The 57,671-nt window shown below is 46.9% G+C and carries 45 protein-coding genes, 1 riboswitch and 3 other annotated features (1 of these 49 only partly in view); of the genes, 12 read left to right on the top strand and 33 right to left on the bottom strand.

Annotation, left to right across the window (positions count from 1 at the left end; translation table 11 throughout):
• Positions 1-23: 23 nt before the first annotated feature.
• The 14 genes from ABR335_RS04170 to ABR335_RS04105 form a co-directional block, all read right to left on the bottom strand.
• Positions 24-1,736, bottom strand: coding sequence for a hypothetical protein (locus tag ABR335_RS04170; RefSeq protein WP_350346610.1), 1,713 nt, complete (start codon positions 1,734-1,736; stop codon positions 24-26).
• A gap of 486 nt (positions 1,737-2,222) precedes the next feature.
• The gene (locus ABR335_RS04165; RefSeq protein WP_014097337.1) at positions 2,223-2,579 is read right to left on the bottom strand and encodes a hypothetical protein; all 357 of its coding nucleotides are present in this window, start codon (positions 2,577-2,579) and stop codon (positions 2,223-2,225) included.
• On the bottom strand, positions 2,576-3,271 hold the full coding sequence (locus tag ABR335_RS04160; protein ID WP_350346609.1) for an ABC transporter ATP-binding protein: 696 nt from the start codon (positions 3,269-3,271) through the stop codon (positions 2,576-2,578). Before ABR335_RS04160 ends, ABR335_RS04165 begins: the two co-directional genes overlap by 4 nt.
• 275 nt (positions 3,272-3,546) lie before the next feature.
• The gene (locus ABR335_RS04155; RefSeq protein ID WP_225620915.1) at positions 3,547-4,197 is read right to left on the bottom strand and encodes a response regulator transcription factor; all 651 of its coding nucleotides are present in this window, start codon (positions 4,195-4,197) and stop codon (positions 3,547-3,549) included.
• Positions 4,198-4,227: 30 nt separating this feature from the next.
• The gene (locus ABR335_RS04150; RefSeq protein WP_350346608.1) at positions 4,228-6,507 is read right to left on the bottom strand and encodes a sensor histidine kinase; all 2,280 of its coding nucleotides are present in this window, start codon (positions 6,505-6,507) and stop codon (positions 4,228-4,230) included.
• 6 nt (positions 6,508-6,513) lie between these two features.
• Positions 6,514-6,675, bottom strand: coding sequence for a hypothetical protein (locus ABR335_RS04145; protein WP_014097332.1), 162 nt, complete (start codon positions 6,673-6,675; stop codon positions 6,514-6,516).
• A 106-nt stretch (positions 6,676-6,781) separates the two neighbouring features.
• On the bottom strand, positions 6,782-7,393 hold the full coding sequence (locus ABR335_RS04140) for a polyprenyl synthetase family protein (RefSeq protein WP_350346607.1): 612 nt from the start codon (positions 7,391-7,393) through the stop codon (positions 6,782-6,784).
• A 3-nt stretch (positions 7,394-7,396) separates the two neighbouring features.
• Positions 7,397-7,660, bottom strand: a complete 264-nt coding sequence (locus ABR335_RS04135) for a hypothetical protein (RefSeq protein ID WP_350346606.1) — start codon at positions 7,658-7,660, stop codon at positions 7,397-7,399.
• A 130-nt stretch (positions 7,661-7,790) separates the two neighbouring features.
• Positions 7,791-8,027, bottom strand: a binding site (T-box leader).
• A 41-nt stretch (positions 8,028-8,068) separates the two neighbouring features.
• Positions 8,069-8,782: an aldehyde dehydrogenase family protein gene (locus ABR335_RS04130; protein WP_350346605.1), complete on the bottom strand. Its 714-nt coding sequence runs from the start codon at positions 8,780-8,782 to the stop codon at positions 8,069-8,071.
• Between the two features lie 14 nt (positions 8,783-8,796).
• The gene (locus tag ABR335_RS04125; RefSeq protein WP_350346604.1) at positions 8,797-9,897 is read right to left on the bottom strand and encodes an SDR family oxidoreductase; all 1,101 of its coding nucleotides are present in this window, start codon (positions 9,895-9,897) and stop codon (positions 8,797-8,799) included.
• 294 nt (positions 9,898-10,191) lie between these two features.
• Entirely contained in the window at positions 10,192-10,968 is a 777-nt protein-coding gene (locus ABR335_RS04120; protein ID WP_350346603.1) for a glycogen/starch/alpha-glucan phosphorylase, read from the bottom strand.
• Positions 10,969-11,273: 305 nt separating this feature from the next.
• Complete coding sequence (locus ABR335_RS04115) at positions 11,274-12,689, bottom strand: ISLre2-like element ISBco6 family transposase (RefSeq protein WP_340713751.1); 1,416 nt, start codon at positions 12,687-12,689, stop codon at positions 11,274-11,276.
• Positions 12,690-12,789: 100 nt separating this feature from the next.
• Complete coding sequence (gene glgP, locus ABR335_RS04110) at positions 12,790-14,436, bottom strand: glycogen/starch/alpha-glucan family phosphorylase (RefSeq protein ID WP_350346602.1); 1,647 nt, start codon at positions 14,434-14,436, stop codon at positions 12,790-12,792.
• Positions 14,437-14,943: 507 nt separating this feature from the next.
• Positions 14,944-16,920, bottom strand: a complete 1,977-nt coding sequence (locus ABR335_RS04105; RefSeq protein ID WP_350346601.1) for a methyl-accepting chemotaxis protein — start codon at positions 16,918-16,920, stop codon at positions 14,944-14,946.
• 313 nt (positions 16,921-17,233) lie between these two features.
• On the opposite strand from ABR335_RS04105, the gene ABR335_RS04100 reads away from it, so the two are divergent.
• From ABR335_RS04100 to serA, 4 genes are all read left to right on the top strand, one after another.
• Positions 17,234-18,511 (top strand): IS110 family transposase, encoded by a 1,278-nt coding sequence (locus tag ABR335_RS04100; RefSeq protein WP_014096851.1) that lies wholly within the window; start codon positions 17,234-17,236, stop codon positions 18,509-18,511.
• Between the two features lie 386 nt (positions 18,512-18,897).
• Positions 18,898-19,860, top strand: coding sequence for a D-2-hydroxyacid dehydrogenase (locus ABR335_RS04095; RefSeq protein ID WP_017550951.1), 963 nt, complete (start codon positions 18,898-18,900; stop codon positions 19,858-19,860).
• Positions 19,861-19,971: 111 nt separating this feature from the next.
• Positions 19,972-20,182 (top strand) — a binding site (T-box leader).
• Positions 20,183-20,249: 67 nt separating this feature from the next.
• Positions 20,250-21,410 (top strand): pyridoxal-phosphate-dependent aminotransferase family protein, encoded by a 1,161-nt coding sequence (locus ABR335_RS04090; RefSeq protein ID WP_014097324.1) that lies wholly within the window; start codon positions 20,250-20,252, stop codon positions 21,408-21,410.
• The gene (gene serA / locus ABR335_RS04085; protein WP_026684362.1) at positions 21,403-23,028 is read left to right on the top strand and encodes a phosphoglycerate dehydrogenase; all 1,626 of its coding nucleotides are present in this window, start codon (positions 21,403-21,405) and stop codon (positions 23,026-23,028) included. The genes ABR335_RS04090 and serA overlap by 8 nt, the downstream gene beginning before the upstream one ends.
• A gap of 78 nt (positions 23,029-23,106) precedes the next feature.
• On the opposite strand, the gene ABR335_RS04080 is transcribed toward serA, so the two are convergent.
• From ABR335_RS04080 to ilvD, 11 genes are all read right to left on the bottom strand, one after another.
• Complete coding sequence (locus ABR335_RS04080) at positions 23,107-24,135, bottom strand: PTS transporter subunit IIC (RefSeq protein ID WP_350346600.1); 1,029 nt, start codon at positions 24,133-24,135, stop codon at positions 23,107-23,109.
• A 339-nt stretch (positions 24,136-24,474) separates the two neighbouring features.
• Complete coding sequence (locus ABR335_RS04075; protein ID WP_014097321.1) at positions 24,475-25,605, bottom strand: HAD family hydrolase; 1,131 nt, start codon at positions 25,603-25,605, stop codon at positions 24,475-24,477.
• A gap of 144 nt (positions 25,606-25,749) precedes the next feature.
• Positions 25,750-26,802: a threonine ammonia-lyase gene (gene ilvA, locus ABR335_RS04070; protein WP_251460287.1), complete on the bottom strand. Its 1,053-nt coding sequence runs from the start codon at positions 26,800-26,802 to the stop codon at positions 25,750-25,752.
• Complete coding sequence (gene leuD, locus ABR335_RS04065) at positions 26,759-27,349, bottom strand: 3-isopropylmalate dehydratase small subunit (protein ID WP_260832067.1); 591 nt, start codon at positions 27,347-27,349, stop codon at positions 26,759-26,761. Before leuD ends, ilvA begins: the two co-directional genes overlap by 44 nt.
• 84 nt (positions 27,350-27,433) lie before the next feature.
• On the bottom strand, positions 27,434-28,849 hold the full coding sequence (leuC, locus tag ABR335_RS04060; protein ID WP_350346721.1) for a 3-isopropylmalate dehydratase large subunit: 1,416 nt from the start codon (positions 28,847-28,849) through the stop codon (positions 27,434-27,436).
• 146 nt (positions 28,850-28,995) lie between these two features.
• Entirely contained in the window at positions 28,996-30,096 is a 1,101-nt protein-coding gene (gene leuB, locus ABR335_RS04055; RefSeq protein WP_350346599.1) for a 3-isopropylmalate dehydrogenase, read from the bottom strand.
• Positions 30,097-30,115: 19 nt separating this feature from the next.
• Positions 30,116-31,657, bottom strand: coding sequence for a 2-isopropylmalate synthase (locus ABR335_RS04050; protein WP_350346598.1), 1,542 nt, complete (start codon positions 31,655-31,657; stop codon positions 30,116-30,118).
• Positions 31,644-32,672, bottom strand: coding sequence for a ketol-acid reductoisomerase (gene ilvC, locus ABR335_RS04045; protein WP_014097315.1), 1,029 nt, complete (start codon positions 32,670-32,672; stop codon positions 31,644-31,646). Before ilvC ends, ABR335_RS04050 begins: the two co-directional genes overlap by 14 nt.
• Positions 32,673-32,703: 31 nt before the next feature.
• Positions 32,704-33,225, bottom strand: coding sequence for an acetolactate synthase small subunit (gene ilvN, locus ABR335_RS04040; protein WP_013860312.1), 522 nt, complete (start codon positions 33,223-33,225; stop codon positions 32,704-32,706).
• Entirely contained in the window at positions 33,222-34,937 is a 1,716-nt protein-coding gene (gene ilvB / locus ABR335_RS04035) for an acetolactate synthase large subunit (protein ID WP_350346597.1), read from the bottom strand. Before ilvB ends, ilvN begins: the two co-directional genes overlap by 4 nt.
• A gap of 349 nt (positions 34,938-35,286) precedes the next feature.
• The gene (gene ilvD / locus ABR335_RS04030) at positions 35,287-36,987 is read right to left on the bottom strand and encodes a dihydroxy-acid dehydratase (RefSeq protein WP_350346596.1); all 1,701 of its coding nucleotides are present in this window, start codon (positions 36,985-36,987) and stop codon (positions 35,287-35,289) included.
• Positions 36,988-37,449: 462 nt separating this feature from the next.
• Positions 37,450-37,691: a binding site (T-box leader), on the top strand.
• A gap of 59 nt (positions 37,692-37,750) precedes the next feature.
• Here ilvD and brnQ point away from each other — a divergent pair.
• Entirely contained in the window at positions 37,751-39,097 is a 1,347-nt protein-coding gene (gene brnQ / locus ABR335_RS04025; RefSeq protein WP_061565519.1) for a branched-chain amino acid transport system II carrier protein, read from the top strand.
• A gap of 220 nt (positions 39,098-39,317) precedes the next feature.
• On the opposite strand, the gene ABR335_RS04020 is transcribed toward brnQ, so the two are convergent.
• Together ABR335_RS04020 and ABR335_RS04015 are read right to left on the bottom strand one after the other, a co-directional pair.
• Positions 39,318-40,175 carry an STAS domain-containing protein gene (locus ABR335_RS04020; protein ID WP_035183809.1) on the bottom strand — a complete coding sequence of 286 codons (858 nt, stop codon included), beginning with the start codon at positions 40,173-40,175 and terminating at the stop codon, positions 39,318-39,320.
• A 433-nt stretch (positions 40,176-40,608) separates the two neighbouring features.
• On the bottom strand, positions 40,609-41,868 hold the full coding sequence (locus tag ABR335_RS04015) for a hypothetical protein (RefSeq protein ID WP_315958694.1): 1,260 nt from the start codon (positions 41,866-41,868) through the stop codon (positions 40,609-40,611).
• Between the two features lie 217 nt (positions 41,869-42,085).
• Between ABR335_RS04015 and ABR335_RS04010 the strand changes: the two genes are divergently transcribed.
• Complete coding sequence (locus ABR335_RS04010) at positions 42,086-42,289, top strand: hypothetical protein (RefSeq protein ID WP_026684372.1); 204 nt, start codon at positions 42,086-42,088, stop codon at positions 42,287-42,289.
• Here ABR335_RS04010 and ABR335_RS04005 read toward each other — a convergent pair.
• Entirely contained in the window at positions 42,284-43,402 is a 1,119-nt protein-coding gene (locus ABR335_RS04005) for an RNA-guided endonuclease InsQ/TnpB family protein (RefSeq protein ID WP_014095882.1), read from the bottom strand. The genes ABR335_RS04010 and ABR335_RS04005 overlap by 6 nt on opposite strands.
• Before the next feature lie 87 nt (positions 43,403-43,489).
• Here ABR335_RS04005 and ABR335_RS04000 point away from each other — a divergent pair, with 87 nt between their 5' ends.
• The gene (locus ABR335_RS04000; RefSeq protein WP_013858507.1) at positions 43,490-43,630 is read left to right on the top strand and encodes a hypothetical protein; all 141 of its coding nucleotides are present in this window, start codon (positions 43,490-43,492) and stop codon (positions 43,628-43,630) included.
• 74 nt (positions 43,631-43,704) lie between these two features.
• Positions 43,705-44,100: a hypothetical protein gene (locus ABR335_RS03995; RefSeq protein ID WP_017550132.1), complete on the top strand. Its 396-nt coding sequence runs from the start codon at positions 43,705-43,707 to the stop codon at positions 44,098-44,100.
• Between the two features lie 21 nt (positions 44,101-44,121).
• On the opposite strand, the gene ABR335_RS03990 is transcribed toward ABR335_RS03995, so the two are convergent.
• On the bottom strand, positions 44,122-44,757 hold the full coding sequence (locus ABR335_RS03990) for a Bax inhibitor-1/YccA family protein (protein WP_017550131.1): 636 nt from the start codon (positions 44,755-44,757) through the stop codon (positions 44,122-44,124).
• Positions 44,758-44,908: 151 nt separating this feature from the next.
• Positions 44,909-45,011: riboswitch (SAM riboswitch) on the top strand.
• Between the two features lie 138 nt (positions 45,012-45,149).
• On the opposite strand from ABR335_RS03990, the gene ABR335_RS03985 reads away from it, so the two are divergent.
• Positions 45,150-46,253 (top strand): 5-methyltetrahydropteroyltriglutamate--homocysteine S-methyltransferase, encoded by a 1,104-nt coding sequence (locus ABR335_RS03985; protein WP_061575744.1) that lies wholly within the window; start codon positions 45,150-45,152, stop codon positions 46,251-46,253.
• Between the two features lie 102 nt (positions 46,254-46,355).
• Here the strand turns inward: ABR335_RS03985 and ABR335_RS03980 are convergent, their stop codons facing one another.
• The 4 genes from ABR335_RS03980 to ABR335_RS03965 all read right to left on the bottom strand — a co-directional run bounded on the left by ABR335_RS03980 (position 46,356) and on the right by ABR335_RS03965 (position 51,752).
• A complete protein-coding gene (locus ABR335_RS03980; RefSeq protein WP_350346595.1) occupies positions 46,356-47,591 on the bottom strand; it encodes an L-lactate MFS transporter in 1,236 nt (411 codons plus the stop codon).
• Positions 47,592-48,040: 449 nt separating this feature from the next.
• Positions 48,041-48,790 (bottom strand): LytR/AlgR family response regulator transcription factor, encoded by a 750-nt coding sequence (locus tag ABR335_RS03975; RefSeq protein WP_014097305.1) that lies wholly within the window; start codon positions 48,788-48,790, stop codon positions 48,041-48,043.
• Positions 48,750-50,450 carry a sensor histidine kinase gene (locus tag ABR335_RS03970; RefSeq protein ID WP_193352492.1) on the bottom strand — a complete coding sequence of 567 codons (1,701 nt, stop codon included), beginning with the start codon at positions 50,448-50,450 and terminating at the stop codon, positions 48,750-48,752. The genes ABR335_RS03975 and ABR335_RS03970 overlap by 41 nt, the downstream gene beginning before the upstream one ends.
• Before the next feature lie 306 nt (positions 50,451-50,756).
• Complete coding sequence (locus ABR335_RS03965) at positions 50,757-51,752, bottom strand: asparaginase (protein ID WP_026104480.1); 996 nt, start codon at positions 51,750-51,752, stop codon at positions 50,757-50,759.
• 471 nt (positions 51,753-52,223) lie between these two features.
• Here ABR335_RS03965 and ABR335_RS03960 point away from each other — a divergent pair, with 471 nt between their 5' ends.
• The 3 genes from ABR335_RS03960 to ABR335_RS03950 form a co-directional block, all read left to right on the top strand.
• A complete protein-coding gene (locus tag ABR335_RS03960; RefSeq protein ID WP_014097300.1) occupies positions 52,224-53,792 on the top strand; it encodes a multicopper oxidase family protein in 1,569 nt (522 codons plus the stop codon).
• A 364-nt stretch (positions 53,793-54,156) separates the two neighbouring features.
• The gene (locus ABR335_RS03955) at positions 54,157-54,741 is read left to right on the top strand and encodes a TetR/AcrR family transcriptional regulator (protein ID WP_350346594.1); all 585 of its coding nucleotides are present in this window, start codon (positions 54,157-54,159) and stop codon (positions 54,739-54,741) included.
• Between the two features lie 142 nt (positions 54,742-54,883).
• A protein-coding gene (locus tag ABR335_RS03950; protein WP_350346593.1) for a YhgE/Pip domain-containing protein crosses the window boundary here: on the top strand, positions 54,884-57,671 show its 5' portion. It continues 137 nt past the right edge of the window; the window shows 2,788 of its 2,925 coding nt (coding positions 1-2,788); its start codon is at positions 54,884-54,886; its stop codon lies beyond the right edge, outside the window.

The raw sequence follows: 57,671 nt of genomic DNA, 5'->3' as shown, positions 1-57,671 counted from the left end.
TATAAAATTGTCTGAGACTGCCATCAAATTCGACGTCTGATAACACCATTGAAACAATAGCGCGTAGCAAAAAGATGACTTAACGGTACGACAAGCAATCCATATACTGCTATCACAAGTACGGCTTCCATCGCATCTGGCCTTTGTAGCATGACAACAATGCCCGCAAGGCCGGTACCAATTAGCAATTCCTTGACCACACGATTCCATAAAATCCGTGCCCAAGATTGACCCGCCAACCGAAGCGGGAAGTCATGTTTCGCCCGTAATATCGCGGTAATCAACGCACTGATCACTGTTGCGACAGTGAAAGCAACCACCAAGGCAATCAGCGCAAAGCTCTGCAACCTTACAACATTCGCTGCAAACTGCGCTTGAAGAATCCCATCTTCAGCAATGTAAGCAATATGAAGTTCACCATGAATGCCGTGTTCGCGTAACGCGCGCACATCAAGGCCGTGATTTTTTAACAATTGCTGTGTAGCAGCCACACCGGTAAACACAATGTTACTAGTTGAAGCCATGGAGGTTAGTGTAGAATCGTTAAATGCATCATAAATCGATGGCACAACAACGACCAGGACATCGTCAGCAAAGTGAAGACTTTGGCCCCCACCTCCTTGGGCCACTGGTAACTGAAACCCTTTTACTGGTTGCATAAACTGAAGCTGTGCGAATAATTCCCTAGAAAAACCATGCCTTGATAGAAGTTTAGTCTCTTCACGAACCATTTGAATGAGTCCCTTTGGAATACTGCGATAAGGTACCGGTTTAACAGCTGACTGTGGTGCACCCTTAGTCACTAGGTCGAGCCAACGCTGGTTCACGAATGAGACTGCTGAATACTTTCCAGAATCAGCCGGTAATCCCATTTCTTTGGTAAAAGTATAAGATAGAGCAACCTTATCACGCGATTCAGCTTCTTTTACTAATTTGCCAATTTGGGGTTCCAAGCTGTCCATTTCATCAACATCTGTTGCAAATACAATGGCGACTTGGTCTGCCAATTGCTTCCACTGTGCCATTTCAGCTGCCATAGCTGAAGAGTGTTTGTATGTAGACCATGCGGGTCCGGCCGCAGCAACCACCAGTAGAAAAGTTAATACTTGAATCACAATTGCCGCTACACGCAGGCTCTTTACTGCTGGTTGTCTGGTGGCAAGCATGGTTGCGCTCGGCCAGGCAGAAGCCGACATAACAAACGCTACGAATAGGGATACACCGATGATTGCAACTTGTAGACTTACTAAAGCTTTGAGAAAGGCACCTATGTACATCCAGCCATGAAATATACCTACATAGCCTGCTGAAACCATCACCACGACTAACGCCGCAAGCAGTAGCGCACCACCGAACCCTGATAGATCCTGCATTTGGATTTGTACGGTTGGACATCCACCTAAAACACGGAGCGCTCGCCCGCGTGCTCTCAACGACAACCAAAACAACGCCAGTGCGGCGATTAGCGCAAAAGCTGCAACAACAGCAGCAGCAAATCCCCTTTCCCGCACCACAAATTCTAGACTGCGAAAAATTGACGCATCCGTTCGACTCACCTTAACACCTGATTGCTTTAACGAGTTCACCAACTCATTCAAGTGGGTTTCCTTTCCGGTCACTAAATATAAACCATCAGGGTAAGAAGTGGCAAGTCTCTCCTTCCCAACGATCTTACCTGTACCTTCGCCGCCAAACCAAGTAAATTCCTTGGGGAAGCCCTCATTGTTAAGTGCCACGAAAATCTGAGCATCGCCATCCCCCTCAAGATCCGGTGCAACCTTGACTAGTCCCAGACCTCAGCGTGCATCTAATTTCTCCAACGTGTCAAAGGCCTTGGTAATGGAAATATTTGATTCGCTAAAGTCTAGGCTAATCCTACTCCCAGTATGAATGGCTTGCGGAAAGTCTCGATCATATAGGCCTGTGATAATTGCAGCGAGCAACGCAAGTAGTGCAAACAAGGCACTCGCAACCACCACGATAATACGCTTATACACAGATAAACCCTCCATGAACGTCAGAAACTCGACTCACCGTTTCCCAATGTTTTTTATTATTATCGTTGAGCCTCTGTGTAATAGCGAGGATTAGCAGATCATGTTTTTTCATTTATTCCTTTCCTTCCTTCACACTGTTATTCGGCCAACATATTAAAAAATACAAATGAATTATTGCCATGCTGTTTCCTAATGTAAAAAGTCATCCTACGGTGGAAATAGGCATTAGTTCTTCACCAGATATACCGGAACCCCGAACCCGTTTCGACGGCTAAGAAGATCATCAATCGCTTTACGCTCAGTTTTTGTACCATATTTCACCATGACCAGTCCCCGGTTCTGGTCTTTGGAGCAAGGCCTCCCCACTTCAACTGTAATGTCATCCCCTATTGATTTTATCTCCTTAGTAAGTTTTTGATGGCTAGCAATCGCCTCATCTACCTTCGACACAGTCGGCAGCTGATTGCACGGCGGATGCGTGTCCTCTGAGCCTGAGAACCAGCCGTTCAGTAACGCAAGCGCTCCCACTATTAACAACAAACCGACAACCACACCAATAATTTTCTTATGAACCGGCTTCATAAGGTTTCTCCCATATTACCAGTTAAATCAGTAGAAGACGGATTATGTAATGAACTGTTAGAACCGACTTCATGTTTGGCACCACATGCGTTAATCATCTCGGAATCGTGCGTTGACACAATCACTGTACGACCACCCAGAGCAAAATTCGCCAATAAATGGATGACTTTTTTCCGATTGACTGCGTCAAGAGAAGCAGTAGGCTCATCAACAAATAGAAGCTCCGCATCCTTGTAAACAGCACGCGCTAAAGCTAATCGCTGTTTTTCTCCTCCGCTTAGGTGACCGGCCAGCTCCTTTTCCCGGCCCTGTAAACCTGTTTGCTCAAGTACCTTCGCCAAGCGTTCGCGATTTCCCCTGAAACGCCGACCAAACATACTTGCATGCATGGTTACATTGAAAGCAATCGACTCCTCATCCATGATTCCGTAATCTTGAAGTATGAAGGCTGCGTGATCACACCAAAATTTGCGTCGTGCCGATGAATTGTACTTTGTAACATCTTTTCCATTAAATAAAATCTGGCCTTGATCCACCGGGAGCAACAACCCAAGGCAGTGCAGAAGTGTGGTTTTCCCACACCCACTGGGACCAACGAGAGCTGTCATGGTTCCGGAATTGCAACGTACTGACTCAGCATGCAGCACGGGTACTCCTCCAATTGAAACGGAGATGTCCTTGGCTTCGATCAACTTTTCATCCTCCAATCAAATTTGATATAAAAAGAGACATCACCAACACACAGTACAAATGACCTAATTTACTTTGCACTGAGGGGATCCTTAATTGTCAAAAAAATACCTAAAAAATGACACGTTTATTTTAATAGACAAAAGAGCCATTGTCACCGAAATCTTTGCGGGGTATCACCGAAATTTTTGTGTGGTAACACCGAAAAAAAGTGGACAGCTGCAGCCCAAACAGTGGTGGCTAATACCAAAAAAGCGGAATTCTTTGCAAATCCGCTCTATCCATGAATTTTATATGAATCAGGCGAAATAATCCTCATTTCTTTTACTCTATCCGCCACTTGTTCTCTGGAATGAATGCCCAATTTTTTATAAATGGAGCGCAGCTGATACTCTACAGAACGTTGAGTGATGTAAAGTTTAGCAGCAATTTCCTTGTTCGTATCACCGTCAATTAAACACTCAATAATTTCTATTTCTCTTTCACTAAACAGATTTTCAGTTTCCTTTTTCAACCGGAGGGTGTAAACAGACTCTTTCACAAGGGTATTTGGAAAAATGCTGTATCCACTGATAACGGCATGAACAGCGTTAATTAAAGTATTCACTGAGGCCGTTTTACTGATAATCCCGGAAATGCCTTCTTCAATTAATTGGTCCAACACAATAGCAAGTTCTGAATCAAAACCCGTATAAATAATAATTTTAGCTTGCGGCTGTAATTTGATTATTTTTTTTGATATTTCCAGACCGTTCACTTCAGGAAAACTCCAGTCAATAAGAAAAACATCATAATTCGCACTCTCTATCTTTTCTTTTAAATAATCAGCAGAAAAAATGGCTTCCGCTTCAAATCCTGCGTTTTGCAGCAAACTCTTCGTACCGCTTGCCACTAAACGATGATCATCAATGACAAGTATGGACGCCATCATTATACTCCTCCTTGTAAAACTGGCTATTTATAAACCTCGGCTGATTGGCCAGACAATTTCTATATGAAGCCCTTTCCTACCGTTTCCTGTTTTAAGTGAGTCTATGTTTAATTGACCGCCGGTAATGGCTACGCGCCCGTTTAAACCTGGCCATCCCATCGTGCTGAAATGATGCTGGCGTTTGAGTACATCTTTGTCTATCCCAATCCCATCATCATCGTAAAGAAGAATATACCTCGTGCTTTCTTCAGCCAAAATTAAGCTTACATGCTCTGCTTGGGAATGCTTGATCGCGTTGTTTAAAAGCTCTTGGACAATACGATACATGTTGATTTCCAGTTCACGATCAAAAATTGTAAAATGCTGATCGATATGCATATGTAAAGCAAATGATGATTGTTTTTGTACTTGAAGGCATAATTGATTCAGAGCAAGGGGCAAGCCCATTTTGTGAATAAATTCCGGATGTAAATGATGTATGATTTCCCGCAATGTTTTAATGTTATTTAAAATTCCCTCCCGAATTTCGGACAGCATGTCAATAACAAATGGATCAGCACAACCGGCCCTTTTGATATCGACATCCCTCGCCAGTGCCAGCAGCTCTTGTATGATCGTGTCGTGTAGATCCCTCGACAATTGCTTGCGTTCGCGCTCTGAAATGTTAAAAATTGCTTTTTTTACTGTATGCGGCAACAAATCCCGGTCTTTTTCCAAGCTTAATAAAGCGATAAGGTCTTCAGCCTTGTCCTGATTCTCAATCACAACCTGTGCATAGTTTAAAAGCGTCTCAAGCCAAATCTTTTCATCGGGATTGAGCTTTCTTCGCATTTTCCAACGCCCATATAAAAAGATCGTGCCGCTTTTGTCATGATACAAGTTGATTTTAAACCCGTGCACATCCATCTGAAAACGTTCTGTACATTCATTCGTCATCGAGTGATGTGTCACATTCACTTTAGTATTGTCGAGTAAAGAAATAGCTTTCCCATTCTGATCGACCTTTACTAAAGTAACTTCCTTAGCTGGCAGAAAGTTTTCAATTTCCCGTTTCAAAATAAAGGCTAAATTAGCCAGCTTATGCTCCGACTTCATCCATTGCAAAAAACGATTCAAGCTCATTTGAAAATCCTGCCGTTTTGGAAACATAATTTTTCTAAACCGGTATTCGACATAATCTTTTATATATAAAAACAACAGTATAACAGTAAAAACAAACAGAGCCAGGCGTGTAATCCTAAATATATTGCCCGACAGTTTACCCGGATCAAAAGCGAGCGTTCCCGTTAAAATAACGGACATTATCATTAGGCTCATCAAGCAATAATAGTGCAGCCGGTTGATAATAAAGGACAAATCAATCATTTTATAAGTCAGCGCCAAATAGCCCGTTGTAATTGGTAAAAAAACAAGAAAAGGTGTTGTCCACTCCCATGGCATGATTGAATCCTTGAAAATGACGATTGGAAGTGCGTAAAGTGTGACAAATGGCATAAGGGCAAGGAAGATACCCGTAAAAAGCACCTGTAATGATTTTTTCACCTCACTGTTTTTCGTTTGATAATATAATCGAAAAACAGAGATCATAAGAATGATAAAGACAACGGGCACAAAAAACAGTTCAAGCGGATAATCGGCGGCGATTACCCGGTTTATCAAAACAAGTCCGGCGCCTAAATATAGAAAAGAAAGCACATGGTTTGAAACCAGTCGTGATGAGGAATGATAATAATTTCGCAAAAAATGTAGCAGCAATACCAGACTGATACACATAAATATCCCCACTGTATACCTGCTCCAATTGTAGATTCGGGAATTGGCACTAATATTTAGTAATACGGGGGCGATTACTGCTAAAAAAAGGATCAGGACTGGAATTGACTTGTTTTTATCCAGAAATTTAAATAAAAAACATCCTAAAGAAAAACAAACCAAAAAGAAAACCGATGGAACAAGAAAATAATAAATCATTCCAGTAACAGGCTGATGATTATCTATTTTATATTGTACATCCTGGTTCCCGCGTTCTATCGTTATTTTCTTAGCGTCACTAATAATCTCCTTATGTTGGACGGATGGCTTTTTTGTTGGAGAACGTCCGTCAATAAGCCGGATAACATCCCCCCTGTAAATGGACTGTTCAGAAGCCCACCCGTACGGATCTACACTGTCCACCACGATTTGATGATCCGTCTTTTTGACAATAATGCCTATGTATGGATACTTAAAAATAACAAACACAAAATACGTAGCAAGTATAAACGACAAAAATAAACCAGTTAGCAAAAGAAAGCGCATTCTAATCATTTTATATCAGGCCCATAAACGATAATCTTGACTGTTCTCCCCTTTGATAGCATTCAATACGGCACATTTATCTTCTTCAGTAAAAGATTCCGGGTAATCAAAAGTCCCCGCTTTAATTTCTTCAATCAGATGTGGTTGCTTCATCAACTGGTAAATAAACGTTTCCATCTTATCATCTCCCATATTATTCATCTATCATCCATATAATACCATTTATATATTTTAAAATGATGTTTCCAACTAAAGATTAAGGAGAAAACTAAGATTTACAATCTTAAGTTTCTCCTGGGATATCCGCCTTGAAATGAATTCCATCAACAAAGCTCTTGATTTGTCTTTTAATGGTTTCGTCAACGGACAATTTATCAATAATGTTTTTTGCTTTTATTTTTTCAGCTTCTATTAAAACTCTTGTATAGAGAATAACACCTGATGATTGAATCCATGCCTCCAATGATTGAATGGCTAGTAATCGATCTAAAGACAGCCGATTTTCAAAATAAGATGCCACTGCCTTTCCGATTCGGCTTGGGTGATGGGCGAGATACATGGTAGCCAGTGTCCATTTTTTGTGAATTAGATCATTTTTTTCACCCAAATGGAGAACATCATCAAGATCGTTCTCGAGCTGGGCACAAATACCTATTCCAGTTGCATACTCACCTATTAAATGAAGATCAGTAGTATTACCAGCTAGCATAGCTCCGCACAAGCAAGCGAGCGCACAAAGTGCTCCTGATTTTTGCTTAATTACTGCAATATATTCTTCTTCTTTCAATGGTGCATTTCGAATATCAGCAAATTGACCATGAACGGAACGATTTATTCGGTCAACGATTAGTTGAAAAGCCAAATTATTTTTTTGACTGCCTAAAAATCCATTCAATTTTTACATAGCCAACAACAAAAAGGCCGTTTCCACCGTCAATGATTGGCCTGCATGATCTTGCATCCATGGCGAGCGATGATGATCCTGATCTTGCCAGTCATCTAAAATATTAAAGGCAAGTATAATCAGTTCTACACATGCTGCCACATGAAAAACGGAAGCGCTTTTTCCGCCCAGCAAATAGTGGTGGTTTACACACAACATTCCAAAAGGAAGATTTGTTTTCTCATGCTCACTCGCATATTTGTGAGCCGTATTTTTCATTTCTACATAAAAAAAGCCTTCAATTAATTCATGAAGCGCGTATTTTATATCAGTTAAAGTGCCTCTGATTCAGTTGCATCATAATCCCTCTCCCATTTTTTAAAAAAATATAAAGAGGACCCCAATCCATGTAAAGGACGGGGAACCCGCGGTGCCACCTTTATTGGCTTAATCAGCCCGGCTTTGACGGTATCAGGGAAAAACCGTATACCTGCCTTTTGTAACGATAAGGCATTCGCCAAAGCCTACTCCGGACGTTTCGGTTTGGAAGCTCGGAAGCCCATTCGCCTGCACGTCATCACCGGTTCGCACCACCCACCGGCTCTCTTCGGAATCCACACAGGTTACGCTTCTTCACTGCTATTGATTGATTATTATCTTAATGCTGAAAATAAAAAATGTCAATCTTCATTTTAAAAATCTTTTTATTTTTGTCAACCCATTTTTCATATTTGGATAACGGAACGGGATGTCGAAGACGGTTGTTTGTCGTAACACACTTTTCCGGTGGGAGAAGGCATTAAAGCTTTCCTTTCCGTGGTAAGCGCCCATCCCGCTTGCCCCGACGCCGCCGAACGGCTCAAATGGCAGTTCAAGAAGCGCCTGGCTCGTTTCTACCCCGCCTTCGATCACGGCGATAAAATCTTCCGGGAATATTTCTTCCACCAGTTTTTTCAAAGCTTTTGAAGTATGCGGCGTGTATTCCGACGGCTTGATCACTGCACAGTTTCCGGCGGCCACTGCGCCAACAAGCGGTACAAGCGCGAGCTGCAGCGGAAAGTTCCATGGCGAAATAATGAGCGCCGTGCCGTACGGTTCCGGTATAATCATGCTTTTTGAACCGGCATGGGTGAGCGGCGTTTTTGCCCGCTCCGGTTTCATCCATCTTTTCAAATGTTTCAATGTAAATGAAAGCTCGCTCAGAAGAATGCCGATTTCTGTTGCATACGCATCAAACGCCGACTTGTTCAAGTCTTTCCGGAGCGCATCCGACAGTGCCCTTTCATGCCGGATAACAGCTTTTTTCAGCGCCTCAAGCGCCCTGATGCGGAATGCATACGGCTTTGTTTTCCCCGAATAAAAGAAAGCTTGCTGTTTTGCCAGAATCGACTCTGCATTCATACGGAATCCTCTCTTTAAACAATCTTCAGCTGCTTATCGCGGTCATCTTTGTGCGTCTCATAAAAACGGACCATTGCCGGCAATGTCTCTTTGAAATCCGGGCAGGAAATCCCGGACCCCTCCAAATCTTTTTGGGCCGTGCTACAGTCATATTCTGCCTTGCATGTAAAATATTCAAGGGCTTCCCGCTCCGCATTCAGCCATTTCCGGAAAGCCTTAATAGAAAACAGCCATTCCATTACCGATAGCGGGATGGTCCCGTGCGGTTTTCTTCCGAGATACGCTTCCATGACCATTTTGTACAATTCGCGCATGCGGTACGGATGCGGGTCGGTAAGGTGATACGTTTTTCCCGTCCCGGCATGTGCATGGGCAAGATAAAGGGTGGCATCAAAAATGTAATCGACCGGGACAAAATTTCCTTCCGCCGTGCCCTCGCCGAAATACGGAATCACGGGAAAAATTTTAAATTTTGTAAGCGTATTCAAAAGAAAATAAATGCCGTCAAATTTAATGGTTTCACCAGTCTTTGAATGCCCTTTTACAATCCCGGGGCGGATCACCGTAACCGGCACCTCCCCCATGATGTCGCGAACGCGCTTTTCCGCTTCAAATTTTGACTCCTCATAATGGTTTTTAAACGTCTGCCCCATGTCGAGTTCATGTTCGTAAATGCGCCCTTCCCTTTTCCCCGACACGTAGGCGGTGCTGAAATACACATACCGTTTTAAGGCTTTAAGCGTTTTTACCCACTGGTTTACGTTCTCTGTTCCCGTTACATTCACCCGCCAGGCGATGTCCCGTTTCACCGCAAGATCGTAAATGGCGGCAAGGTGGAACACATGGGTTACTTCTTCTGCCAGCTTGAAGCGCATCCCATCTTCAATCGAGAGCCCTTCTTTTGTAATATCCCCTTCAATGACGGTGAACTGTTCCTCCGAAATGTTTTCCGCTTCCTTGCAAATTTCCCTGATCTCCGCCTCTGCTTTTTGGCGCATCGCCGGAAGCACAAGCAAATAAATGTGCCCGGCCGGATAATCCAATTGTGCCATCCGCCTGATCAGCGACGAAGCGATAAAACCAGGAAAACCGGTAAAAAAATAAATGTTTTTCACGTGTCTCCCCCTCCTGCTGGAAATCTATTGAATGATATTCGCCAAGCGGACATATTTCCCTGCAAAAAAGCAAAGATTCAGACGAAATTTCATCTCCTTTTTTCTCCCGTCCGGAAAACGGCTTATGCTGCTGGATGCCCGGTTCCCCCATAAGTGAGCGGCCCGGTCCTTGCCGGCTGCTTTTAGCGGGAGGATTCCGGGCAATATACAGCAAGCCGGCCTTTTCTATTTGCCAAGCGGGTACGCTTCACCGGGGCTGTACCCGCGTGCCATACAGGGATGAGAGACAATCCACTAAAAAAGCCTTGTTTTGCTGTTCACGTTCCAAATTTCGGCTGCATATCTGAGCACGGTATAATCCGATGAAAATACACCGGCATTGGCGATATTGATCAATGCCATCTCCTGCCATTTGAGCGGATCGCGGTACAGCATGTCCACTTTTTTCTGCGCCAGCGCGTAATCCTCGAAATCTCTTAAAACAAAAAACTCATCACCATATTTAATGAGGGAATCAAAGATGTCCCGCCCTTCCGCCTGCACACCGGGAATCGAGCCGTCAATCAGCGCATCAAGCACACGGTGCAGCACCGGATTGTTTTTATAATAATCATAGGAATGATAAGACCGGTCATGGTAATATTGGAAAACTTCCTGATCGGTCAGCCCGAAAAGGATAATATTGTCTTCCCCCACGAGGTCGCGGATTTCCACATTTGCACCGTCCAGCGTGGCCAATGTGACCGCACCATTGAGCATAAATTTCATATTGCTCGTCCCGGAGGCTTCTTTGGATGCGAGGGAAATCTGTTCGCTGACGTCAGCCGCAGGGATGATCCGCTCGGCCAGCGACACACCGTAATTTTCGATAAAAACGATCTTCAGCATATCCCTGACTGCCGGGTCATGGTTAATGAGATCCGCTGCGGCGTTTATCAACTTAATGATTTCCTTGGCGTAAGTGTAGCTCGGTGCCGCTTTGCCGCCAAAGATGAAAACGCGCGGGTAAATATCTGCTCCCGGATCATCCTTCAATTTAAAATACAAGCTTAAAATATGCAAAAGATTCAAAAGCTGCCGTATGTGTCAAGTTTTTCTCGACAAGGTTTAAATATCGGGTATTCCAAGACACTCTTTTTGTACACTTTCGGCTACCGTGCTTTACTTGCTCGGTGTAATTTTCGGAAAAGATGTAATATTTCCGTATAAAGATGGATAACGGGGATGTTGAGGCGCGCGAAATTCACTCGCTTTCCGCGGGCGGCCGGCGAGCCTCCTCGCTCGTACCTCGCTGCGGGGTCTCTCCTGGCTCGCTTTTCCCGCAGGAGTCTCGTAAATTTCGCGCGCCTCAACGATCAGTCCCCACTGAGCCAGGCTTAAAACGAAAGCTCTAATATTTTGCTTAAATGTCCCATTGCCGATGAACTGCTTGAATGCAGGGCAACTGATCCGTGCTTTACGCCCACTGACGGGCGTACAGGCTGCTTGAGTAGTTGAGACATCCTGATGGATTGTTTCAAGTTCCGTTGCTTTCTCTCGCTTCTTGAACGGTGTTTCAGATAGGCTTCTCTCAATGTCCCATTGAGTATGCCTTGTTTGATTTTCACCATGGCTTCTGCGCCAAGTTCACTCCAATGCATGCCCCTTTTTTTCATCCTGAAGGAGATATGCCTTTGATTCGATTCCATCGCTCCTAGGCCTCTCGCACCTTCCGGCACGTTTTTCACCCTGTCTCTCCAGTCAAAAATGCGGTCCCAGTTTTTCAAGATATACGAACGGAATTCCTTGATTTTCTTGAGAGCCTTTTTATCCGTCAAGGTGCTTTCGTGCGTATCCAAATATAACGTGAATTGGTCCAGGTCATGCGTTCTAATCGCTTTTCTAATTTGCTCCTTGATCTCGCTCTTTCCGCCCCCAAATGTCCTTATGATGGCTTGTGCAACGTGGTAGGTATCCAGCTGGTTGAGCACCGGAAATTCCGACTGTGAGAATGCTGTTTGAAACCGTTCAGCTGTGTATCCCGCACCTCCATCACTGTTTGTAATGACATGCGTTTTTTCGAGGGAGTAGGTGTTGGCAGCTGTGGCTTGGACTTCATCCCAAAATGTCTGGATGGCTTCCGTTGTCATGATGACTGTGGGCTGACGCAGGGAGACCCTTTTACCATTGGTTTGCCATCCCTCATAGAGAATGGCGTGGTGGACTTCCATACTCTGTTTCTTTTTTAGTCCCCGAACGAATACACCATCTGCTTCAGAAAACAGGTAGTCTACCTTCTTCCCCTCAGGCAGGGAAACAGCTATTTCTAGCTCTTCTACAAGTGCCTTATCGGCTTCCGCCTGAGTTTTCCCTACGTGTTTTACCATGTTCCCTACAGTTGTGTGACTAAGACTCACTGCTGTCCACTCTTTTAAAATATCAGCTACTTCCCGATAGGTGTTCTCACTTGCCAACTCTGCCACCTTTAATTCCACTAACGGGCTGTATCGTTGGTGTGGTACCAGCCCTAACCATTCATCCAGAGGATAATGTGAGTTCCCTCTCTTATCACGCATTAATGAACGTTTAAAAGTCACACTTCCAAATAGAAACTGAACGCTTCTGTTATCACTCCGGCAGTACACCCAGCCCTCCTCTAACTTCTCCTGTTTAATTGTTTTATCTAACTCTTCAAATATTTCCCCAACCCATTGTGTAAAAGCCTTCTGCATCAGAAGTTTAAGCTGTTCTTCAAATTCGATAAGACTCTTTGTATCCTTTAATAATCCAGCAATTATTGATATAATATCCATGGGAAGACCTCTCTCTCTAGATGTTCATCTTGAAGTGTACAATTAGATGATAGAGCGTCTTCCCATTTTTTTCCACTCATATGCCCCGTCGAGTAAAATTTTACACATACAAAAGCTGCCTTTTATAAGCATGGAAACGTTTGACCTGCACATCAAAAATGGCATCTGTCCAGACGGCGAGCCCTGTCCTTTTCCTAATATAGTCTGCCAGCCGTTGCTTATTGATTTGTTTGATTTCCGCAAGTTGCCGCAGGACGTTTTCATCCCGGCGAAAAGGCTCCAGCATTTTCAGGTCTGTCGGCTTCGTCGCCCACTCCTTGCCGATTTTGCTGTCAATAAAACTGCGCAGCGGTTCGTTGGAAAGCAGCAGCCAGCGCCGGTGAGTAATGCCGTTTGTTTTATTATTAAATCTGGACGGGAAAATGTGATAGAAGTCACGAAGCACTTTTTCTTTCAAAATATTCGTATGGAGCTTTGCCACCCCGTTGATGCTATGGCTGCCAATGATTGCCAGGTGCGCCATCTTCACGCTCCCGCCCGAAATTACCCTCGTCCGCTCAATCATATCCCAGTCATATAAACGGGCCATGTCCTCGGCATAGCGGCGGTCAATCTCGCAAATAATTTGATAAATGCGCGGCAAAAGCTGTGCCATCATATCTGTCGGCCAACTTTCGAGCGCTTCGGACATAATGGTATGGTTGGTATAGCTGAGCACTTTTACCGTAACATCCCATGCCGGTTCCCAGTCCATCCCTTCTTCATCCAATAAAATGCGCATTAGTTCGGGGACACATAATGCCGGGTGTGTATCATTGATGTGGATTGCGACTTTTTCGGCGAGATTGGACATCGGCAGGCCGCGTTTTTTATAGGTGCGGATAATGCTTTGAATGCCTGCTGAGACGAAAAAATATTCCTGTTTCAAACGCAACAGACGCCCTTCATAATTGGAATCGTCAGGATACAGCACTTCCGAAATGCTTTCGATCCGGCTTTGCTGCTGAATAAAAGCATTGTACTCCGTGTTCGCATCCTCAAGCGGCATTTCCGCCGACCATAATCTTAAAGTGTTGACCGTATTGTCCCCGTAACCGATTACCGGGGTATCATACGGCACGGCAAGTACAATTTCCTCATTTTCATAATGGGGGACAAAATGCCCTGATGCATCTTTCTCAAGCCGGACGTTGCCGTAAAACCGCACATTTACCGCCTTGTTCAGCCGGCGTGTCTCCCACACATTGCCATTTCGCAGCCAGTTTTCAGGCAGTTCGACCTGGTAGCCGTTGACGAACTTTTGCCTGAAAAGCCCGTACTTAAAACGAATGCCGTTCCCGTGCCCGGGGATCGCATGTGTCGCCATTGAATCAATGAAACAAGCTGCCAGCCGGCCAAGACCGCCGTTTCCCAGTCCGGCATCCAGTTCCACCTGTTCCAACGCTTCCAGGTCCATCCCCATTTCTTTAAGCCCCGCCCGGACCGTATCGAGAATTCCGAGGTTGAACAAATTACTTTTCAACATCCTGCCAAGCAAAAATTCCATTGAAAAATAGTAAACTTGTTTTTCCCCTTTTTCCAAGTAGCGCTGATTCGTGTTCCGCCATTCTTTTGCTGCATAAGAACCGATCAATTTTCCGAGTGTAACATACTGCTCTGTCAAATCAGATTTTTCCACATCCATTGTGAAGTAGTCCGACAGCATTCTTTCGAAATCGGCCTTAAATTGTTCCTTTGTGAGTTCCATCCCATTTCCTCCCGTTTTTTGCCCGTAATGTAACCCTTTCTCCGGAGAGGCTCAGAGCCGTTCCTGACTATTTTTTCAAATGCTGATTCTTCATTTTCCTGATTTTTATGATTTTATAAATAGCAAATCCGGCGGCACAGAGAAAAATGAGCCAGCCCAACTGAAATACCACATCAGGCCAATTGACATATGTATGCATGCTTTTCTCTCCTCCATAAGGGAATTTCCTTTTTCAAAAAATTTGTTCATCATCTTCCTAGTTTTATTTTAATGGACGCCGGAGCCATTGTCACCGAAAACTTTTTGCCGGCGTCCTAAAGCCCTTTTGCAAAGTGACCGCTGCTCCATCGGTTTCTCGCGTGCCAACCGTCACGGTGTGTCGTGGGGAGGAGCAAAATTCACTCCCAAAAATTTTTGGATCTCTATTCCCATTTTTGGCTAAACCTATAAAAGGCGCCAACCAAAAAAGCACCCAAAGCCGGGATTTCTGCTTTGGGCGCTTCTTCTTTAAAACTTATATTTCTTCACAATCTCCTGTAAGTATTCCGACAGATAGGACAATGCTCTTGCCGAATCGCTGATGTCATCCATCGACTTCAGATGGCTTTCAATGGAAGCGGCCATTTCTTCGGTTGCCGCCGCATTTTCTTCAGCAATTTGGGCAAGTTCGTTCGCAGTCGAAGTCACTTCCTGGACGGAGGCGGAAATTTCTTCCGAGATCGCCGCCATTTCTTCTACTTGCGGTGTGATCTCTTTCATTCCGTTCATGATCGTGTCAAATTTTCCGATCGAATCTTTGGAACGTGACACGCCGGTTTCCACATCTTTGGACACTTGTTCCATCTCGCGGACGGAATCTTCCGTATCATGCTGGATTTGCGTAATCAGCTTTTCAATTTCTTTTGTTGAGTTTTGCGACTGGTCGGCCAATTTCCGGATTTCGTCTGCCACGACCGCAAACCCTTTTCCGTGCTCGCCCGCTCTTGCCGCTTCAATCGCTGCATTTAAAGCAAGCAAATTCGTCTGGGCCGCAATGCCTTTTATCACTTCTGTAATCTGGCTGATTTGCTTCGAATTTTCAAAGAGTGCCTGGATTTTTGCGTTGGATTGCGCGACAGAACCGGCAATGGACTTCATTTGCGCGACCGTCTCACGGACAGCCTCGCCGCCTTGTTTCGCATGTTCGAGCGTGGCATTGGACAAGCTGGAAATCGCCATCGTGCTGTCGGTTACTTTTTCCATTGCTTTTGCAATTTCACTCATCGCCTGGGCGCTGTTTTCCGTGCCGTTCGTCTGTGTTTCTGCACCGCTTGCAATCTGGGCAGCAGCGGAGTTGATTTCATGACTTGCCTGTGTTGTATTTTCCGCGTTTGCCTTCAGCTCTTCTGAAGAGGAAACGACCATCTCCGCGCTTTTGTCGACCTGATCGAGAAGATCGCGCAGGCTGTCCTGCATTTTTTTAAAACTTACAGCCAGTTCGCCGACTTCATCTTTTTTCCGGATATCTATTTCCTCTGTTAAATCCCCGGAAGAAATTTTTAATGCTGCTTCCTTCAGGCGGTTAATCGGCCGTGTCACAGAACGGATGACAAAATAGGCTAATACCGTACCGAGAACAAGAAAAATGACGATGACAAGGATCATCCGATTGATAATCGGCTGTACAGCTTTACCGACCTCATCAGCGTACACGGTGCCTGCGATTTTCCAACCCGTTAGGCTGTCGGTTGTATAAACCATCACTTTTTCCTTCCCCTGATACGTATAGGAAGTGTGTCCGGAAACATGGTTAAATACGGTATCATACACTTTTTCTTTTGCATACGCCCCCGGTTTTCTTCCCGGCATCACGACGATGCGGCGCGCCGGGTCTACAAGCACCGCATACCCGTTTTTCCCGATTTTGATTTCTTTCGCCATTTTTTGGACCGCGCTCATTTTCAGGTCAACTGCGACAACCCCGGAGTTGTCTTGCGCCGTTTTGGCAATGGTGACAATCGTTTCCCCCGTGATCGCGTCCTGGTACGGGGCCGTCACAACCGCTTTTCCGGGCTGTTCCATCGCTTCCTTATACCACGGCCTTTGCCTTGGATCATAACCTGCAGGCAAGTTGCCATTCGGTTCGATCATCATTTTCCCGGAAGCTGTCCCAACGTAAACATTCAAGACATTGTTATGCAGATTTGCATATTGGCTGAACATCGTCTTGATTTCGGACGGCTTTTTTTCCGTTTCGGCCGAAATTTTTTTAGAAAAATAATCCACATCGTCCATGCGCGGCTGGATCGCATCATGGATGATATTCTGCAACAGATTGACATTTTCCGTGGCGGCATTCAGCATTTGCGATTGGACTTCACTTCCTGCTGATTTGATTGAAAAATATCCGATCAGTACAGATGGAACGAGCAGGATTGCGAGGATCGAAACCATCAATTTCGCTTTCATGTTCCACCGTACATGTTTCTCTACCATCTTTCGCATGACAGGGCAACTCCTTTTGTTCATTTTCATAGCGGTTATCACTATTTCTTTTATCGTACCTTTTAGTCTCTTTTTCATAGGGCTTTATACCCGGAAAAATATATGCAAATGATTGATAAGGCTTACAGGCTGAAGGGATAGCGGTTTTTGCAAATGTGAAAAGAATATGACAGAAATTACCAGAATAAGCAGGAAATTTTTGCGGTATATCGAATATATGATTTAATGAAATAAAGGAGAGCCCTCCTGGTATGATGCGGGGTGTCATCTCTTAACGAATGACCCCTAATTTGTAACCAAGGAGGACTCCATAATGGATTTTAAACAAAATCAGAAAATTAATCAAGTCACTGAACAAACACTTGTAGTGGGAATTGATATTGCCAAGCGTACGCACTACGCTTGCATTGTAGATGACCGTGGGCGAGTGCTCCAAAAATCATTTTCTGTGCCCCAAGCAGGAAATGGATTTGAACTGTTCTATCAGCGCGTTTTAGCCGCAATGAAAGAACACGAGAAATCGGAAGTCATTGTGGGAATTGAACCCACAGGGCATTACTGGCTCAATTTGGCCTACTTTCTTGAGGAAAGGGGTATCCCCTTGGTCATGGTAAACCCTATGCATGTAAAGCGATCAAAGGAGTTGGACGACAATTTGCCAACCAAGCATGACCGCAAAGATGCATTGGTTATTGCCCGTTTAGTTAAGGATGGACGTTTCAGTTACCCACGTATCTTAAAAGGCATGGAAGCCGAACTTCGCGTTGGGTCGACGTTCAGGAGTAAATTGACAGAGGAATTAGGGGCTGTCAAAAACATGATTATTCGTTGGTTAGATCGCTATTTCCCAGAGTTTGTACAGGTGTTTCCGTCTTTTGGGAAGATGGCTTTAGCTGCACTTGAATGTACACCATTTCCAAGTGATCTTTACCAGAAACAGCCCGATGAAGTTCTATCCCTTTTTCGTAAGGTTGAGGGGCTAAAATCCCCTCAAAGACCAAAAGCAGTCCGTCTTATTGAAGTCGCGGCTGGCTCTATCGGAGTAACAGAAGGACTTGAGATGGCCCGTATTGAAATTGCCACACTTGTCCGCCGTTACCATCAGCTAGAACAAGATATTGAAAGTATTACAGGGCAGTTAATTGAGCTTGTAAAAACATCTGTAGAGTATGAATGGCTATCAACGGTACCAGGACTTGGAGATACAACGATTGTCGACTTATTAGCTGAAATCGGAAGCTTTTCACATTATCAAGATCCACGCCAATTAATTAAACTCGCGGGATTAACGTTACGTGAAAACTCCTCCGGTCTGCACAAAGGGCAAAAACGCATCTCCAAAAGAGGCAGAAGAAAACTGCGTGCCCTCCTTTTCCGGGTAATGATGCCGATGATTCGCCATAATGAGGCCTTTAGAAAGCTGCATGAATACTACACGAACCGTCAGGTTAATCCGTTACGCAAGAAGCAATCCATTGTGGTTCTATGCGGTAAGCTATTAAAAGTGTTACACGGAATTAGCACGAAGCACAAACCGTTCGACGCACAGCGAATGATGAGGGATATTCCTGGTCTCGCAGAGGCTGAATAAGGCCTCACATCCTTAGTAAGACCTAGACAACAGGATGACACGGAGAAGCTGGCACTATTTTTTCCATTCGACCTCGAGTCCCTAAAGGAGCTTCGCTAGCCTCTGCCTTATGACTAGACCGAACGAAGGAATGTAGGCACACAGATGCCCAGAGACATGGGAGGGTACGTCATCATAAGTTACGCAGAGATCCATTGTGCATCGTATAATTTCCTATCACTACTTCCCATTATTATCCAGTAGTGACCGCGTAGCGTACCCGTATGTTGGAATAGTTTCACATAATATAAAAATTTTGTTAGGAAGCGTGTCAAAAAATATTTTTTTGACACCCCACAACGGCTTAAACCGTTGATACATCAACATTTTTAGAGGGAGGGAGTTTGATGGCGGAAAGAACTATGATTATTGCGGAAAATCTTGCCCCCGGCCTGCTTGATGAAATCAGGAAACTGGTCCCGGAGTGGCGCATACTGGCCGGAAAGGATCCGGCGCATTGGCAGAATGAAGTGAAGAAAGCGGAAGTGATTGCGAGCTTTCGGAAAAAAATGGAAAAAGATGCATTATCGGAAGATTCCGCTCTCCGCTGGGTTCAAAGCTGGAGTGCGGGGGTGAACAGTTTCCCACTCGAACAATTTGAGAAAAAAGGGCTCTTTCTCACTTCTGCAAGCGGCGTGCACGCCTATCCGATTTCGGAAACCATTTTTGCAATGATGCTGGCATTGACAAGGAAAATCCATACATATGTCAGAAATCAAACGAAAAAGAAATGGGACCATGCCGGGTTAAAGCTGGAAATGCATGGAAAGACGATTGGCATTATCGGTGTCGGGGAAATCGGGCTTGAAACGGCAAAAATTGCCAAAGCCTTCGGGATGAAAGTGCTGGGCGTGCGGCGTTCCGGTGCGCCTGCCGAGTTTGTAGATGAAATGTATACGAACGGTCAGCTTCATGATATGCTGCCGCTTTGTGATTATGTTGCCGTCTGCCTGCCGCTTACGAAAGAAACGTATCATTTATTCGGGAAAGAAGCATTTGCCCGGATGAAGCCGTCTGCATTTTTTATCAATATCGGCAGAGGGGAAATCGCAAATGAAAAAGAACTGGCGGATGCGCTTTCCTCCGGCGAAATTGCCGGTGCCGGGCTGGATGTATTTGAAAAGGAACCGCTCCCTGAAGACAGCCCGCTTTGGGAGCTGGAAAATGTGATCATTACCCCGCACACGGCCGGCTCAACCGAACATTATGACGAGCGGGTTGTCCGGGATATCTTCATTCCAAATTTAAAACGGTACCTCGCTGGCAGCAAGCCGGACATTCATCTGGTCGACTATAAAAAAGGTTATTAACCTTTTTGCTGCGCGAATCAAAAAATACGGTGATTTTTAAATTATTTCATTTTTCCCTTTACAGAACTAAAATCTGCTGTTAGAATATTTAGCACAGAGCAAAATGATATTCGAAAAGTAATGATGAAGAAGGCGTATTTGCAAAAAGCCGCAGAGAGTCGGTGGTTGCTGCGAACCGATGCTTTTGCTGATACAATGCCCAGCGCTTCTGAACTGGCCGGCTGAAAATGATGTAGGCCGCACCCGGCACATGCCGTTATTTTCCCAGAGGCTGCATTTCGCAGCAAATGAGGGTGGCACCACGGTACATGACGTCCCTCCTCCACAAGGATTTTTTTGTGGCGGAGGGACGTTTTATTTTAATTTTATATTGGAGGATTGACGTACTCATGCTTTTTTGTAAGGAATCGCTATTCACACCAGGCCCGACACCCGTACCGGACCGCGTAAAACAGGCCATGAACCAGCCTATGGTCGCCCACCGCAGTGAAGTCTTTTCAAATAGCCTGAAGCAAGTGGCGACAAAACTGATGCCGGTCTTTGGCACAAAAGAACCGGTGGTCGTCATTGCCGGCAGCGGAACATCCGCACTGGAAAGCGCCGTCTGCAACGTTGTCCATGAAGGCGACCATGTCGTTGTCGTTGTCACCGGCGTGTTCGGGGAGCGTTTTGCTTCCATTTGCGAATCATACGGCGCCCATGTCCACCGCCTCAATATAGAATGGGGAACCGCCTGCCGCCCGGAACAGCTGGAAACGTTCCTTAAGGGGCTAAAAGATCCGGTCAAAGCGGTTTTTGCCACCTATTGCGAAACATCCACATCGGTGTTGAACCCGGTGAAAGACCTTGGGGCCGTTGTAAAACGAGTGACCGATGCCTTGTATATCGTTGACGGCGTCAGCTGCATTGGCGGTGTGCCTGCAAATATGGAAGATTACCAGATTGATATCCTTGTTTCCGGTTCGCAAAAAGCGCTCATGCTGCCGCCAGGGCTTGCCTTTGTCGCCGTCAATAAACGGGCCAAAGAGGCAATCAAAAACGGCCCTGAGAAACGGTTTTATCTCGACCTGAACCGTTATATCGATTCGTATGATGAAGCTGTGACCACTCCATTCACTCCGCCGGTTTCCCTTGTGTTTGGCGCGGAAGAAGTGTGCCGGATGATTGAGGAAGAAGGCTGGGACAATGTCATCAAGCGCCATGAAATTTTGCGCGATATGACCCGTGCCGGCGTGAAAGCTTTGGGCCTTCCGCTCCTTGTCGAAAACGACGCGGATGCTTCGCCGACCGTCACAGCGGTGAAACCGGATGGTGATCAAGCCGGGGCAATCAAAAAATATTTGCAGGATCATTTTTCAATGGTCGTCGCAAGCGGGCAAAAGCAGCTGAAAGGAAAAATTTTCCGAATTGGTCATATGGGTTACAGCACGCCTTTTGACGTGATCAACGTTTTAACCGCGCTGGAAATGGCGGTACACGAACTGAACGGAAGGGACACTTTCGGCATTGCGGTGAAAAAAGCGGAGGAGGCATGGAAAGCACATGTTTAACATTTTAGTAACGGATAAAGTAAGCGAAGAAGGCTTAAAAAAACTGTATGCGCACAAAGATTTTATCGTTGAGCACCAACCGGGCATTGCGCCGGAAGATTTAAAAGCCACAATCGGCCAATATGACGGGCTGATTGTGCGGAACCAAACAAAAGTGACAAAAGACATCATTGAGGCATCCGGCAATTTGCGTGTCATAGCAAGGGCCGGGGTCGGCGTTGACAATATTGATGTCGATGCTGCGACGAGAAAAGGGATTATTGTCGTCAATTCACCGGGAGGAAACACGATTTCCGCAACGGAGCATACACTCGCCATGATGCTTTCCCTTTCCCGCAATATCCCGCAGGCACACAAGTCCGCAGCCGCGGGAAAATGGGAGCGCGAAAAGTTCAAAGGCGTCGAGCTTTTCAAGAAAACGCTCGGCGTCATCGGGACGGGCAAAATCGGGACAGAAGTGGCGAAACGGGCAAAAGCATTCGGAATGGCCGTGCTCGGGTATGACCCGTATTTAACCGAAGAACGCGCGGCAAAGCTCGGCATCAAAAAAGCAACGCTTGACGAAATTGCCGCCCAAGCCGATTTCATTACGCTCCATACGCCGCTGATGAAAGAAACGAGGCATTTGATCAATGAAGCATTTTTGGCAAAAACGAAAAAAGGTGTCCGCATCATCAATTGCGCACGCGGCGGGCTCGTTGACGAACAGGCGCTGCTTCAGGCGCTTCAGGAAGGCCGCGTTGCAGGGGCTGCCCTGGACGTTTTTGAAAACGAGCCGGAAATCACGCCGGGGCTTTTGGAACTGCCGAATGTTATTGTAACACCGCATCTCGGCGCTTCGACCCGCGAAGCACAGGTCCGGGTGGCGGCGGATGTCAGCGACGAAATCATCCATATTTTTGAATCTGAGGAGATCCGCAATGCCATCAATATGCCGCAAACTTCCGGGGAAAACCGCGAACGGATGGAACCGTTCCTCCTTCTTGGCGAACAGGTGGCACAGCTCGGCATCCAGCTTTTGGATGAAGCGCCGGAAAAAATTGAAATTACGTACGCCGGCGAGCTTTTGGATGAAGATACAAAACTGCTGACGAGAACGATTATCAAAGGGATTCTGGCGCGTCATCTCGGCAGCACCGTTAATCTTGTCAATGCCCTCCATCTCTTAAAGGAACAGGGGTTGACATACAATCTGCAGCGCAATGCGTCGTTTAAGGGCTTTTCCAATTATTTGGAATTGGCACTGTATAAAAAAGGCAAACAAGTGAATATCGGCGCTTCGATCATTAACGGGTTCGGTGGCCGCATCGTGAAGCTGAACGATTACCGTGTCGATCTCCGCCCGGAACAGCACCTTCTTTATATCCGGCATCTGGACATCCCGGGCATGATCGGTCAGGTCGGATCGATTCTCGGCAGCAACGATACCAATATCGGCACGATGCAGGTGGGCCGAAAAGAAATCGGCGGGGAAGCGATCATGGTGCTCACGCTCGATAAAACCGCAAGCCGGCAAGTGCTGGACCAATTAAAAGAGGTAATCGGCATTAAAGCCGTTCAGACTTTGGAACTCGCAACCGGCTATACCTTTCAGGAAGAACCTTTTGTAGAAGTATAAATAAAAAGCATTCACGGCAAAACGCTGTGAATGCTTTTTTCGAATACAAGTCAAAATGAGGCTTGTACAACCCGGTTTTTATTGGACTTCCATCCTGAGGTCTCCGGTTTTTGCCCAGCCGAACAATTTGAGGAAATGATAGATGCCGAGCGTTGTAAAAATGGGTAAAATCACACCTGCCGCAATATAAGCAAGCAGCACGCGCATTCCCTGATTTGCGAGAATATTAAGCGGTGCAATTAAAGAATTCAGGCCAAGCCCGCCGAGTTCATACGGCACCTTCAAATGGAACATCATCGTTGCAACTGGCGCACAAATGAGCGACGAAACAAACGGTGGAATGACAAGGCGCGGATTTTTCACCAAATTCGGAAACTGGACTTTCGGCGTAATCAATGACTGTGCAATATTGCCGCCCCAGTCATTTTGTTTCAGCGACATTGCCGTAAAACCGACAAACTGGACCGTACAGCCGATCAGTGCGGCTGCGCTGGATACCGGATCAAGCTGCAGCGCAATGGCAAGCGCGGCCGAAGAAGCAGGTGACATGAGCAGGATGCTCCAGACGAGCGATACAACCATTGAGCCGAAAAGCGGCGAACCCTGTACAGACGCCGTAATTTCACCGCTCAGCCATTGCAAAAACGGCGTGGTGACAGCAGCAAGGCCAACGCCGGCAACACCGCCAACAAGAATCGCGGCAAACGGAATTGCCATCATATCGAGCTTTGTTTTGCCAGTTACGCGTTTTCCGACCCACGTTGCGACAACTGCAGCCAGCACAGCACTTACAGGTTGTCCGGTAACAATCGTAATCAAGCCGTCCTGGGTTGTGCCGATCGCGTTTCCGCCGACTGCCGCACAAGCCATCGAACTGAAAATGACCAATGTATTGCCGCCAAGCTGGTATGCAACGCCTGCGCCGATGGCCGGTGCCAACAGCGATTTCGTTGCTGCCCCGATGGCCAAAAAGCCGTCCCAGCCGAGGAATTTCCCAAACGTTTCAAACAAAAGTCCCAGACCCAAAGTCACGAGCACAGCGTTTGCTACCCCGGCAGATGCTTTATACGCCCTATCAATGACATAATCTTTAGTTGCTTGCTTCATCTTTTCCACTCCTTGAAATATTCCGAATTAAAAGCTGTTACAATCGCCGTTTCTGTTTTAGTTTCCGTCTTCAATGATTTCCGTCAAATGCCGGCTTATCCATCTAGATTTCCGCTCCTTTTTTTATGATGTTAAAATATTACGTTAGTTTTAATTTTATTTAAAAATATTTTTTTCAAACTTTTATCTTCATTTTTATGGAGGAACTGGCAAAATTACACTATATTAATAAAATGATCATGTTAGATTTCCCTACAAAAATTTTCTTTTCAAAAAATGCCATTTTTCACGTAGCGGAATGTCCTGCGAAAAAGAGGCATGCCTTCGCATGCCCCAGCTCTACAAAAATATGTTTTTGAGGTCTGCCACATTTTCAAAAATATAATCTGCCCCGTGTTCTTCAAATTCGGCTTTTGCTTCTTTTCCGGACAAGCCGGTTAAAATGCCGGCAAATTGGGCGCCTATTTTTTGCGCAGCAAGCAGGTCTGCAAGCGAGTCCCCGACAATCAGGATTTCCTGCCCGTTTTCAAGCGGGAGGCTGCATTCCGTACAGTCGCGGGCGGGCGTGTTTTTCCCCTTTAAAGCAAGCAGGTAGGTAAAAGGGTTCGGCTTTGCAAGCGGCGTATGGCCGCCAAGCTCCTCTTCCGCCTTTAAAACGTCGTCCGCCGTTACAATATGCTCCTCATGAAACAACGGCAGCCAGCCAAGCGCCCGGAACGGCCCGTACGTTTCAAGCTGCGGCCTTCCCGTGCCGACACCAAGTTTCAGCCCTTTCTCTGCTAAAAAGGAAAACAAGGCACCGATTTTTTCCGGTTCAGCAAGCGGAATCTCCTCATCGAGAAACCCTTTTTTTCCCGTTTGCACGCTCGGCTTCCCGGTAGATGCCACAATATTTTGGTCGCCGACATACCATTCCTGAGAAGCATGCTCGCACACCGACCAGAGCGCGCCTTTTTTACCAAGCTGCGTATCTGTAAGCCCGAAGATTTCATAAGCAAGCTGATCCAACACTTTCAATAAATCCTGTTTCGTTTCAGGCCTCTTTGCAAACCAGTTTAAAAAGATGCTATAGTCGGTTTCAACCGGATAATGTGCAAGTACCTCGCGCATTTCATGAAGTGTTACATCACCGATTTCACTTGCCAGCCAGCCACGGATCCGGCCCGCTTCCTTTTCCTTTATTTGGGAAAGCAAGTGTAAAAGCTGGCAGGTGAACGTTAAATAAATCATATCCCAGTTCGCGTTCATCCCGCGCGATTTTAAAAACCGCAGCACTTCATCATGTTGAAAAACATCAGCCCGGATGCGCCTGATTTCCTCATCTGTTAAGGTTGTTTTAAATTGTTCCGGTGCGAGCCCTAAATAATGGCCACTATGTATCAATTCCCAGACGGTTAAGCCGGATGCGTCAAAATAACGTTCCTCGCTCAGCAATACGCCGTCCACATCAAATAATACCGTTTGAATCATCTCTTCACCTCTTTCCTACATCAGTGTAACAAAGGATGCTGTTTTTTTGTATCGTTTTCTCCCTTTTCGGCCTGCACAAAGAAAAGGCGCCCCGGGGCACAGCCTAGTGACAACGCCCGGCATGCCCCGGTCTGGTGCCCGGTTCTAAAGCGAAACAACCCTATGTTTTTTTTTGCCAGCCGTAGCCAGCCGTTTGAAGTGAGAAATTTTATCCAGATCCGCATTTCCGCCGCTTACAACAATGCCGACGTGCTTTCCTGAAACGCCAGCTTTGCCGCTTAATACAGCCGCGAATGCCGCCGCTCCTGCCCCCTCGACAAACATTTTTTCGCGTTCAAGCATATAAATGATGGCAGTGGCAATGTCTTCATCGCTTACTGTCACGACATCATCCACATACTTGCTGATTAATGGAAATGTCAGCTGGCCGGTCTCTTTTACAAGAATACCGTCCGCGATGCCCGAAACATGTTCGAGCTGGCTGTTGCCCATCCCTTTAAAGCGATTATAGGCGGCAGGCGCCCCTTCGGACTGCACGCCGATGACGCGGATTTTCGGATCATAATTTTTCAGGAGACAGGCCATGCCGGCAATTAAGCCGCCGCCCCCGACCGGAATCACAACCGTATCAAGATCCGCGCATTGCTGGATCATTTCGAGAGCGATCGTTCCCTGGCCGGCCATCACTTCATAATCGTCAAACGGGTGAATAAACGTTGCCCCTGTGATTTGCTGGTCCAACACAGCCGCTTCATACGCTTCCTGAAAAGATTCGCCGGTCAGCACGACTTCCGCACCATACGCCTTTGTTGCCAACACTTTGGCAAGCGGCGTTTTTTCCGGCATATATATTTTTGCCTTCAACCCCTGTTTCGTTGCTGAAAACGCAACACCTTGCGCATGATTGCCCGCAGATGCCGCAATCACGCCGTTTTTTCTCGCATCCCCTGTTAAGTTCGTAATCTTATTCAGTGCACCCCTGATTTTAAAAGACCCTGTGCGCTGCAGGTTTTCCATTTTAAAGTAAAGCCTTGTCCCTGCCATTTCATTAAATGTCGCCGATTCGTTCAACGGCGTCCGGTGCACGACCGGCAATAAATTTTCAAATGCTGCTACAATGTCTTTCGTTTGTAAGAAATCCCCATTGTTCTCGTCACACTCCTGCGTTTTCAGACGCTTCAAATTTTGAAATTTCATCTTCAAGCAATAATGTCAGCCCGATTTCATCCAGTCCCTTTAACAGCATATTCTTCGGATACGGATCAATGTCAAAGTGGATGGCCTTTTCTCCCGTTAATACCACTTGTTTTTCAAGATCAACCGTTAAAAAGAGCCGTTCTCTCTGTGCCTTGTCAATCAAATCGTGCACTTCTTCTTCCGGCAGCTCTACGGTTAAAATTCCGTTTTTCAGACAGTTATTATGGAAAATATCGGCAAAACTTGGTGCGATAACCACTTTAAAGCCGTAATCCTGTAATGCCCAAGGCGCGTGCTCCCGTGAAGAGCCGCATCCGAAGTTGTCGCCTGCCACTAAAATCTGCGCACCCTCGTATTTCGGGTCATTTAAAGGAAAATCTTCCCTTTTATTTCCGTTTTCATCGAAGCGCCAGTTGTAAAACAAGCATTCTCCGAACCCTTGGCGCTCAATCCTTTTCAAAAACTGTTTCGGAATGATCTGGTCGGTATCGACATTTTTCCTGTCCAATGGGAATACGAGCCCTGAAAAAGTTTGAAATGGCTCCATTTGCTTTTGCCCCCTCTCTTCGTATAGATGAATGAATTTTCTTCTGCTGCCTGCTGCAAAAGAAGCAGCACGGCATGCCGCCATTTAGCGGACCGGCTCAGGCTGGCCGAGCTTCCGGACATCGACAAATTTGCCATAAATGGCGGCGGCGGCTGCCATCGCCGGGCTGACAAGATGCGTTCTGGCGCCTGTTCCTTGCCGGCCTTCGAAGTTGCGGTTCGATGTGGAGGCGCATCGTTCTCCAGCCGGGACAATATCATCATTCATGGCAAGGCACATGCTGCAGCCCGACTCGCGCCATTCAAACCCGGCTTGCGTAAATATTTTGTCCAGCCCTTCTTCTTCCGCCTCTGCTTTCACGCTTTGCGACCCCGGAACAATGAGGGCCCGGACCCCTTCTCTTACATGCCGGCCTTTTACAATTTCCGCTGCAGCCCGTAAATCGGCAATTCGCGAGTTCGTGCACGAGCCGATAAATACATGCTGGACAGGGATGTCTGTGATTTTCGTCCCCGGTTCAAGGCCCATGTATTGCAACGCTTTTTCAACCGCCTGCCGTTCGCCTGGATCGTTGATTTTAGCCGGATCCGGCAATGTTTCACTGATGGGGAGGCACATGGATGGATTTGTACCCCATGTAACCTGCGGCTCAATTTCTGCTGCGTCCATTTCAAGCGTTTTGTCATAGACGGCGCCTTCGTCTGATGCCAGCGAGAGCCAGTATGCTGCTTTTTCTTCAAAATCTTCCTTCGGCGCATATTTCCTTCCGCGCAAAAAGGAAATGGTCGTTTCATCCGGGCTGATCAACCCCGCCCTGGCCCCTGCTTCAATCGACATATTGCAAACGGTCATCCGCTCTTCCATGGACAAATTGCGGATCGCTTCACCGGTGTATTCGACAATATGGCCGGTGCCGACGCCAATCCCGAATTTTGCAATGATGGCAAGGATTAAATCTTTAGCCGTCACGCCTGGCCCAAGTTTGCCGTTAATTTTGATTTGCATCGTTTTCGGGCGCTTTTGCCATAATGTTTGGGTTGCCAGCACGTGTTCCACTTCACTCGTGCCGATTCCGAAAGCAATGGCGCCGAATGCACCGTGCGTGGACGTGTGGCTGTCGCCGCATACGATCGTTTTCCCGGGCTGGGTGAGTCCCAGTTCCGGTCCGATCACATGAACAATCCCCTGGTCTGGATGGTTGATGCCAGCAAGCGGGATGCCGAATTCCTGGCAATTTTTCTCCAAAGTGGACATTTGTTTTTTCGAGACCGGGTCTTTTGAAACCCTGCCCTTTGTTGTCGCAACATTATGGTCAACGGTGGCGAATGTTAAATCCGGCCTCCGCACTTTACGGCCATTCATCCGTAACCCCTCAAACGCCTGCGGGGACGTAACCTCATGGACAAGGTGCAGGTCAATATAGAGCAGGTCCGGTTTCCCTTCTTCGCGGTGGACCAAATGGTTTTCCCATATTTTTTCGATAATCGTTTTCGGTGCCATCGTATCACTCCCATCTGCCGCTTTTCGTTTTTTTAGATCAATCTCCGTTTTGCCTCTTCCTGTGATTAAAAACTGCACTGTTTTTCCATCCCGGAAAACGCGTGGACCGCCGTAAACAGCCACTTATTTTCTGTTGAAAAATACGCTCATTGCAAAATGCGTGGACGGGCTTCACTGTTATTTAATTTTTCAATCAGTTTGTCTGTGAGCTCATTTGTGCTGACCACTTTTCCGTTTTTCACCTGCAAATCACCTGTACAATAACCGTCTTGCAGCACATCATCCACCGCTTTTTCAATCGCCGCCGCTTCTTTCTCAAGTCCGAACGAATAACGGAGCATCAAAGCCGCCGACAGCACTGTCCCGAGCGGATTGGCTTTTCCCTGCCCGGCGATATCCGGCGCTGAGCCGTGGACCGGTTCATACATGCCGAACCGGTCGGAACGGAGGCTTGCGGATGGAAGCATGCCGAGACTGCCGGTAATCACGGACGCTTCATCGCTTAAAATATCACCGAACATATTCTCAGTTACAATGACATCAAATTGGCCCGGATTTGCAATCAGCTGCATCGAGGTGGAGTCGACAAGCATATGGCTTACTTCCACATCCGGATACTTTTTCGCGGTTTCCTCCGCAATTTCGCGCCACATTCTGCTTGATTCCAGCACATTCGCCTTATCGACGGACGCCAGTTTTTTTCTTCTGATTTGCGCAAGCTGGAATGCTTTTTCAATAATTCTCTCAATCTCTTCCCTTGTATAGGCAAGCGTGTCTACCACTTCATTCCCGTCCGGCCCGCGCCTTTCACTCGGGCGCCCAAAATAGAGGCCACCCGTCAGTTCGCGGACGATAACAAGATCGACGTTTTCCACCCGTTCCCGTTTTAAAGGCGATGCATTTAAAAGCGTGGCATATGCTTTAACCGGGCGCAGGTTCGCAAACAGCCCCATTTCTTTCCGGATTCCGAGCAGGCCTTTTTCCGGGCGGAGGGAAGCCGGGTTATGATCCCATTTCGGCCCCCCTACTGCGCCAAGCAAAATGGCATCGCTCCTGCGGCAAATGTCAAGCGTTTCTTCCGGGAGGGGCGTCCCCGCTTCATCAATAGCGGCGCCCCCGATCAGCGCATTTTCAAAAACGGCTTGATGCCCGTAATTGTCCAATACGGTTTTTAAAACGCGGATCGCTGCATCCATCACTTCCGGCCCGATCCCATCACCGGGCAGTACGGCCAGTTTCATTTTCATTGTCGTTCCTCCCCGAAAATCACACCTGTACTTGTTTTCTCGATTGCTGTTCCATTGCGTGCGCCCTGTTGATTGCATTTAAAAATGATTTTGCGGAAGCTTCCAGTACGTCTTGGGCAGAACCGCGCCCGCCGCATTCAAACTCCCCGAATTTCACTTTGACATATGCATCCGCAAGCGCATCCTGGCCGGAACCGACTGACTGCAGTTTATAGTCTTTCAGCTCAATCGGGCCGTCAAACAGCTTGCTGATCGTATGGTAAATCGCCTCAACGCTCCCCGATCCGGTGCTGGCTTCTTCAACAAGCGTTCCTTCCGGTGTTTTGATTCTTACTGTGGCGGTCGGAATATTCAATGTGCCGTACTGCACCTGCACACTTTCCAGTTCATAATGGGCAGCATCTGCCGCATCGGTTTGCTTTTCGGCTAAAATGGCGAACAAATCGTCATCGGTCACTTCTTTTTTCTTATCCGTCAATGCTTTGAAAGCTTTAAACGCTTCGTTCAGTTTTTCCTGCCCAAGATCAAAGCCGAGCGCTGCCGCTCTTTCTTTAAAAGCGTGGCGGCCGGAATGTTTTCCGAGCACAAGCCGGTTGCTTGAGAATCCAACTAGTTCCGGCGTGATGATTTCATATGTCGAAGCCTCTTTTAACACGCCGTCCTGATGAATGCCGGCTTCATGGGCAAAAGCATTGGCGCCGACAACCGCTTTATTGCCTGGTACAACCATCCCGGTCAGTTTGCTGACCAATTGGCTTGTGCGTTTGATTTCATCCAATTTCAAGCGGGTTTTCTTCTTGTAATAATCCTGCCTGATGTGAAGGGCGACCGCCACTTCTTCGAGGGCAACATTGCCGGCCCGTTCGCCGATGCCGTTGATCGTCCCTTCCACTTGCTGGACTCCGTGTTCAATGGCTGAAAGCGTATTGGCCGTCGCCATCCCGAGATCGTCATGGCAATGGGCGGATAAAATGACTTTATCAATATTCGGAACGCGCTCCCGGATATAGTCATACAGTGCACCGTATTCTTTCGGCGTCGTATAGCCAACAGTGTCCGGCAGGTTGATGACATTTGCGCCGGCATTGATCACTTCTGTAATGATCCGGACGAGAAAATCTTTATCCGACCTCGTCGCATCTTCTGCCGACCATTGTACCAGCGGGAATTTTTGCTTCGCGTATTTCACGGCTTCAACAGCGATGGCTGCCACTTCATCCGGCGTTTTTCGCAGTTTGTATTGCATATGGATCGGCGATGTGGCCAGAAAAATATGGATCCTTGGCTCGGCGGAATGTTTCAGTGCATCCCAGGCTGCATCAATGTCCTGTTTGTATGCCCTCGCCAGGCCGGTAACGGAACTGTTTCGGACCGTTTTTGCGATTGTCTCAACCGCTTCAAAATCCCCTTTTGAAGAGGCAGGAAACCCCGCCTCCATGATATCCACGCCAAGCTTTTCCAGCTGTTTGGCAATTTCGACTTTTTCCACGGTGTTAAGGTTGACGCCTGCCGATTGTTCCCCGTCCCTCAATGTCGTGTCAAAAACATTAACCTTTTGCATTCACAGCCACTTCCTTTTGTTTAATCGGATTTTTGACAAAAGGCATTAAATCGCGCAGTTCTTCGCCGACTTTTTCAAGCGGATGATTTTGCTCGCGTGTGTTGATGGCATTGAACATCGGGCGGTTTGTCTGGTTTTCAAGCAGCCATCCTTTGGCGAATGTGCCGTTTTGGATATCTTTTAAAACCTCTTTCATGCGCTTTTTCGTATCTTCGTTCACAACGCGCGGGCCAGAAACGAAATCGCCCCATTGCGCCGTATCGGAGATGGAATAGCGCATATTTTTCAGGCCTCCTTCATAGATCAAATCGACGATCAGCTTCATCTCATGACACACTTCAAAATAAGCGAGTTCCGGCTGGTACCCTGCTTCCGTTAACGTTTCAAAACCGGCTTTGATTAAAGAGGTCAAACCGCCGCACAGGACAGCCTGCTCACCGAACAAGTCCGTTTCGGTTTCTTCCTGGAAAGTGGTTTCCAAAACGCCGGCCCGGGCAGCCCCGATTCCTTTTGCATAAGCAAACGCCAGGTCTTTTGCTTCCCCCGTCACATCCTGGTGAACGGCAATCAGCGCAGGCACTCCTGCCCCTTCTTCAAATGTCCTTCTGACGAGATGTCCAGGGCCTTTTGGCGCTACCATAAAGACATCGACATTTTCCGGTGGGACAATTTGGGTAAAATGGATGTTGAATCCGTGGGCAAATGCGATGGCATTGCCAGGTTCGAGCCCTGCTTCCACTTCTTCTTTGTATACTTTTGTTTGCTGCTCATCCGGCAGAAGCATCATGATAACATCCGCTTCTTTTGCGGCTTCCTTCACAGGCTTAACGGAAAATCCGTCCTGTTCCGCGCGGTTAAACGACCGGCCCGGCCTGACGCCGACCACTACGTCAAAACCGTTATCACGGAGGTTTTGTGCATGGGCATGGCCCTGGGAGCCGTAGCCGACAACGGCGATTTTTTTCCCTCTCAATGCTTCTTCTTTGATGTCTTTGTCAAGATAAACTTTTGCCATTTTTCATTCTCTCCTTTTAAGTTTAAGATTTTTATTTTAATAGTGAGTATGAGCTTAAATCGGTTACTTGTTTTTGCGAACCGCGCAGAAATGCGGTCATCCCGGTACGAACCATTTCTTTAATGCCGTACGGTTTAAGCAGGTCAACGAGTGCCTCCACCTTGTCGCTGTCACCGGTTACCTGGATGGTGACAGATTCCCTGCTGACATCTATGATGGAGGCACGGAACGGTTCGACAAGCCCGCCAATTTCGCTTCTCGTCTGCGGTGTGCTCAATACTTTAATCAAGGCAAGTTCCCGCGAGACGATCGCCTGGCCTGTGATGTCCTGAACCTTGATCACATCGATCAGCTTGTTCAGCTGTTTTGTCAGCTGCTCCGCCTGCCTATCGTCTTCGACATTGACGACAATGGTCATGCGCGAGATACCTTCCGTTTCAGTGCGTCCGACCGTAATGCTGTCAATATTAAACTGCCGCTTTGCGAGGACGCCGGTAATTTTATTCAGCACCCCGCTCTGGTTTAAAACAGTGGCTACAACAATCCGCTTCATGGCTTCACCCCCATCATTTCATGCAGCCCCTTGCCCGGTGCGACCATCGGGAACACCGCTTCAAGCCTTTTCACGCGGCAGTCGACAACGACAGGCCCGTCATCCTCGAAAACAGTTTTCAGCACCTTGTCGAGTTCTTCATTGTTCGTTGCGCGGCAGCCTCTGATGCCGTAGCTTTCTGCAAGTTTGACAAAGTCGGGCTGCACCGGGATCGTCGAATAGGAATAGCGTTCTTCGTAGAAAGATTCCTGCCACTGCCGAACCATACCGAGATACTGGTTATTCACAATAAATATTTTGAGCGGCAGATTTAATTCTTTTACAACGGCAAGTTCCTGTAATGTCATCTGGAAGCCGCCGTCGCCGCTGATCGAAACCACCAGTTGGTCCGGATATGCGATTTGCGCGCCGATCGCCGCCGGAAACCCGAATCCCATCGTGCCGAGCCCGCCGGATGTAATCCACTTGTGCGGCTTTTCAAACCCGTAATACTGTGCCGCCCACATCTGGTGCTGGCCGACATCCGTCGAAATGATCGCATCCCCGTTTGTGTAATGATGGATTCTTTGAATGACATGCTGCGGGGACAATTCTTCACCGTCATCTTCGTACCAAAGCGGAAATTTTTCGGCGTATTCTTTTAAATGGCGAACCCATTCATCCGTGCCGGCATTTTGCAAATCTTCCGAACAAATCTTCTGCAAGGCTTCCTTTGCATCTGCCACGATCGGGATATCGGTTTCGACATTTTTGCCGATTTCAGCCGGGTCGATATCAATATGGACAACCATTGCATTCGGGGCAAAGTGGGCTAAGTTGCCTGTCAGACGGTCATCAAACCGGGCCCCGATATTAATGAGCAGATCGCATTCGCAAATGGCCATATTTGCCGCATACGTTCCATGCATACCGCCCATGCCGAGAAAAAGCGGGTGACGGAACGGAAAACTGCCAAGGCCGAGCAGCGTGTTTACGACCGGTATCTGGCACTTTTCCGCAAACTTGAGCAAAAGATCAGACGCCTTCGCATGGAGGATTCCGGCTCCTGCCAATATGACCGGTTTTTCGGTATAAGAGACAGCTTCCACAAGCTTTTTAATCTGGAGCGGATTCGGGCTTGTATTCGGCTGGTAACCGGGCAGATATACTTCCCGGCTTTCTCCCATTTCCACCGTGCCCTGCTGGATATCTTTCGGGATATCGACCACCACCGGTCCGGGCCGGCCGGATTTTGCAATATGAAAAGCTTCTTTGACGACCCGCGGCAAATCCCGCAAATCCCTTACCTGGTAATTGTGCTTGGTAATCGGGGCCGTCATGCCGATGACATCAGCTTCCTGGAACGCGTCCGAGCCGATGACGGAAGTGCCGACCTGGCCGGTAAAGACGACGAGCGGGAGCGAATCCATCATCGCATCGGCAATCCCGGTGATCAGGTTGGTTGCCCCGGGGCCCGAAGTCGCAATGACGACACCCGGTTTTCCGCTAACGCGCGCATAACCTTCTGCCGCGTGAATGGCCCCCTGCTCATGCCGGGCCAGGATATGCCTGACCGGCTGGTTATAGAGGGCATCGTAAATCGGTAAAACCGCACCCCCCGGATAGCCGAACATGACGTCGACCCCTTCCCGCACCAATAACTGGACAAGCGCCTCAGCACCCGTACATTCTGCTGTTTTCACATTGCCATCCATTCTTGCTTTCGCACACACGATTTAACCTCCTATTCTGATTTGCGCAGGCTCCTTGATTTATCCCAATAAAAAACGCCTTTCTCTCCTTGAAAACGGCAAAAGGAACAATCGTTTTTGCCGGTTTTGCAGGGATGAAAAGGCATCTTTTCATGGTACCACCCAACTTCACGGCGTTCTCACAAACGCCGCCTCATGCAGCATTGTTTAAAAAATGCTGCTTTTGGTAACGGGTCCTCCGCTTCATGCGGCCGACCCGGCAAGTCCTAGTAGGCAGAACCGTTCAGACTTGCACTCAGAGGCGATGTCGTGACCGGGGTATTTACCGGGCTCCCAGCATCCCCGGCTCTCTGAAAAATACCTGATCCGATCACTTTGTCCCCGTCAACGTTTTTTGCGGTAATCCGATTTTCAAAACCCCGCCTGTATTCGCGGAAGTCACGAGTGCGGAATATCTTGCTAGGTAGCCGCTTGTAATTTTCGGCTCCGGCTGCACCCAATTTTGTTTTCTTCTTTGCAATTCCTCATCTGGAACATGGAGCTCAATCCTTCTGTTGATTAAATCAATCGTAATGCGGTCGCCGTTTTCAACAAGTGCGATCGGCCCGCCTTCCGCCGCTTCCGGTGAAATATGGCCAACGCAGATGCCGCGGGTTGCGCCGGAAAATCTGCCGTCCGTAATCAAGGCAACGGTTTTGCCAAGCCCTCGGCCCATAATGGAGGATGTTGGCGCGAGCATTTCCGGCATGCCCGGCCCGCCCTTTGGCCCTTCATAACGGATCACAACGACATGCCCTTCACGGACAAGGCCGCTGTCAATCCCTTTTTGAGCCTCTTCCTGGGACTCGAATACAATGGCCTCCCCGGTAAAGTTATGAATATCCGGATCGACCGCTCCCACTTTGATAACAGCGCCGTCCGGGGCAATGTTGCCATACAGGATGGACAAACCGCCGACCGGGCTGTAAGGATTTTCTTTCGGCCTGATCACTTCAGGATTGCGGATCTCCGCATTTTTCACATTTTCATAGATGCTTTTGCCGGTGATCGTCAGCCGGCCGGGGTGAATGGCCCCTTCAATCTTGCAAAGCTCATGGACAATTGCGCTGATTCCGCCTGCAAGATGGACGTCATGCATCGAGTAATCCGACGCCGGCATAATTTTTGCCAGATACGGGACTCTTTCGGCCACCTTGTTAATCCGTTCCAAATCGTAGTCAATTCCTGCTTCACGGGCAATGGCCAGCGTATGTAGTACGGTGTTGGTTGAACCGCCCATTGCCATATCAAGCGCGAAGGCATCATCAATCGCTTCTTCTGTGACAATATCACGCGGCCGGATATCGTTTTTAATACAGTTCATTAAGTGCCCGACGGCTTCCCGGATAATGCGGTGCCGTTCCTCCGACGTGGCAACGATGGTGGCGTTGCCGGGCGGCGTCAGGCCAAGCATTTCCATTAATGAATTCATCGAGTTTGCCGTAAACATGCCTGAACACGATCCGCATGTCGGGCAGGCGCTCGTTTCCAGCATTTTCAACTCTTCATAACTGATTTTTCCGGATTTATGGGCGCCGACACCTTCAAATACCGATGTAAGGGACAACTGTTTTCCATCCGGCGCGATACCGGCTTCCATTGGCCCCCCGGAAACAAAGACTGCCGGCACATTTGTCCTCACGGCTGCCATCAACATGCCAGGGGTGATCTTGTCACAGTTCGGAATGTAAAAGACCCCGTCGAACCAGTGGGCGTTGATGACTGTTTCGGCACTGTCGGCAATCAGTTCGCGGCTCGGAAGCGAATACCGCATGCCGATATGCCCCATCGCTATGCCGTCATCCACCCCGATCGTATTAAATTCAAACGGGACACCACCCGCTTCCCTGATCGCCTCTTTTACTACTTCCGCAAACTTATTGAGGTGTCTGTGCCCCGGGATAATATCAATATAGGAATTGCACACCCCGATGAAAGGCTTGTCGAAGTCTTCCGTTTTCAGCCCTGCTGCATATAAAAGGCTTCGGTGCGGGGCACGGTCGATCCCTTTTTTGATCATGTCACTTCGCATTCCATCACTCCCATTCTATTGCCTGCGGGGTATTTCTTATGCCCGGTGAAAATCCGGTTCTTTAAATATCCGCCCGAAAAAATTTTTTATATTCTTTAATTGTTGTCAATCATACGACTTTTGATTGCCGAGGTCAACCCTTTTCTGTCAACTTTTTTGACAATTTTGATTTGAAAATCTATTTGGAAACGCTTTCATTATTGATTTTATTGACTTTTCTTTTTTTCATTTTTTGAATTGCTCAGGATGGACTCCTGATTTTTTAGCTGGTTCTACTTGCTGCTCGGCTGTTCTTATTTTTAGTTCACGCTTGTATTGGCCGGGTTTTGACTTATCCAAAAACGGCATCATTTTGCGGCTTCTGTCCATTTTGATCGCGGGCACGGGGTTAAAAATTTTCCGAAAGAGATGTTGACAGATGAAATGTTCAGTGATAATCTTGTTTTCAAATAATATGAAAAACAAAAGTCGAGGACGGGAAGAGTAAGTTTGGATCTTGTTCCCCAGAGAGTTGGCATATTGCTGAAAGCCAATGTTCAAGGCCATTCCGAAGATCATCCCCGAGATGCAAAGCTGAAGTTTTTAGTAGGCTTTGACGGTGATTCCCCCGTTAAGAAAGGAACACGTATGTTGGTACGTTGAATGAGGTGCCGCACGTTTCTGTGCGGAATAAGGGTGGTAACGCGAGCAAACTCGTCCCTGTTTCAGGGGCGGGTTTTTTGTTTTTCTCTACATTATTGCATCGAAAGGAAGCGGACATCGGATGAAAAGAAACGAAGTATTGTTTATCGGCTTTATGTTGTTTTCCATGTTTTTCGGAGCCGGGAATTTAATTTTCCCTCCTTTTCTCGGTATTCAGTCAGGATCGTCTTACTGGCCGGCAATGGCAGGGTTTATCGTAACGGGAGTCGGGCTGCCGGTGCTCGTTATCGCCGCAGTTTCGTTTGTAGACGGCGGCATCCAGGCGATCGGGAACCGTGTCCATCCGGTCTTCAGTACGGTATTTACCGTGATTGTCTATTTATGTATCGGGCCGTTTTTGGCGATCCCGAGAAATGCAAACGTTGCTTATGAAATGGGGGTTAAACCGTTTCTTTCCGGGTCCGCCCACAGTTCGCCGGTCTCTTTATTGTTGTTCAGCGTCGTCTTTTTCCTGCTCGTCTATTTGACTAGTTTAAATCCTGACAAAATGTCAAATACGCTCGGGCGCTGGATTACACCGGTATTATTGCTGGCAATGGCCGTCCTTTGCGCAGCCGGTTTCTTCAAACTCTCCGGCCGCCCGTTTACGGCGCCGCTAGCCGGATACCAGACCGGTTCTTTCTATAAAGGTTTTATTGACGGATACTCCACGATGGATGCGCTCGCCTCCCTGGCGTTTGGCATCGTCATTTTAACAGCGGTCAAACATCGCGGCATCGCTAACCGGAAACAAATGACGGCCTATACATTAAAAGCCGGGTTGATTGCCGGCGCGATTTTGGCACTCGTCTATGTCGCACTCGGATTGATCGGCGCAAAAATGGCTTCAAGCGGCACGTTCCAAAATGGCACCGATGTCCTGACGGCAGTGTCTTCCTTGCTATTCGGGCAGGCTGGAAAAATACTGCTTGGTTTTATCTTTATGCTGGCCTGTTTTACAACCGTCGTCGGCTTAACGACAGCGTGCGGACAATATTTTTCCAATCTGGTGCCGAAATTCAGCTACCATGGTGTTGTCATTGCCGTTACCCTTACCGGCTTTACGCTGTCCAATCTCGGGCTCAATACCATTTTAAAATTTTCTGTCCCGTTTTTGGAAATGGCTTATCCGGTTACGATCATGCTCGTTGTCCTGACATTTTTCCACACGGCGTTCTGCGGCTCGAAGAAAGTATACGGCTTTGCATTGTTGTTTACAGGCGTGTTTGCTTTAATCGAAGGGCTGAAAGGATTCGGCGTCCCGCTTGGCTTTATCGGGGCATTCGCCCAAAAACTGCCGCTTGCCTCCGCCGGCCTTGAATGGGTAGTGCCAGCTCTTTGCGGAACGGCCATCGGACTTTTATTCAGCCGGCTGGAACACCGCACAAAAGAAACGCGTGCCGTCCAAGCAAGGGAACAAAGCTTGTAGCAGCCCGGAAAAGCTTCGCGGGGTAGCCTGGTCTTGCCTTTCCCGCGGAACGGACCATTAGGCGATGCATTTTCCCCCGGGCGGAATTTACGGGAAATTGCGGGCGCCCGGCGCAAAGCCCGTAACCGGATCCTAGACGCTTTAAGTTTTCAGCCGTAAAAAAAGGCCCTGCCGCCTGAAAAAGTGTGGGGCCTTTTTGATGGTTTCTATAATATCACTGTTAATACAGCTTAATTTCCTTGTTTAAATCATCATACTGAATATATTTTTTCAATGCCTGCTGTAATGTCACTTTTGTCTCTGCTTTATTTTCAAAGGAAAGGCCTCTTGTCACCATCTGCCTTACAATTTCCGGGCGCAAGCCGGTGATGACCACTTTGCATCCCATCATCGAAGTGCCGTCTATCATCTTAAAAATATGGTCGACTACATCCATCTCTACTTCTGCAATGCCGGAGAAATCCATGATCAACGTTTGGATATGCAGCCGCCCCACCTCAAGCAAAACTTTTTCTTCCAAAATATTGGTGCGGAACATGTCAATAGAACCGATTAACGGCAAAATACAGACGCTCGATGTAATTGGAATGATCGGGACGGAGAGGTTTTCCACCAATCTTTTTTGCTGGTCGATCAGCTCATCTTTATAGGTAGAATACCGGATAAAAAAGTGATTTAAAAATTGGTCAATACGGTCATTGATTTTTTTCTCCATGTCAAAAAAGTAGTCCTGGTCTACTTCAATCCCTTTTTCTTCCCCGTACTTTCTAAGGAATACCCATAATGTCCGGCGGATCGCCTGCACCCACTCCAGTTTCAGTCCGAGCGTCAAAGAATGAGTTGCCCAGGCAATCCCTTCCTGGCGGGCAAAGGCGACCAATTCCTCATCCTGCTGCTCGACGACATACGTCACAATTTTAAAAGCATTGTTCAACAAATCAATGTTCCCTATTCTTAAAATTTCATCAATTTTATCCTTAACATTTACAGCTTCATTTAATAACTTCTGTTCGAAGCTGTTTCTATTTTTTTTAAGGTATGCGATAATTTCTTCTTGTTCATTTACAATCGATCTCATTTCTCCACACCTCATCTATTATGATAAAAGGATGGCTGTTGAAGCGGCGGCCGCCCGCGTTTTTTGCGGCCTGTCCGAAGATCAGCCAGGACAGGGAAAGATGGCCCCGCCTCTAAAAGAATACCATTCTTATACCCCATACACCAAATAAATAAACATGATGCTATATAAATGAACTTAAATTCCTCCCCAGGACCAGGCGCCAATTTGCATGAGGATGACTTTTTGCAGCAGGCAACAGAGCGGCAATATCATGCATAAGGGGCCATTATTTTCACCCGGGTCTCCGGCCGTGCAAAAAGCGGCCGTGGACAATTTGCACCAGCGTTGCGGGATGGGCGGCTATGCGCGAAAGGGGTCTCCCCTATGGCTTTCCCCATCCGGCCAGGTTTTTCCTTTCCAACCGGCAAAAAGCCGCTCCATCCAAAGCGGCTTAAATGGCTGTTTCCCTTTTTTCTCTTGAAACCAATTGCGCGGTTATTTTCCTCCAGGCTGCTTTTGTATCCTGAAAATCGCGGTAATGCTGTCTGACGTTGTGGTGGTACTGCTCGAATTCCTCCAGTACATTCATAAAGTCATCCCGTCCGAAGTAGCGGCAAACTTTCGGAAGCGTCTCTTTCAGCCGGGCACGCACTTCCGCCATTTTTTCTTCATAGTTTTCCCTGTCGGTGATATACACATAAAGCGGCTTGTACCGGATCCAGCCGACACATGCTTTGTAAAAACGCTCCACGACCTGTTTCGTATCCGCTTTAATATAGCTTAAATTGGTCGGCAGCACCCCGAGCAGCAAATGCTGGTAAGCGCCGAATCCGTCATGGAAAGTATAGGCCGGCACGCGCAGCACGGTCCGGTCTGCCAGGCATGTGCCTAAGAAAGTATCCTCGCCCCGTGCATTCGGCGGATTGTAAAACGGCAGCACACGGTCCGGATCTGTTAAATTCAGCGTCAAATTCGATCCTGAAATAAATTTTGCACGGTTGATCTCCGGCACTTCTTCCGCTTCATCCTTTACAAGCACACCTGTATCGGCATATGTCACCCCGCCGTTTTTCATCACGGTTTTGATCGTATCCCAATTGACAATATCGTTGCTCAAGGCCTCAATGAGCGTGCGGAAATCTTTTTCTTGCAGGACGTCATTGAAAGAAATGAACGGAATCGGGGAAATGTAGCCGCAATGGTATCCGTTCGTAATATCGGCATTCCGGATATGTTCCAAATGCTTCCGGAGCACTTGCTGGCCCCCCCAGACAGCCGTTTGCCTGCTTTTTGTCACGGCAACCGGATACTCGTCATCATCAAGAAAAATGAGATAATCGATGCCTCTTTTCAACGCCTCATAAACGATGATATTGCGTTTGGACGCGTATCCTTCGCCGAACAAAAGGACTGCTTCTTTTCTGCTCATGCCCATTTGGGATACGAGTTCTTCGGTTGCTTTACGCGTCTCCTTCTCCCCGATGAAATAAGCCCGGTCAATATCTTCCATGCATTCCGTTTCAATATGTACAAAGTCTTCAGGCTCTGCATTTTCGTAGTGCAAATCATAGGCAACAAACAAATGCAGCTTGATCCTGTCGCTCTCCGTCAGTTCGGATTCCTTCAAGTTATACATATACGTTTTTAAAACGTTTTTAAAACTTTTTCTTCCTGTTGCAAATCCGATGCCCACATTGATTTCCTTTGCCATTTTCTTCCCTCTCCTTTTGCATTTCTATTTCCTTATACCCTGTTTGGATGTGAACCGAAACATGGCATAATTTCGCCGGCTTGCGGGTAAACTTCGATTATGTTGCGTGCAATGTTTGAATGAAGATGAAAAAGTGTAAGAAGATAAAAAAAGGATGTGCCCTGTTTTTTCCGGAAGCAGCCGGGGAAAACGGGCACATGAAAAAAGGAGCAGAGCAATGGCTGGGCAAATTCCTAATGAAAAAACGATTGATGATACCATTGATTTGATGAAAGAAGGGTATCTCTACAGTGAACTACCCACCACTTATCAACCTTACGGTTTGATTGAAGTGGGGGCTTCTCGACTTATCGTTGCTTTTACTAGCCAACGAAAACTGACCGAGCTAACCCTCTTGTTCCAAGAGTTTTGTTACTTATGATAACGCTAATAAGCGTAATCCCTCATTTTTGATATTGATTGCTGAATTGTGATCGCGATCTAATACAAAGCCGCAAGAACATTTATATACACGTTCAGATAATGGCATTTCTTTTTCCTTGCCGCAACATGAACACTTCTTAGTGGAGGGAAACCACTTATCAATTTTCACAAGTTGTTTCCCCTGTTCTTTTAGCTTATACGCTAAGAAAGTAGTGAACATACCCCAGCCGTTATCATGAACGCTTTTCCCAAAGTGAAGGGCTTGAGACATCCCTTTCATGTTCAAGTCCTCAATCACGACAGCATCAAAGTTAGAAGCTAATTCTTTTGACTTATGATGAAGAAAATTCATGCGTTGGTTCGCCACTTTCTCATGTAATTTAGCCACTACTAGTCGTTGCTTGTTCCAACGTGCAGAACCTTTCTTTCTTCGAGAAAGAATTCGTTGTGCTTTTGCTAATTTATCTAAGGCTTGCCGATAGTAACGTGGGTAATTGGCTTTCTTACCCTGTTCACTCTCGACATATAGACCATCCATAGCAAAATCCAAACCAACAACTTTCTGTATTTTAACTGGACGAATATCTTTCTCATATTCTGTCAAAATTGAAATGTAGTACTTGCCTGTCTTTGTTTTAGAAATAGTGCAAGATTTGATTTTATAATCAGCAGGTATCTCTCTATGCTGTTTCATTTTTATTGGCTTTTTGATTTTTGGCAGTTTGATATGACCATTTTCTAGCTTAATATTTCCGTTGACCATATTAGTTGTATAGGATTGTTTTGCTTTACGATTTTTGAACTTTGGAAAATCCGCATTTCCTTCAAAGAAATTCTTATAAGCAGTCTGTAAGTTCATTTGTGCATTTGCCAAAGCTAAAGAATCCACTTCTTTTAGGAATGGAAATTCACTTTTATATTTTGCAGGAGTCGGAAACTTTTGCTTTTTAAGCAATTCTTTATCATCCTTGAACTTTTCATACGTTTCTTTGCGTTCAGCTAACATCTTATTGTAGACAAAGCGAACACAACCAAATGTCTTAGCTAATAATGCGGATTGTTCTTTGTTTGGTAACAAACGAAACTTGAAAGCTTTGTTTTGCTTGGCCATATCAATTCACCTCACTTTGTGCGGAAAAATTTCGTATATATTGATTATATCGTAAAAAATCCGTACAATCAATATGAGGTGATAATCATGAGAGAAGAGAAAGAACGTGTAGAAATTCGTATGCCTAAGACGATATTAGAAAAATTGAAGCAATATCAAAAAGAAAATGGGATTCCAACTAGAACAGCCGCAATCTTAGAATTGTTGAGAAAAGGATTGGAAAAATAACTTTGGCTAAAGCCAACCGAAATTCATCTCCCACCTACTCATTGGTGCTACTCGCACCTTCACATTCCTTGAGGATGGGAGACTTCTTTCGGAAAGCCGTTAAAAACCGGACGGACGATTATCATGCAATTTTGTTTGAAACCCGTCTGCTCGGGCAAAAAGCGGTGTGCATCAGTGGCGAGGAAGCAGTCAAAATGTTTTATGACCCGGAAAAATTCAAACGAAACGGGGCTGTGCCGAAACGTATTCAAAAAACGTTGTTTGGCGAAAATGCGATCCAGACGCTCGATGGAAAAGAGCATCTCCACCGGAAAGCGCTGTTTTTATCGCTGATGGGGCCGGATGCGCAGCAGCATTTGGCACAAATGGTCCGGGCAGCATGGGAAGCGCGCATCCCCGAATGGGAGCAAAAAGACCGTATTGTTTTGTTTGACATCCAACATGTGAAAAAGAAAACGCCTGCCGGTTAATGGCGGGCGTTTTCTTTTTTCTCAATCGTCGCTTCCCAAAATGCCGAGAATTTGCAAAATGTAAATAAACAGGTTGATAAAATCAAGGTACAGGCTTAAAGCCAAAAGCGGGACCATTTCCTCGGAAATGCCATGGTGCTTCATTTGGTTAAAGTCAAAAACAACATACAGGGAAAAAACAATCGCGCCAATGAAGGAGTACGCGAGCATCCCGGTTGAGGTTAACGGGCTGAAAATGCTGAATATTCCGATGAAGATCAGCGCCAACAATGCGACAAGCAATGCGGTGCTTAAAAAGCCAAGATCCCTCTTGGTAACGGCCCCAATAACGCCCATCACGGCAAAAATGCCGAACGTGGAACCAAAAGCGAGCAGGACGACCTCAGCACCGGCCTGGGATGCATAATAAGCTACAATCGGATATGTCGTAATACCGGAAATAAAGGTGAAAGCATAAACGAACAAATACCCGACGCTCTTTTTCCTTCTTAACCAGAAAGCGGCGATGACCATTGCAATTTCTGCAACCATCAGCGGCATCATAAGCGCAGGCGGAATGAATCTCCCCGTATATAAACCCGCCGTTGCAAACAGCAGTGAAACGGCAAAGACGCCAAGCACTTTCTGGAATACAGGCCTTGATTGTATGGCCTCCATAAAATCCCTCCTTTGTTTTTCTTATTACTATTATATTTTCACATCGCCCCTGATTTCAATCTTTCCGTCCCATTTTAAAAAATTTTGCGAATGCCCTTGACAAAAATGGGTGGAACATTTAAAGTGTATTTAAACTAAATAATATTTAAAATTCTTATCCAGAGAGGTGGAGGGACTGGCCCTTTGAAGCCTCGGCAGCGGTCTTTTTTAAAGAACTGTGCCAATTCCAGAAAGCAATTGCTTGAAGATAAGAAGAGCGGACGGTTCTGTTTTGCAATCCATACCTCTTCTTATTGCCGAAGAGGTTTTTTTAATGGGCCCATGCAGCTAAAAGCAATTTCTTTCTGCGCACAGCAGCTGTTTTAAAAAATATGCAGAAAGAGGGAATCATGATGACAAAAACATTAACAAAAGCGCCGTACAGGGCAGACATTGTCGGAAGCTTTTTGCGCCCGGCCCGGTTGCACGAAGCGCGGGAAAAATTTGCAGCGGGAACCATCCCGGCCGAAGACTTGCGTGCAATTGAAAATGAAGAAATCCGCCGCCTGGTCGGCAAACAAATTGAAGCCGGCCTCGAAGCGGTAACGGACGGAGAATTCCGGCGGAGATTCTGGCATACGGATTTCATGGAACATTTAAACGGGGTAAAAGGGTACGTGCCGAACCATGGATACCGGTTTGTCGGCATCGAAACGGAAGCTTATGACGTCCGGGTAACCGGAAAAGTCTCCTTTAACCCGGACCATCCGCACATAAAAGATTTTATTGCGCTGAAAGAAATCGCCGGGGACAGGGCGGTTGCGAAAATGACTATTCCAAGCCCGAATCAGTTTTTCAATGCCGGAATCCGCAATGAAGACATTTACCCGGATCTTGAAGAATACGCAAATGATATTATCCAAACTTACCGGGATGCGATCAAAGCTTTTTATGATGCCGGCTGCCGCTACTTGCAGCTGGATGATGTTTATCTTGCCGGCCTGTGTGCACCGAAACTGCCGTTTGCAGACAGTGAGCTCGAAAGGGAAAGATTGATTGATCTCGCTTTACATGTAGCAAACAGCGTACTGGAAGGCAAGCCGGATGATCTGACCATCACAACCCATCTGTGCCGCGGCAACTACCAGTCGAAATGGGCTTTTGAAGGTCCGTATGATAAAATTGCCCCGAAAATCTTTGCAAATGAAAAAGTAGACGGGTTTTTCCTTGAATACGACGATGAGCGTTCCGGCGGGTTTGAACCGTTGAAATACATTCCGGAAGGCGGGCCGAAAGTCGTGCTTGGCATTTTCACATCGAAAAAGGGAGAGCTTGAAGATAAAGTGCTGATCAAAAACCGGATTCGGGAAGCATCCAGGCATGTACCGCTCGAACAGCTTTGCATCAGCACCCAGTGCGGCTTCTCCTCCACCCACCACGGCAATCTTTTAACAGAAGAGCAGCAGTGGGACAAAGTAAAATATATTGTGGATACCGCAAAGGAAATTTGGGGATAAACCGGGAAAACCCGCTGGGCAGCCAGCGGGTTTTTTATCATGATGCAGGCACGAATCCCTTTCCTGTCTGCTTGTTCATGATCGAAGCACACATCCCTTGCTTTAATGCGAATGCTGGGCACGACCGACATTTCCCCGAACCCCGTGTGCGTGGGCTGCTTCTTCAGCCGGCGATTTAATGAAAAGCGTAATCGCAAAAGAGACCAGGCAGAGAATCGTAATCGCATGGAATGTCGGCATAAAGCCCCCGAGAAGGGAAGCGATGACCGATCCGGATAATGCGCCGATGCCGAAGCCTTGGTAAATCACTGAATAATTGGCGCTTTGATTTTTCAGGCCGAAGAAGTCTGAAATAATAGCCGGAAATACGGTGACATTTCCGCCGAAACCGAAAGCAATCGCAGCAACACAGATAAAGAACAGGGCGAAATTTAAGTGGGCATAGCTCAAAATGGAAACCGCAACGGCCGTCGCGAGCAGCGTCCCTGATACCACTTTCATTCTTCCCACATGGTCTGATAAACCGCCGAGAACGAGCCGCCCGATGGTGTTAAAGACGGCAATCAGCGCCACTGCATTGCTGGCCGTCGCAACATCCAGCCCGACAAGCCCCGTGCCGATGTCTTTAACAAGGCCGATCAGATATAAACCGCTCATACACGCCGTGAAGAACACGATGAATAAGAGGTAAGCTTGTTTCGTTTTGAGCATTTCTTTGATGGTAAAATCTTTTCCGGCCGGCTGTTTGGACACAGTACCGGATGTGGTTGTATTTTCTGCTTCTTTCAAGAGGAAAGATCCGCCGGTGATCATGGCAATTGCAATCACTCCCCAGCAAAGAAAAGCCTGTGTGACACCAAACGAACTGAGGACGGCACCGTTTATAAACTTAAATACCAGGCTGCCGGTCCCGTATGCCCCAACGGAGATGCCTGAAACGAGGCCTTTTTTATCCGGAAACCATTTCATTAAATTGGATAAAGTCGTGATGTAAGCTGTCCCGTCAGCATAACCGACAATAAGGCCTGCCAACAGATAGAGCATCCAAAGTGAAGGTGCAAATGAACTTAAGATTAATCCTGTGCCAAGCAAAATGCCGGAAAAAGCAACCAGGCGGCGCAGTCCCCATTTTGCCTGCAATTTTGTCGCAAACAATGTCGATACTGCAAGTGCCAGGCTTAAAATGGAAAATGTCGTCGATACTGCACTCAATTGCCACCCGAATTTATCAACAAGCGGCTGGTTAAATAAACTCCATGTATAAACAGTCCCAAGCCCCATTTGTACAATCATCGTCCCTAATACAATCAGGCTGCGGTTTGCTTTTCGTTCTAACATGTCCGGTTCCTCCCGTTTCTTCTGTCCTTTTCTACAGTTCAAATTATAGTACGAAAATAAGGAGGGAACGCATTTTCGGAACGAGAATGCTTTAAAAAGGAATAAACGGTATACAGAAAGGAATGGATGGCACAGGAACAAACCGCTTCTTGAAACTTTCCCGCGCAATGTCCATAAAAGATGGCATATGGATAAAATCAGGTATTCCAATTTATGCACAATCTTCCTGAAAAACGGTATTGCCGGAAGCAGGCCATGCCCGCTTTTTCGGCGCAACACCTTGGAGGATGGCAAATTGGAAAGCAGGCAACTTTTCACACGCGAACGGCCGCAGTGCGCAAAGTAGGCCATGCTATTTTTCACGCCTGCCCCGGCAAAAAAGGAAAAAGCCGGCATACACTTTTCGTGTTCATGCCAGCCGCTTTTCCTGCATGGCTGGGCGCTTTATATTAAAAATGCATCAGCGCTTTAAACTGTTTCACATTTCTTCTGCTTACCGGTATTTCCGCGTCCATCCCGTTTAAACGGAGCAAATACGTTTGATTGAACCACGGCACAATTTCCCGGATCTTCGTTAAATTTACAAGATAAGACCGGTGGCAGCGAAAGAAAAGATCCTCAGGCAAAAGGGACTGGAACTCGGATATCGCCATGGGCATTTCAAACGTTTCCTGTTGTGTATAAACAAGCGTGATTTTTTCCTGAGCGGCGCAGTAAAAAATATCGTTTGCATCCGCCACAATAATTTTCTCGCCCTTGCGCAAGTTCACCCGCTCTTTCCGGTGCAGCCCGCCGTTTCGCGGCACAGCCCCTTCTTCCCCCAGCAATGAATGCTCTCTTTTATACGCAGCCTCGAGCCTTTTCAACATGGCGGCAATTCTTTTTTCTTCATACGGTTTTAAAATATAATCAAATGCTTCTAGTTCAAAAGCCTGGACGGCGTGTTCCTTATAAGCCGTTGTAAAAATAATATACGGTTTATGCGCAAATTTGCTGATGCTGCCTGCCAGCAGCATGCCATCCAGGGAAGGAATATTAATATCGAGAAAAATCGCATCTGTTTCATGTTCCTGCAAAAATTTCAACACATCCAGCCCATCTTCAAAACAATCGGTAATTTCAATCTCACTGTACGTTTCAATCAAATACGCCAATTCTTCACGTGCCGGTATTTCGTCTTCCACTATAATGGCTTTCATATTCTCCCACCTTCGGAACCTCAAAATAAACTTCTGTTCCGGGATTCAGCCTTCTAATGACCAGACCGTTTCCATAAATCAGTTTGACACGGCGATGGACATTATAAAGGCCAATCTGTGTGACCGGCATATTATCCTGATAAACATGCTCAATCACTTCTTCCGGAATGCCTGCCCCTGTATCCGTCACACTGATGCGTACTTTATCTCCTGCCTCTTTGACGGAGATTTTTACGACTCCTGGCCCTTTTACTTTTAAAATCCCGTGGTTGATCGCATTTTCCACAAGCGGCTGGATAATTAGGCTCGGGATCAGCACGGATACGACGTCAATCTCATATTCAACCTGCAGGCGGCTGCCGAACCTCGCTTTTTCAATCTCAATATAGTCGCGTACTTGCTGCAGTTCTTTATTAATATCAATAAAATCGTCGGTCAATTCAAGATTATAACGCATAAAACCGGATAAGTTCATGATTAATTTTCTTGCTTTATCGGGATTTCTGCGGGTCGTGGAAGCAATTGCATTTAGCGCATTAAACAAAAAATGCGGGTTGATTTTTGTCTGGAGCGCCTTCCACTCCGCTTTATTGGCTTCTTCTTTGATTTCTTCGATGCGCGAAATTTCCATGAGCGTCGAAATCATCTGGGCAAGGCCGATTGCCATTGTCTGCAGGGAATAGGTGATTTTGTTCGCTTTTTTATAATAAATTTTCAATGTGCCGGTGACTTCATCCCGCTCTTTTAACGGAATAATCAGCAGGCACTGGATCTGCGGGGTCTGCTGGTCTTGGATATGGTTGCGGATCGTGATTTCCCCGCTTTTGATCGCAGTTTTTGTCAGATCACTGATAATTTCATGACCGATCTGGTACCTTTCCTGCCCGAATCCGACATAAGCCAGGATTTTTTTCGTATCGGTGATGGCAACCGCATCGGCGCGAATCTCGTTTTTAATAATGGCGCAGATTTTTTCTAACGATTCTGCATTGATGGCGCGGAAATAAGGCATCGTTTTATTGGCAATATCAAGCGCCAGTTTCGCCTGTTTTGCCGCCACAAATTCCTTCTCGCCCTCCACGCTTTTAATCAGCAGAACAATCAATCCGATATTGACGTCCCCCGCGATCATCGGGAAGGCAATTTTGGACACAATATCCACACCGGTGCTGAACGGGTGGGCAAAAACAAGAATCAAAAGCATGGTTAATATTTCACAAAACATCCCGGCTGCGATCCCGACGAACCAGCGCCAGGAATTTTTCACTTTCCTGCTGATCAGGCCGGAAATGACGCCGGCTGTAATACTCGTAATCAAGCACGGGATGGATGTCACCCCGCCAATATCTATTAAATAACGGTGCAACCCGGAGACAATGCCTGTGATAATGCCAACCCACGGGCCGAACAGGATGCCGCCTGATACGATAGCAATAATCCGCACGTTGACAAGCGACCCGTCCACCTTAATGCCAGAGTAAGTCGCAAAGATTGCAAAACTGCAAAAGACGGCAGTGATAAAACTCAGTTCAAAAACAGACGGCTGCTCTTGTTGAAAAATTTCTTTAAAACGCGGAATTCGCGTGATAAAAAATAAGCAAGTTAATAAAAGGGCAGCCCTCTCAAATATTTCCAGCAACATTTCAAATGACGTTTCCACCGTGCTACCTCCCTCGCGAATGCCGGAAACCGCCCCTTTAAGGCCGGGCCTGGCGCCTGTTTTTTCATGTTTCCTAACTCCAGTTTACTCGATTCCCCGCGCAGTTGGTATGAAATTTAATGGAATTTATGGCGGCGGTTTTTTGTAAACGCAGAAACCCCGTTCTATATAGAAGACACCGGCTGAAAATATGCCGGAAAAACGCTGCAAACGCGGGCTGTGCAGCAGGATGCTCAAACGCATCGAACGGCAAAAAAAATTGCAGGCATCCCCTCCCGCAATCTTTCAGCCGTTTTCCGGCGCGCTTTACCCCCAATCCTGTGACAAATCATAAGCAAGCGGCGTTTCAATGATCTTTTTCACTTCAGCGGGATCATCCGTTTTGCCCAGCGCCCACATTAGTTTCGGCACGATCGCTTCCGTATTCATATCCCCGGAAACAATCACCGGATATTGCGCGACTTTTCTTCCGACTTCATACAAATACAAATCATGCCCTTCTTCCAAGCATTGCGTCGAAATCATAACAACAATCCCGGCATCGGTCAATTCCTTGATTTTCGGCAGCAAGTTGCGCCCTTCAAACGGCACCCCGCCGTTCCCGAAACTTTCAATGATCACCCCGCGGTAATGTTCCTTTAAAAAATCAAAGATCTCCGGCTTTGTGCCCGGGTGCAATTTTAAAAGAAAGACATCCGGTGACAGGCTTGTCTCAATATGAAACGGCTGCTCCGGCGGTTGTGGCCTCCAATGATAGTGCACCTCGTCCCCTGCTACATAAGCCACATACGGATGATTGATGCTTTCAAACGCATCGTAGCTTTTCGTCCGCATTTTCACCGCCCTTGTGCCCATGATCACGCGCCCGTCAAACACGACAAAAACGCCGCCAATCTCCTCGCAGGCAAAGCGGAGGGCGTTGAAAAGATTTTTCTTGGCATCGGTCTTTTTAAAACTGATCGGCACCTGCGAACCCGTCAGCACAACCGGCTTATTCAGGCCCTGCAGCATATACGACAAGGCTGCCGACGTATATCCCAATGTATCCGTTCCGTGTGTAATCAAAAAACCGTCATACTGTTCATAATGTTCCGCAACTGCTTCCGCAATCTGCACCCAATGTTCCGGCTGCATGTTTGTACTGTCGCGGTTCATTAATATCTTTGCGGTGACATCGGCAGACAAAGCAGCATGCTGAAAATATTTCAGCAAGTCTTCTCCCGAAAGCCCGGGTTTCAGCCCTTCATCCCCCTCAACGGAAGCAATGGTCCCGCCTGTTGCCAAGAGCAAAATTTTTTTCATTTGTGCCACCTTCATTTCTAACTGTCTCGGAAACCAATATAGGTTATTATATGTTTTTTACTGTGAACGTTCAATTTTTTGACGTCTTCAACTCATTGGGTAAAAGCCTTCTGCATCAGAATTTTAACCTGTTCTTCAAATTCAATAAAGACTCTTTGTACCCTTTAATCATCCAGCAATTATTGATATCATATCCATGGGAAGATCTCTCTCTAGATGTTCATCTAGCTGTGTACATTTAGATAATAGAGTGTCTTCCCTTTTTTCCATTCATTTGCTCCTTCGAGTAAAATTTTACACATACCCTCGCATCTCAACCATTTTTCAAACATGCCTATGCTTTTGACACGGCGGCCAAATTCAGGCAAAAACGTTATCTTCGCCTCCGGTACCATTCGCCCTTTCCAAAAGCCTTGATGGCTCATATTCTGTTAGAAATGCACGGCATCAATTGATAAGGGAGTGGGGAGTTTGAGCCCAAATTTAGAAAAGTTTGTTGACCGCCTGCCGCTCGCGGAAAAAATCCGACCGGTGCGGGAAGAGGGCGGGATCGCATATTATGAAGTCACAATGGAAGAATTTTGGCAAAAGCTGCACCGGGATTTAAGGCCGACAAGATTATGGGGGTACAACCGCAGCTTTCCCGGGCCGCTTTTTGACGTACCACACGGGAAAAAGATACGGGTGAAATGGACAAATCATTTGCCGCAAAGACATTTCCTCCCGATGGACACCACCATCTTAGACGAGATGGGAACAGACTTTCCGGAAGTGCGAACTGTTGTGCATCTTCACGGCGGGGAAACTGAACCGGACAGCGACGGCTATCCGGAAGCCTGGTTTACACGCGATTTTAACAAAACCGGGCCGGACTTTAAAAAAGAAGTGTATGAATACACAAACAGCCAGCGTCCCGCCACTTTGTGGTACCATGACCATGCGATCGGCATTACGCGCCTCAATGTGTATGCTGGTCTGGCCGGCATGTATATCATTCGCGACCCAAAAGAAAAGGCTTTCCATCTGCCATCCGGCAAGTACGAAATTCCGCTGCTTCTTACAGACCGGACTTTCAACAATGACGGATCTCTTTTTTATCCGCGCCAGCCGCAAAATCCGGGACCCGAAACACCGGATCCCTCTGTCGTGCCGTTTTTTCTCGGCGACACGATTCTTGTAAATGGTAAAGTCTGGCCCTATTTGGAAGTGGAACCGCGAAAATACCGGTTCCGGATTGTCAATGCCTCTAACACGCGGGCCTATCGGTTATACCTTGATTCCGGCCAGGCTTTTTACCAGATCGGTACGGACGGCGGGCTGCTCAGGCGGCCGGTGCAAGTTGAAAATCTGGCATTGGAACCGGCAGAACGGGCGGATTTGATCCTTGATTTTTCCGAATATGCTGGGCAGACGATTCTTTTAAAAAATGACCTCGGTCCAAATGCCGATCCGGCCGACCAAACCGGCGATGTGATGCAGTTCAGAGTTGTGCTGCCGGTTGCCGGAGAAGACACAAGCCGCATTCCGCGGTCTTTATCTTCCATCCCGGTTCCTTCCAGCCATAACGTAAGCGCCATCCGCCATTTAAAACTAACCGGTGCAACCGATTCATACGGGCGCCCGCTGTTGCTGCTGGACAAAAAAAGATGGATGGATCCGGTCACGGAAACACCAAGGCTCGGCACAACCGAAATCTGGTCGCTTGCCAATACAACGGCTTTTACCCATCCGATCCATATCCATCTTATCCAGTTTCAAATTTTGGACCGCCGCCCATTTGACTTAGATTTATATAACGAAACGGGTCAAATCGTATACACCGGCCCTGCCACCCCGCCGGAACCGAACGAACGCGGCTTTAAAGATACCGTTGCCGCACCGGGCGGGCAGATCACCCGCGTCATGATGCGGTTTTCCCCGTATGCCGGCGACTACGTGTGGCACTGCCATATTCTCGAACACGAAGACTACGATATGATGCGGCCGTTCCAAGTCATCGATCCGGATCTGCCGGCGTCAGACGGCCCCCTTTTGGATTAAAGGCTGCTTTCAAACGAATGGAGCCCAACATCGGCTTGTAAAACTTTAACCGAGCGGAGATTTCTAAGCTGTTTTTCAAATAAATCACGCAACCTCAATCCAGCCGGCGCCGGTAATTTTAACGAAATTAAAAGTTGTTTTTCAAGTAAATCAAGCCCGAAAACCCCGGTTCCCCGGATAAATCGTCATAAAATGCCATTTATCCGGGAACCAAAAAAACGGCAATAAAAAAAATTGTCACATGCAAGTTTAGCCACTATCTGGTATACTAAAAACGGAAAGCGGATTCATACCGTTATTTTTTTGCCGTTTATATACTACTTGACCAAATCATTCATTTGGTCAAAAAAGGGAGGGGGTTGCAATGGCAGACAGGAAAAAACTGATTGTGGAAGCAGCTGCGAAATCTTTTTCTGAATTTGGCTACAAGGCGACCACGATGGACCATGTAGCAAGAAGGGCAGGCGTCGGCAAAGGCACAATTTATACTTTTTTCAAAAACAAAGAAGAACTGCTCCAATATATTATGGAAAGCCTGATTGCCGAAATGAAACATTCAGCCGAAGAAGCGATTGATGCGCGTTATTCTTTTCACGAAAACGTCCATCACGTGCTGTACCAATTGCTGGAGTTCCGGTTTAAGCACCAGCTCGCCATCAAATTGTACGAAGAAGTCAATCTTGGCACACCCGAAGTAGTGGATGCCCTCCACCATGTGAAAGAATCCATTCTGAACTATATCAGCCAGTACATCGGGGAGGCGGTGCAAAAGGGCGACATTTATCCATGCGATCCAAAACTAACCGCATTTATTATGTTTAAAATGTATATTGCCCTGATTTTTGACTGGGAGAAAAATCATCCTCCCCTGTCGAAAGAAGAGATTTCAAAACTGTTTGAACTGTATTTTTTTAAAGGTTTATCGGCAGAAAGCCATGTGTGCTCATGAACGCAAAGGGTGCCATCTGATGCGCTGCCCAGCCATGGAAGCAGAACGCTATGACAGCATGTTTTTTCGTTTTCTTCATTATTTTTTTACCCTAAAATGACCGGATGACCAATTTAGTCATCTATTTAAGGAGGCATTCAAAATGAATGGCTATACTTTATTTGGAAAAGAACTAAAACAAATTATCCACCAACCGAAAGTCCTGATACCGCTCATTGCCGTCATTCTGGCGCCGATCCTGTATGCCGGCATGTTTCTCTGGGCATTTAAAGATCCGTATGCCAAAATGGACCAGCTGCCGGTTGCAGTCGTCAACCAGGACGAAGGGGCAAAAATGGATGGACAGCAGCTCACACTCGGAAAAGATCTGGTTTCGAACTTAAAGAAAAGCGGCGGCTTTGATTTCCATTTTGTATCGGAACAGCGGGCAATGGACGGGCTTCGCGGCCGCCAATACTATATGGTGATCAGAATTCCGGAAAACTTCTCCAAAAGCGCCACCACTCTATTGGCCAAAAATCCGGAAAAACTTCAGCTTCAGTACATGCCAAATGACAGCTACAACTTCCTGTCCAGCCAAATCGGCGAAACGGCCATGCTGAAAGTAAAAGAAAAAATGGCGGACGAAATTTCAAAAACGTATGCGGAATCGGTTTTTCAAACGGCCGAAAAAATGGCGGGCGGTTTTAAAACCGCAAGTACTGGGGCCGCAAAACTTAACGAGGGCGCTGTTAAACTGGATGACGGCGTCACGGTGTTAAAACAAGGGACTGGGCGGTTGCTTTCCGGGGCTGCTTCATTGCAAAATGGCAGCACAAAAGTACACAACGGGGCGCTCGCAGTAAATTCAGGCGCAGCCGCTTTAAACAAAGGAATGCCCGTTCTTCAGGCAGGCATCGTAAAAGCCGGGAACGGGGCGCAAAAATTGAATGGCGGGGCAGTCCAGCTTTATGCCGGCGCAGTTTCGTTAAACAACGGGACGGCTCAAGCCAATACCGGTGCAAAAGCTTTGAAAGCAAATCTGGAAAAGCTGGCATCCGGTTCCATTACTTTTACAAAAGGCATTTCTGACGCAGCTTCAGGCGCAGAAAAGCTGGCAGCCGGCACATCCACTTTAAGCACCGGCCTGAACCAGCTTTCGACAACGGCCAGCAATTCTTTATTGTCTGGCGCTACAAAACTGCAAAAAGGCGCAGGCGATCTTGCATCGGGAAGCAGTCAGCTCACATCAAAGATGAAAAAAGCAGAAACAGCCATTCCGGCACAGCTTTTACAAGGCACATCACGGCTCAATGCAGGCGTTACGCAAATGAAAACGGAATTGCCGAGCAAAGTCGCAAAAGGCGTTTCCACCGAGCTCAATAACGGCATCGGGCAAATCAATAGCGGGCTAACATCCGCGCAATCCCAAATCAGCAGCGCAATGGCTGCCCAAATTGCCGATTCAGTGACAGAAGAACAAATTAAACAAACAGACGAACTTGTGGAAACATTGGGGAAACAAGCAAACCTGCCCGATGCGCAAATCGCACAAATGAAGAAGGCGGCTGAAAATCGTATTCAAAGCGGGAAACAAAACGTGCGGGATAAATTGCAAGCCGAAATCAACGCAGGGTTAAGCGAGCCATTTAACCAGATAAAACAAAAAGCCCAAGCTGCGATTCCTTCTGAAGATGCGATTGCTGCAAGCATTTCAAACCAAACGAATCCGGCTTTTGACCAGCTTACAGCGGGCATTTCAGAGCTGAACGCCAATATTGAAAATGACAAGGATCCTTCGAAAGAAACAGTCAAAAGCAGCTTGCACAAACTTTACGCAGGCGCCGTGGACTTAAATAACGGGATTGCGGCTTTAAATGCCGGCGAACAGACCTATACTGCCGGTTTACAGAACCAGTTTATCCCGAATTTGAAAAAAGCAAATGACGGGGCAGTCGGCCTTCAAACAGGCGCAGAAAAACTTGCAAGCGGCCTGAAACAGATCAATAGCGGGGCGGGAACCCTTGCCACAGGCGCCGGAAAGCTGGCAGACGGTTCATCAGCGCTCGCAGAAGGCACAGGCCGGCTGCAATCCGGTTCTTCACAGCTTGTAAACGGCTCTTTTGCATTGAAAAACGGGACCGGTTCTCTCGTTTCCGGCACAAACGAGCTGCAGTCTGGTTCAGCGCGGCTCACAGCAGGCGCAGAAAAACTTGCAAACGGCACCGGACAGCTCGCATCTGGAACTGGACAGCTCACATCCGGATCCGGGCAGCTTGCATCCGGCATAAAAGAGCTGAACAGCGGTTCCGGTCGTTTGTCTGACGGGACAAAACAATTAAAGAGCGGGACGGCGGAACTGAAAAACAAACTGGGTGATGCTGCCAACACAGCAAGCAAGATCCAGGCAAATAACAAAACGTACAACATGATGGCCGATCCGGTCAACCTTCATACAACGCATTACGACAGGGTGCCGAATTACGGTACCGGCTTTACGCCGTACTTCTTATCCCTTGGGCTCTTTATCGGGGCACTGATTTTGACAATCGTCTACCCGCTCGTTGAATCGGCAGGCATCCCGAAAAACGGCATCAGCTGGTTTTTCAGCAAATTGGGCGTACTCCTGATTGTCAGCATCCTGCAATCGGTCATTGCAGATGTGATCATCCTTTCGGGTGTCGGCATTCATGTAAAAAATGTGCCATTGTTTCTATTGTTCTCGGTATTAACAAGCTTTACCTTTATGGCGCTGATTCAATTTTTGGTTACGTTTTTGCAAAACCCTGGCAGATTCCTTGCCATTGTTATCTTAATCCTGCAGCTGACGAGCAGCGCGGGGACTTTTCCATTGGAAGTCATTCCGAAATTCATCCAGTGGTTTAACCCGCTGTTGCCGATGACCTACAGCGTGCGCGGATTTAAAGCGGTGGTTTCCAGCGGAGAGTTCG

The organism is Heyndrickxia faecalis (genome assembly GCF_040267745.1).
Classification (GTDB): domain Bacteria; phylum Bacillota; class Bacilli; order Bacillales; family Bacillaceae_C; genus Weizmannia; species Weizmannia faecalis.
This window is presented reverse-complemented; position numbering and strand designations above follow the sequence as displayed.

Coding starts and splice junctions, on each gene's coding strand:
- ABR335_RS04075 (WP_014097321.1), bottom strand. CDS start 25,605: ATGATTCAAACGGTATTATTTGATGTGGACGGCGTATTGCTGAGCGAG.
- ABR335_RS03955 (WP_350346594.1), top strand. CDS start 54,157: ATGGCAGACAGGAAAAAACTGATTGTGGAAGCAGCTGCGAAATCTTTT.
- serA (WP_026684362.1), top strand. CDS start 21,403: ATGTTTAACATTTTAGTAACGGATAAAGTAAGCGAAGAAGGCTTAAAA.
- ABR335_RS04000 (WP_013858507.1), top strand. CDS start 43,490: ATGAGAGAAGAGAAAGAACGTGTAGAAATTCGTATGCCTAAGACGATA.
- ABR335_RS04165 (WP_014097337.1), bottom strand. CDS start 2,579: ATGAAGCCGGTTCATAAGAAAATTATTGGTGTGGTTGTCGGTTTGTTG.
- ABR335_RS04015 (WP_315958694.1), bottom strand. CDS start 41,868: ATGGCAAAGGAAATCAATGTGGGCATCGGATTTGCAACAGGAAGAAAA.
- ilvD (WP_350346596.1), bottom strand. CDS start 36,987: ATGCGAAGTGACATGATCAAAAAAGGGATCGACCGTGCCCCGCACCGA.
- ABR335_RS04105 (WP_350346601.1), bottom strand. CDS start 16,920: ATGCGAAAGATGGTAGAGAAACATGTACGGTGGAACATGAAAGCGAAA.
- glgP (WP_350346602.1), bottom strand. CDS start 14,436: ATGGAACTCACAAAGGAACAATTTAAGGCCGATTTCGAAAGAATGCTG.
- ABR335_RS04150 (WP_350346608.1), bottom strand. CDS start 6,507: ATGATTAGAATGCGCTTTCTTTTGCTAACTGGTTTATTTTTGTCGTTT.
- ilvN (WP_013860312.1), bottom strand. CDS start 33,225: ATGAAGCGGATTGTTGTAGCCACTGTTTTAAACCAGAGCGGGGTGCTG.
- leuB (WP_350346599.1), bottom strand. CDS start 30,096: ATGAAAATGAAACTGGCCGTACTGCCCGGTGATGGGATCGGGCCGGAA.
- ABR335_RS03975 (WP_014097305.1), bottom strand. CDS start 48,790: ATGAAAGCCATTATAGTGGAAGACGAAATACCGGCACGTGAAGAATTG.
- leuD (WP_260832067.1), bottom strand. CDS start 27,349: ATGGAGCCATTTCAAACTTTTTCAGGGCTCGTATTCCCATTGGACAGG.
- ABR335_RS03985 (WP_061575744.1), top strand. CDS start 45,150: ATGACAAAAACATTAACAAAAGCGCCGTACAGGGCAGACATTGTCGGA.
- brnQ (WP_061565519.1), top strand. CDS start 37,751: ATGAAAAGAAACGAAGTATTGTTTATCGGCTTTATGTTGTTTTCCATG.
- leuC (WP_350346721.1), bottom strand. CDS start 28,849: ATGGCACCGAAAACGATTATCGAAAAAATATGGGAAAACCATTTGGTC.
- ABR335_RS04080 (WP_350346600.1), bottom strand. CDS start 24,135: ATGAAGCAAGCAACTAAAGATTATGTCATTGATAGGGCGTATAAAGCA.
- ABR335_RS04100 (WP_014096851.1), top strand. CDS start 17,234: ATGGATTTTAAACAAAATCAGAAAATTAATCAAGTCACTGAACAAACA.
- ABR335_RS03995 (WP_017550132.1), top strand. CDS start 43,705: ATGGGAGACTTCTTTCGGAAAGCCGTTAAAAACCGGACGGACGATTAT.
- ilvA (WP_251460287.1), bottom strand. CDS start 26,802: ATGAAATTTCAAAATTTGAAGCGTCTGAAAACGCAGGAGTGTGACGAG.
- ABR335_RS04155 (WP_225620915.1), bottom strand. CDS start 4,197: ATGGCGTCCATACTTGTCATTGATGATCATCGTTTAGTGGCAAGCGGT.
- ABR335_RS04090 (WP_014097324.1), top strand. CDS start 20,250: ATGCTTTTTTGTAAGGAATCGCTATTCACACCAGGCCCGACACCCGTA.
- ilvC (WP_014097315.1), bottom strand. CDS start 32,672: ATGGCAAAAGTTTATCTTGACAAAGACATCAAAGAAGAAGCATTGAGA.
- ABR335_RS04010 (WP_026684372.1), top strand. CDS start 42,086: ATGGCTGGGCAAATTCCTAATGAAAAAACGATTGATGATACCATTGAT.
- ABR335_RS04020 (WP_035183809.1), bottom strand. CDS start 40,175: ATGAGATCGATTGTAAATGAACAAGAAGAAATTATCGCATACCTTAAA.
- ABR335_RS04050 (WP_350346598.1), bottom strand. CDS start 31,657: ATGCAAAAGGTTAATGTTTTTGACACGACATTGAGGGACGGGGAACAA.
- ABR335_RS04145 (WP_014097332.1), bottom strand. CDS start 6,675: ATGGAAACGTTTATTTACCAGTTGATGAAGCAACCACATCTGATTGAA.
- ABR335_RS03990 (WP_017550131.1), bottom strand. CDS start 44,757: ATGGAGGCCATACAATCAAGGCCTGTATTCCAGAAAGTGCTTGGCGTC.
- ABR335_RS04115 (WP_340713751.1), bottom strand. CDS start 12,689: ATGGATATTATATCAATAATTGCTGGATTATTAAAGGATACAAAGAGT.
- ABR335_RS03965 (WP_026104480.1), bottom strand. CDS start 51,752: ATGAAAAAAATTTTGCTCTTGGCAACAGGCGGGACCATTGCTTCCGTT.
- ABR335_RS04135 (WP_350346606.1), bottom strand. CDS start 7,660: ATGAAAAATACGGCTCACAAATATGCGAGTGAGCATGAGAAAACAAAT.
- ABR335_RS04005 (WP_014095882.1), bottom strand. CDS start 43,402: ATGGCCAAGCAAAACAAAGCTTTCAAGTTTCGTTTGTTACCAAACAAA.
- ABR335_RS03980 (WP_350346595.1), bottom strand. CDS start 47,591: ATGTTAGAACGAAAAGCAAACCGCAGCCTGATTGTATTAGGGACGATG.
- ABR335_RS04095 (WP_017550951.1), top strand. CDS start 18,898: ATGGCGGAAAGAACTATGATTATTGCGGAAAATCTTGCCCCCGGCCTG.
- ABR335_RS04130 (WP_350346605.1), bottom strand. CDS start 8,782: ATGAATGCAGAGTCGATTCTGGCAAAACAGCAAGCTTTCTTTTATTCG.